The 57,671-nt window shown below is 70.1% G+C and carries 49 protein-coding genes and 1 tRNA gene; 25 read left to right on the top strand and 25 right to left on the bottom strand.

The window, feature by feature from the left end; all coding sequences use genetic code 11:
* Positions 1–61: 61 nt before the first annotated feature.
* Both OIC96_RS24740 and OIC96_RS24735 read right to left on the bottom strand, forming a co-directional pair.
* A complete protein-coding gene (locus OIC96_RS24740) occupies positions 62–637 on the bottom strand; it encodes a hypothetical protein (RefSeq protein ID WP_330305737.1) in 576 nt (191 codons plus the stop codon).
* A gap of 56 nt (positions 638–693) precedes the next feature.
* Positions 694–1,368, bottom strand: a complete 675-nt coding sequence (locus OIC96_RS24735; RefSeq protein WP_330305738.1) for a bifunctional DNA primase/polymerase — start codon at positions 1,366–1,368, stop codon at positions 694–696.
* Between the two features lie 480 nt (positions 1,369–1,848).
* Between OIC96_RS24735 and OIC96_RS24730 the strand changes: the two genes are divergently transcribed.
* The 4 genes from OIC96_RS24730 to OIC96_RS24715 all read left to right on the top strand — a co-directional run bounded on the left by OIC96_RS24730 (position 1,849) and on the right by OIC96_RS24715 (position 7,824).
* Positions 1,849–3,360, top strand: coding sequence for a PP2C family protein-serine/threonine phosphatase (locus OIC96_RS24730; protein WP_330310188.1), 1,512 nt, complete (start codon positions 1,849–1,851; stop codon positions 3,358–3,360).
* A gap of 99 nt (positions 3,361–3,459) precedes the next feature.
* Positions 3,460–4,947, top strand: coding sequence for an aminopeptidase P family protein (locus tag OIC96_RS24725; RefSeq protein ID WP_406501789.1), 1,488 nt, complete (start codon positions 3,460–3,462; stop codon positions 4,945–4,947).
* A gap of 121 nt (positions 4,948–5,068) precedes the next feature.
* Entirely contained in the window at positions 5,069–6,457 is a 1,389-nt protein-coding gene (gene pdxR, locus OIC96_RS24720; RefSeq protein ID WP_330305739.1) for a MocR-like pyridoxine biosynthesis transcription factor PdxR, read from the top strand.
* Between the two features lie 68 nt (positions 6,458–6,525).
* A complete protein-coding gene (locus OIC96_RS24715; RefSeq protein WP_330305740.1) occupies positions 6,526–7,824 on the top strand; it encodes an MFS transporter in 1,299 nt (432 codons plus the stop codon).
* Here the strand turns inward: OIC96_RS24715 and OIC96_RS24710 are convergent.
* The 5 genes from OIC96_RS24710 to OIC96_RS24690 all read right to left on the bottom strand — a co-directional run bounded on the left by OIC96_RS24710 (position 7,799) and on the right by OIC96_RS24690 (position 12,521).
* Positions 7,799–8,638 carry a triphosphoribosyl-dephospho-CoA synthase gene (locus tag OIC96_RS24710; RefSeq protein WP_330305741.1) on the bottom strand — a complete coding sequence of 280 codons (840 nt, stop codon included), beginning with the start codon at positions 8,636–8,638 and terminating at the stop codon, positions 7,799–7,801. The two genes, OIC96_RS24715 and OIC96_RS24710, sit on opposite strands and share 26 nt — an antisense overlap.
* Positions 8,639–8,647: 9 nt before the next feature.
* Positions 8,648–9,586: an intradiol ring-cleavage dioxygenase gene (locus OIC96_RS24705; RefSeq protein WP_330305742.1), complete on the bottom strand. Its 939-nt coding sequence runs from the start codon at positions 9,584–9,586 to the stop codon at positions 8,648–8,650.
* A gap of 96 nt (positions 9,587–9,682) precedes the next feature.
* Complete coding sequence (locus tag OIC96_RS24700; protein ID WP_330305743.1) at positions 9,683–10,291, bottom strand: acyl-CoA-like ligand-binding transcription factor; 609 nt, start codon at positions 10,289–10,291, stop codon at positions 9,683–9,685.
* Between the two features lie 39 nt (positions 10,292–10,330).
* A complete protein-coding gene (locus OIC96_RS24695) occupies positions 10,331–11,833 on the bottom strand; it encodes an MFS transporter (RefSeq protein ID WP_443058552.1) in 1,503 nt (500 codons plus the stop codon).
* Positions 11,834–12,065: 232 nt separating this feature from the next.
* Positions 12,066–12,521, bottom strand: a complete 456-nt coding sequence (locus tag OIC96_RS24690; RefSeq protein ID WP_327430012.1) for an ATP-binding protein — start codon at positions 12,519–12,521, stop codon at positions 12,066–12,068.
* A gap of 234 nt (positions 12,522–12,755) precedes the next feature.
* Between OIC96_RS24690 and OIC96_RS24685 the strand changes: the two genes are divergently transcribed.
* From OIC96_RS24685 to OIC96_RS24645, 9 genes are all read left to right on the top strand, one after another.
* Positions 12,756–13,568, top strand: a complete 813-nt coding sequence (locus OIC96_RS24685) for a hypothetical protein (protein WP_330305745.1) — start codon at positions 12,756–12,758, stop codon at positions 13,566–13,568.
* A gap of 185 nt (positions 13,569–13,753) precedes the next feature.
* The gene (locus OIC96_RS24680) at positions 13,754–14,503 is read left to right on the top strand and encodes a YcnI family copper-binding membrane protein (RefSeq protein WP_330305746.1); all 750 of its coding nucleotides are present in this window, start codon (positions 13,754–13,756) and stop codon (positions 14,501–14,503) included.
* A gap of 106 nt (positions 14,504–14,609) precedes the next feature.
* The gene (locus OIC96_RS24675) at positions 14,610–15,263 is read left to right on the top strand and encodes an SCO family protein (protein WP_330305747.1); all 654 of its coding nucleotides are present in this window, start codon (positions 14,610–14,612) and stop codon (positions 15,261–15,263) included.
* Positions 15,260–15,730 carry a copper chaperone PCu(A)C gene (locus OIC96_RS24670; RefSeq protein WP_330305748.1) on the top strand — a complete coding sequence of 157 codons (471 nt, stop codon included), beginning with the start codon at positions 15,260–15,262 and terminating at the stop codon, positions 15,728–15,730. The genes OIC96_RS24675 and OIC96_RS24670 overlap by 4 nt, the downstream gene beginning before the upstream one ends.
* Positions 15,731–15,743: 13 nt before the next feature.
* Complete coding sequence (locus OIC96_RS24665; protein WP_330305749.1) at positions 15,744–17,732, top strand: copper resistance protein CopC; 1,989 nt, start codon at positions 15,744–15,746, stop codon at positions 17,730–17,732.
* A gap of 8 nt (positions 17,733–17,740) precedes the next feature.
* Positions 17,741–19,132, top strand: coding sequence for an iron uptake transporter deferrochelatase/peroxidase subunit (gene efeB / locus OIC96_RS24660; RefSeq protein ID WP_330305750.1), 1,392 nt, complete (start codon positions 17,741–17,743; stop codon positions 19,130–19,132).
* Positions 19,133–19,276: 144 nt separating this feature from the next.
* Positions 19,277–20,212 (top strand): prephenate dehydratase, encoded by a 936-nt coding sequence (gene pheA / locus OIC96_RS24655; RefSeq protein ID WP_330305751.1) that lies wholly within the window; start codon positions 19,277–19,279, stop codon positions 20,210–20,212.
* A gap of 562 nt (positions 20,213–20,774) precedes the next feature.
* Positions 20,775–22,052, top strand: a complete 1,278-nt coding sequence (gene serS / locus OIC96_RS24650; RefSeq protein WP_330305752.1) for a serine--tRNA ligase — start codon at positions 20,775–20,777, stop codon at positions 22,050–22,052.
* Positions 22,049–22,885, top strand: coding sequence for an HAD family hydrolase (locus OIC96_RS24645; RefSeq protein ID WP_330305753.1), 837 nt, complete (start codon positions 22,049–22,051; stop codon positions 22,883–22,885). Before serS ends, OIC96_RS24645 begins: the two co-directional genes overlap by 4 nt.
* A gap of 49 nt (positions 22,886–22,934) precedes the next feature.
* On the opposite strand, the gene OIC96_RS24640 is transcribed toward OIC96_RS24645, so the two are convergent.
* The 6 genes from OIC96_RS24640 to OIC96_RS24615 all read right to left on the bottom strand — a co-directional run bounded on the left by OIC96_RS24640 (position 22,935) and on the right by OIC96_RS24615 (position 27,192).
* Positions 22,935–23,021 (bottom strand) — tRNA-Ser (locus OIC96_RS24640).
* A gap of 250 nt (positions 23,022–23,271) precedes the next feature.
* Entirely contained in the window at positions 23,272–23,517 is a 246-nt protein-coding gene (locus OIC96_RS24635) for an SGM_3592 family protein (RefSeq protein ID WP_330305754.1), read from the bottom strand.
* 131 nt (positions 23,518–23,648) lie between these two features.
* Positions 23,649–24,368 carry an ABC transporter permease gene (locus OIC96_RS24630; protein WP_330305755.1) on the bottom strand — a complete coding sequence of 240 codons (720 nt, stop codon included), beginning with the start codon at positions 24,366–24,368 and terminating at the stop codon, positions 23,649–23,651.
* A gap of 10 nt (positions 24,369–24,378) precedes the next feature.
* The gene (locus OIC96_RS24625) at positions 24,379–25,290 is read right to left on the bottom strand and encodes an ABC transporter ATP-binding protein (RefSeq protein ID WP_330305756.1); all 912 of its coding nucleotides are present in this window, start codon (positions 25,288–25,290) and stop codon (positions 24,379–24,381) included.
* The gene (locus tag OIC96_RS24620) at positions 25,287–26,204 is read right to left on the bottom strand and encodes an ABC transporter permease subunit (protein WP_330305757.1); all 918 of its coding nucleotides are present in this window, start codon (positions 26,202–26,204) and stop codon (positions 25,287–25,289) included. The genes OIC96_RS24625 and OIC96_RS24620 overlap by 4 nt, the downstream gene beginning before the upstream one ends.
* Positions 26,194–27,192 carry an ABC transporter ATP-binding protein gene (locus tag OIC96_RS24615; protein WP_330310190.1) on the bottom strand — a complete coding sequence of 333 codons (999 nt, stop codon included), beginning with the start codon at positions 27,190–27,192 and terminating at the stop codon, positions 26,194–26,196. Before OIC96_RS24615 ends, OIC96_RS24620 begins: the two co-directional genes overlap by 11 nt.
* A 257-nt stretch (positions 27,193–27,449) precedes the next feature.
* Between OIC96_RS24615 and OIC96_RS24610 the strand changes: the two genes are divergently transcribed.
* The 7 genes from OIC96_RS24610 (at position 27,450) to OIC96_RS24580 (ending at position 34,589) form a co-directional block, all read left to right on the top strand.
* Complete coding sequence (locus OIC96_RS24610; RefSeq protein ID WP_330305758.1) at positions 27,450–28,292, top strand: M24 family metallopeptidase; 843 nt, start codon at positions 27,450–27,452, stop codon at positions 28,290–28,292.
* The gene (locus OIC96_RS24605) at positions 28,289–30,058 is read left to right on the top strand and encodes an SDR family oxidoreductase (RefSeq protein WP_330305759.1); all 1,770 of its coding nucleotides are present in this window, start codon (positions 28,289–28,291) and stop codon (positions 30,056–30,058) included. The genes OIC96_RS24610 and OIC96_RS24605 overlap by 4 nt, the downstream gene beginning before the upstream one ends.
* Positions 30,059–30,072: 14 nt before the next feature.
* The gene (locus OIC96_RS24600) at positions 30,073–30,978 is read left to right on the top strand and encodes a metal-dependent hydrolase (protein ID WP_330310191.1); all 906 of its coding nucleotides are present in this window, start codon (positions 30,073–30,075) and stop codon (positions 30,976–30,978) included.
* A gap of 22 nt (positions 30,979–31,000) precedes the next feature.
* Positions 31,001–31,945, top strand: coding sequence for a MerR family transcriptional regulator (locus OIC96_RS24595; protein ID WP_330305760.1), 945 nt, complete (start codon positions 31,001–31,003; stop codon positions 31,943–31,945).
* Between the two features lie 134 nt (positions 31,946–32,079).
* Complete coding sequence (locus OIC96_RS24590) at positions 32,080–32,628, top strand: RNA 2'-phosphotransferase (protein ID WP_330310192.1); 549 nt, start codon at positions 32,080–32,082, stop codon at positions 32,626–32,628.
* Positions 32,629–32,696: 68 nt separating this feature from the next.
* Positions 32,697–33,599 carry an LLM class flavin-dependent oxidoreductase gene (locus tag OIC96_RS24585; protein WP_330305761.1) on the top strand — a complete coding sequence of 301 codons (903 nt, stop codon included), beginning with the start codon at positions 32,697–32,699 and terminating at the stop codon, positions 33,597–33,599.
* A gap of 99 nt (positions 33,600–33,698) precedes the next feature.
* Complete coding sequence (locus OIC96_RS24580) at positions 33,699–34,589, top strand: Cof-type HAD-IIB family hydrolase (protein WP_330305762.1); 891 nt, start codon at positions 33,699–33,701, stop codon at positions 34,587–34,589.
* Between the two features lie 156 nt (positions 34,590–34,745).
* Here the strand turns inward: OIC96_RS24580 and OIC96_RS24575 are convergent, their stop codons facing one another.
* The 4 genes from OIC96_RS24575 to OIC96_RS24560 all read right to left on the bottom strand — a co-directional run bounded on the left by OIC96_RS24575 (position 34,746) and on the right by OIC96_RS24560 (position 42,844).
* Positions 34,746–36,485: a GAF domain-containing sensor histidine kinase gene (locus tag OIC96_RS24575; RefSeq protein WP_330305763.1), complete on the bottom strand. Its 1,740-nt coding sequence runs from the start codon at positions 36,483–36,485 to the stop codon at positions 34,746–34,748.
* A 193-nt stretch (positions 36,486–36,678) separates the two neighbouring features.
* On the bottom strand, positions 36,679–40,224 hold the full coding sequence (gene cydD, locus OIC96_RS24570; protein WP_330305764.1) for a thiol reductant ABC exporter subunit CydD: 3,546 nt from the start codon (positions 40,222–40,224) through the stop codon (positions 36,679–36,681).
* 83 nt (positions 40,225–40,307) lie between these two features.
* Positions 40,308–41,315 carry a cytochrome d ubiquinol oxidase subunit II gene (gene cydB, locus OIC96_RS24565; protein WP_330305765.1) on the bottom strand — a complete coding sequence of 336 codons (1,008 nt, stop codon included), beginning with the start codon at positions 41,313–41,315 and terminating at the stop codon, positions 40,308–40,310.
* Positions 41,316–41,335: 20 nt separating this feature from the next.
* Positions 41,336–42,844, bottom strand: a complete 1,509-nt coding sequence (locus OIC96_RS24560; RefSeq protein ID WP_330305766.1) for a cytochrome ubiquinol oxidase subunit I — start codon at positions 42,842–42,844, stop codon at positions 41,336–41,338.
* A 249-nt stretch (positions 42,845–43,093) separates the two neighbouring features.
* Between OIC96_RS24560 and OIC96_RS24555 the strand changes: the two genes are divergently transcribed.
* On the top strand, positions 43,094–43,477 hold the full coding sequence (locus OIC96_RS24555) for a cyclophilin-like fold protein (protein WP_330305767.1): 384 nt from the start codon (positions 43,094–43,096) through the stop codon (positions 43,475–43,477).
* 93 nt (positions 43,478–43,570) lie between these two features.
* Here the strand turns inward: OIC96_RS24555 and hisC are convergent, their stop codons facing one another.
* A complete protein-coding gene (gene hisC, locus OIC96_RS24550) occupies positions 43,571–44,650 on the bottom strand; it encodes a histidinol-phosphate transaminase (protein WP_330305768.1) in 1,080 nt (359 codons plus the stop codon).
* A gap of 543 nt (positions 44,651–45,193) precedes the next feature.
* Between hisC and OIC96_RS24545 the strand changes: the two genes are divergently transcribed.
* From OIC96_RS24545 to OIC96_RS24535, 3 genes are all read left to right on the top strand, one after another.
* Entirely contained in the window at positions 45,194–46,306 is a 1,113-nt protein-coding gene (locus tag OIC96_RS24545) for a LacI family DNA-binding transcriptional regulator (RefSeq protein WP_330305769.1), read from the top strand.
* Between the two features lie 202 nt (positions 46,307–46,508).
* Positions 46,509–47,672, top strand: a complete 1,164-nt coding sequence (locus tag OIC96_RS24540) for a metallophosphoesterase (protein ID WP_330305770.1) — start codon at positions 46,509–46,511, stop codon at positions 47,670–47,672.
* A 181-nt stretch (positions 47,673–47,853) separates the two neighbouring features.
* Positions 47,854–48,717 carry a hypothetical protein gene (locus OIC96_RS24535; RefSeq protein ID WP_330305771.1) on the top strand — a complete coding sequence of 288 codons (864 nt, stop codon included), beginning with the start codon at positions 47,854–47,856 and terminating at the stop codon, positions 48,715–48,717.
* A gap of 139 nt (positions 48,718–48,856) precedes the next feature.
* Here OIC96_RS24535 and OIC96_RS24530 read toward each other — a convergent pair whose 3' ends face one another.
* From OIC96_RS24530 to thiC, 3 genes are all read right to left on the bottom strand, one after another.
* Positions 48,857–50,281, bottom strand: coding sequence for a VWA domain-containing protein (locus OIC96_RS24530; protein ID WP_330305772.1), 1,425 nt, complete (start codon positions 50,279–50,281; stop codon positions 48,857–48,859).
* A 107-nt stretch (positions 50,282–50,388) separates the two neighbouring features.
* Positions 50,389–51,492 (bottom strand): hypothetical protein, encoded by a 1,104-nt coding sequence (locus OIC96_RS24525; protein ID WP_330305773.1) that lies wholly within the window; start codon positions 51,490–51,492, stop codon positions 50,389–50,391.
* 144 nt (positions 51,493–51,636) lie between these two features.
* Positions 51,637–53,466: a phosphomethylpyrimidine synthase ThiC gene (thiC, locus tag OIC96_RS24520; RefSeq protein WP_330305774.1), complete on the bottom strand. Its 1,830-nt coding sequence runs from the start codon at positions 53,464–53,466 to the stop codon at positions 51,637–51,639.
* 220 nt (positions 53,467–53,686) lie between these two features.
* On the opposite strand from thiC, the gene OIC96_RS24515 reads away from it, so the two are divergent.
* The gene (locus OIC96_RS24515) at positions 53,687–55,156 is read left to right on the top strand and encodes a YibE/F family protein (protein ID WP_330305775.1); all 1,470 of its coding nucleotides are present in this window, start codon (positions 53,687–53,689) and stop codon (positions 55,154–55,156) included.
* Between the two features lie 63 nt (positions 55,157–55,219).
* On the opposite strand, the gene OIC96_RS24510 is transcribed toward OIC96_RS24515, so the two are convergent.
* The 4 genes from OIC96_RS24510 to OIC96_RS24495 all read right to left on the bottom strand — a co-directional run bounded on the left by OIC96_RS24510 (position 55,220) and on the right by OIC96_RS24495 (position 57,620).
* Positions 55,220–55,657, bottom strand: coding sequence for an SsgA family sporulation/cell division regulator (locus OIC96_RS24510; protein WP_067376783.1), 438 nt, complete (start codon positions 55,655–55,657; stop codon positions 55,220–55,222).
* A 99-nt stretch (positions 55,658–55,756) separates the two neighbouring features.
* Positions 55,757–56,482, bottom strand: coding sequence for an IclR family transcriptional regulator (locus tag OIC96_RS24505; RefSeq protein WP_330305776.1), 726 nt, complete (start codon positions 56,480–56,482; stop codon positions 55,757–55,759).
* A gap of 431 nt (positions 56,483–56,913) precedes the next feature.
* Positions 56,914–57,126 carry a DUF5326 family protein gene (locus tag OIC96_RS24500; protein ID WP_189187169.1) on the bottom strand — a complete coding sequence of 71 codons (213 nt, stop codon included), beginning with the start codon at positions 57,124–57,126 and terminating at the stop codon, positions 56,914–56,916.
* Between the two features lie 176 nt (positions 57,127–57,302).
* A complete protein-coding gene (locus tag OIC96_RS24495; protein ID WP_327430046.1) occupies positions 57,303–57,620 on the bottom strand; it encodes a cupin domain-containing protein in 318 nt (105 codons plus the stop codon).
* Positions 57,621–57,671: the final 51 nt, after the last annotated feature.

Genomic DNA, 57,671 nt, shown 5'->3' with positions numbered 1-57,671 from the left:
CCCCGTCGCCAGCAACCGGGTCTTTCCATGCGCGCCATCCCGTACGACGTCAACAGCCTTGCTACTGGCCCGAGTTGCTCCCCGAGCGCAGCAGCAGCGGCCCACGGGACCCCGCGCCTTTCGCGAACTCCGCGACCGCCGTGTAGGCCCCCGCATCGCCCGTCGTGCGCTCCCTGGGCGTCTCGCACGCCCCCGGATCGTCCTCCGCGCCCACCGCGCAGTTCATCTGCACCGTGCGCCCGCCAGGGCCCATGAGGCTCAGTACGGAGCTCAGCTCATCGCCGGTCGCGTTGCGGTAGTAGGTGCGCGCCCAGGTGTCCTCACCCTGCGTGAGGACACAGGTCTGCGCCTCGACACCGTCGGGCGAGGAGAGTTCTGGTCCGCACCGGGCGGCGGTGGCGAGGCCGAGACCGAGCAGCAGGGGAGAACGTGCGGGGGCGGGAGCCACCGCCCCCTTGCCGTCGTCACGTCGACCGTCGTCATGGCGGTCGTGGTCGTGCCCGGACGCACGCACGACCGCGGGACCGGCGTCGCCCGGATCACCGGAGTCGCCGACAGGTCCCGCGGATGCCACGGCCAGCGGAAGGGCCACCGTGACCGCCACTACGCCCGCGAGTGCGAGCAGGCGAAGGTTCATACCGGGGAAGATAACGAGCGGGGGCGGGCGCGCGGTTCACCGCGCGCCGGGCGCCCCTACAACTCGGGCGCGCTCACACCCGTACGAGTGAGGGCCTCCACCACGGCGTCCACGACGGCCTCGACATCGGGCACCCAGGGGGCGGCCGAGCCGGGCAGCGGGGCACGCTCCCAGCGGATCTGGTCCTGGCCGGTCTCGGAGGGCGGCAGCGCGATGTAGCCACCCTCGCCGTGAAAGCGGAGGGAGCCGGGGACGAAGTCCTTGGCGTAGAGCAGTTCGCCGAGCTGCTCCATGGAGTACGGCGCGACGAGGATCGCCCAGCGCGTGGCCGACGCGACGACCGGGCCGAGGCGCATGCCCTTACGGTCGAGGGCGTCGAGGGCGCGGGCCGCCGCGAGGGCGGGCAGGCTCACCGCGCAGGGAGCCGTGCCTCCGGTGGCCAGCACGATGGGTGCCGACGGCCGGTTGGTCCACCACCAGCGCACCATGCGCTCGTCGGTGGTGGCCGCGAGGAGGCCGGGGTCGAAGGGGTGGGCGCCGGGCACCGTGCACTCCGGGTCGGGGCATCCGCAGCGGGCACGCCCCTGCGGGTCCGCCGCCACACCCGGGAGTACGGGCCACCGCCATTCGGTCGCGAAGGTCAGGGCCGCGCCGAGCACCTCAGGCCTCCCGTTGTTCCGCCTGTTCAGCCTGGACAGGAGCCTGCGTCGCCTTCCGAGGATCTCGCGCATGAGCGCTCGTTCCTTTCCGTTGCACGCCTGGCAACACCGAGGACCACATCACACCATGTGTCGATCACTTCACTGTGCGTACCTGCTGGCGCATCACACCCCTGCTGGAGACAAGGGAAACCCCTCTGGGCCGAGCATTTGGCTGCGTCCGCGTCCATACTGCGTCTGTCTGAAGCATGGGCATGGCGTGGGGTGGCGGCGCCTGGCGTTTTACCGTCCCGCGTATTTCTTGCCGCCTCCGCCACGGGAGGATGGGGCACGGTCGTCGGTGGTTAAGACGCCCGGGTCCACTGCCAGGTTCCGGGAGGATCCCAACCACCCCTGGCCTTCACCGAGTACGTACCCACGACCGCTGTGACGCTCCGTCGAACTAGGCCAGTCGACCGCAATAAGCCGTTACCCGAGTTAGTTTTAAGCCAACTTTGCTTTCCCGCAAGGGTTACCGGGAGTCTCATGGACACCAGGAATCCCCGCAGGACAATGCTGGACATCCCCTCACGAGTGCGTGTACATGTGGAGACACTGCTAGCGGCGCAGGACGACATGGGGGTTTGCGATGCTATTGAGCAATACGCACCGGTCGGAAAGCCGGACGTCATGAACGCCCCTCACCTTCCGAAAGTGGCTGGAATCGATTCAACGGTTCCCTCGCCCGCACACACTGTCGCGCCGACGCCTGCCGCCACGGGTGCCTCTTCGGCCACCTCTCCCACCGGCGCCGGAGCCGTCCTCCAAGATCGTCTGGCGGGCTGGGTCTCCGACCTCACCACACTCCACGAACTCACCGAGCGCCTGGCGCGCACCGCGACACTGAGCGACGCGCTGCAGGAACTGCTGCGCGCCGGAGCCGCTCTCGTGGGCGCCCGGCGCGGCCTCGTCGTCATGGAACCGGGCGACGGACTCGGCCCCGACACCACGATCGGCCTGGGCCTCGCCCGGGCGGATCTCGGCCACATCGAGACCGTGCCGCGCAGCTCCATGTCGTACGGCAGGATCCTGGACGGACTGCCGGGCGGCGAGGGCGAGATCGCACAGCCCGATCTCTTCTCCGAGGACGGGCTCGACCCCCGCCACCGCGAGGTGGCCGCCCGGCTCGGCTACGCCGCGAGCTACGCACTCCCCCTGGCCACCGACGCGGCGGGCCGCCTGGGCGCCGCCGTATGGCTCTACGACGAGCCCGCCGAACCGGTCGAGCGCCAGCGCCATCTCATCGGCCTCTACGCCCGGTACGCGACCGAGCACCTGGCACGGCTGGTGGAACTGGAGCGCACGCGCGCGTGCATGACGACGATCTCCGAGGAGCTGCTTCCCCCGCGGCTTCCCCGGGTCTCCGGCGTCCAGCTCGCCGCCCGGCACCGCACAGGGCCGCGCGGCGGCGGCGACTGGTACGACGCGCTGCCGCTGCCCGATGCCGCGCTCGGCCTCGCGGTCGGCTCGGTCACCGGGTCCGGGCCCAGCGCGGTCGCCGCGATGGGCCGGCTGAGGGCGTCCCTGCGGGCGTACGCCGTCATGGAGGGCGAGGACCCCGTCGCCGTCCTGTCCGACCTCGAACTGCTGCTCAGGCTGACCGAGCCCGCCCGCTCCGCGACCGCCCTCTTCGCGTACTGCGAGCCCGCGCTGCGCAAGCTCACCCTCGCCGGTGCCGGGCACAGCCCGCCCCTGGTGATCGGCGCGCGGCGCACGGAGTTCGTGGAGACCTCGCTGTCGGCGCCGCTCGGGATGCTCGCCTGCTGGGAGGCGCCCAGCGTCGAACTGACCGCCGAGCCCGGCGAAACCGTGCTCCTGTACACCGACGGCCTGCTGCACCGCACCGGCGACCCCATGGACCGCGCCTTCGCCCGGCTGCACGCGGCGGCTGCGAGCGTCCCCAGGGCGGTACGCGACGATCCCGGCGCGATCGCCGATCACGTCCTGCGGAGTGTGCTGCCGGACGGGCTCGACGAGGCCGACAGCGACGAGGACGTCGTCCTCCTGGCGGCACGGTTCGAGTGAGCCCCGCGTAGCCGTACGTAACAGGCCTTCCGGCCCTGGGCCCCCTTCAGTACGACCGTACGATGGAGGAGGTCCAGAGTCGTATCTAGGAGGCAGACCGTGTCGGAGGCGCTCAACCCGGAGACCCCGGAAGCCGTGCTCGACGAAGCCGCTGACGAAGCAGGCGAAGAAGAGCCCATCAAGCAGCGCAAGAACGGCCTGTACCCGGGCGTGTCCGACGAGCTCGCCGAGAACATGAAGTCCGGCTGGGCCGACACGGAGCTGCGCGGCCTTGAGCCGATCGCACAGGCCGAGTACACCGCCGCCCGCCGTGCCGCGCTCTCCGCGCGCTTCCCGGGCGACCGCCTGGTGATCCCCGCGGGCAACCTGAAGACCCGCTCGAACGACACGGAGTACGCCTTCCGCGCCTCCGTCGAGTACGCGTACCTGACCGGCAACCTGACCGAGGACGGCGTCCTCGTGCTGGAGCCCACCAGCGACGGCCACAAGGCGACGATCTACCTGCTGCCGCGCTCCGACCGTGAGAACGGCGAGTTCTGGCTCTCCGGCCAGGGCGAGCTGTGGGCCGGCCGCCGCCACTCCCTCGCCGAGGCCGAGCAGCTGTACGGCATCCCGGCGTCGGACGTGCGGGAACTGGCCGCCGCGCTGAAGGAAGCCACCGGCCCCGTCCGGGTCGTCCGCGGCCACGACGCCGGGATCGAGGCGGCGCTGACCGACAAGGTCACCGGCGAGCGGGACGAGGAGCTGCGGGTCTTCCTGTCCGAGGCGCGCCTGGTCAAGGACGAGTTCGAAGCCGGCGAGCTGCAGAAGGCCGTCGACTCGACGGTGCGCGGCTTCGAGGACGTCGTGAAGGTCCTGGACAAGGCCGAGGCGACCAGCGAGCGCTACATCGAGGGCACCTTCTTCCTGCGCGCGCGGGTCGAGGGCAACGACATCGGCTACGGCTCCATCTGCGCCGCCGGTCCGCACGCCTGCACGCTGCACTGGGTGCGCAACGACGGCCCGGTCCGCTCCGGCGACCTGCTCCTGCTGGACGCGGGCGTCGAGACGCACACGCTCTACACCGCCGACGTCACGCGCACGCTGCCCATCAACGGCACGTACACGGAGATCCAGAAGAAGGTCTACGACGCCGTGTACGAGGCCCAGGAGGCCGGTATCGCGGCCGTGCAGCCGGGCGGCAAGTTCCGTGACTTCCACGACGCCGCGCAGCACGTGCTGGCCGAGAAGGTCGTCGAGTGGGGCCTCGTCGAGGGTCCGGTCGAGCGGGTCCTGGAGCTGGGCCTCCAGCGCCGCTGGACCCTGCACGGCACCGGCCACATGCTCGGCATGGACGTCCACGACTGCGCTGCCGCGCGGACCGAGACGTATGTCGAGGGCACGCTGGAGCCGGGAATGTGCCTGACCGTGGAGCCGGGGCTGTACTTCCAGGCGGACGATCTGACGGTGCCGGAGGAGTACCGGGGCATCGGCGTCCGGATCGAGGACGACATTCTGGTCACGGAGGACGGCAACGTGAACCTCTCCGCTGCGCTGCCTCGGCGGTCGGACGAGGTCGAGGCGTGGATGGCCTCCCTGAAGGGCTGACGTAAGGATGATGGCCGGGTACTTGTAAGTGCCCGGCCATTCGTCTGCGCGTAGTTTGTAGCTGGTCGCGCAGTTCCTCGCGCCCCTAAAGGGGCGCGTTGTACTCACCCGGGGGGATTCGGTGGGCGGCGACTTCTGGTCCGGTGTCGGGGTCGATCTGCATCTGGAGCCGGATGCCGCGGCGGGGCGCAGGGCCGGGCTCGAGCGGGCGCTGCGGGACGCCGTGCGCGACGGGCGGCTCACCCCCGGCACCCGGCTGCCCGCGACACGGCGGCTCGCGGCCGAGGTGGGTGTCTCCCGGGGCACGGCCAAGGCGGCGTACGACCAGCTGGTCGCCGAGGGGTATCTGACGGCGCGGCAGGGGTCGGGCACCGAGGTGGCGGCGCTGCCCATGGACGGCGTGTCCGCGGCTGCCCGGGCTCCACACGCGCGTGCACCCCGTTTCGATCTGCGCCCCGGCAGCCCGGACGTCAGTACGTTCCCGGCGGCGGCCTGGTTGCGCGCCCTGCGGCGCGCGATCGCGACGGCGCCCTCCCTGGCGTACGACTACGGGGACCCGCGCGGGCGCATCGAACTGCGGACGGCGCTCTCGGGCTATCTGGGACGCGCACGGGGTGTCATCGCGCCCCCCGAGCGGATCGTCATCACTTCGGGGTACGTGCAGGGACTCGCGCTCCTCACGCGCGTGCTGGACGGCGGAACGGTCGCCATGGAGGACCCCGGGCTGCCGTTCCACCGGGATGTCGTGCGCAAGGGCGGCGGAACCGTGGTCCCGCTGCCGGTCGACGAACGCGGCGCCCGCGCGGGCGCGTTGGATTCCGCCGGAGCGGACGCGGTCGTCGTCACGCCCGCGCACCAGTACCCCACCGGTGTCACGCTGCACCCCGAGCGGCGCCGGGCACTCACCGACTGGGCACGCGCGCGTGACGGGCTGATCGTCGAGGACGACTACGACGGGGAGTTCCGCTACGACCGGCAGCCCGTCGGCGCCCTCCAGGGAATGGCACCGGGCCACGTCGTGTACCTGGGGACGGCCTCCAAGACACTCGGGCCCGCGCTGCGCCTCGGCTGGATGGTGCTGCCGCCGCACCTGGTCGACGCGGTGGCCGACATCAAGCTGCACAGCGACCACCACACCGAGTCCATCGGCCAGTTGGCGCTCGCCGAGATGATCGGCAGCCACGCGTACGACCGCCACGTGCGCGCGTGCCGGCTGCGGTACCGGCGGCGCAGGGACCAGCTCCTCGACCGGCTGGGCGCACGGTCGAAGGTCCGCGGGATCGCGGCCGGCCTGCACGCCTTGGTGGAGGTGGCCGACGAGGCCGAGGTGCTGGCGCGGGCGGAGGCGGAGGGGCTCGCGGTCGGGCATCTCGGGGCGCACTGGCACGCGCGCGATGAGGGGCGGCCACAGGGGTTGGTCGTGGGCTACGGGACGCCTCGGGAGCGGCTGTATCCCGAGGCGTTGGAGGTGCTCGGGCGGGTGCTCCGGGGAGAGCGCCGCCCGGAGTGAATTGGGCCAACAATTGGCACGCCGATTGGAGCTTCTGAGGGTGCCAATACGCCCGTAGCGTCGAGGACATGACGAACCCGGCAGCACCCTCCAAGCCGAGCAGCAGCCTTGTTCCGCCCGCCGGCCCGCGGCGCGTCCTGGCCCTCGCCCAGCTGGGCAACTCCGTGGGGGACGGCGCCTATTACGTGACCTCGGCGCTCTACTTCACCCATGTCGTGGGGCTCGCCCCCGCGCGCGTGGGGCTCGGGCTGACCGTCGCGTGGGCGGTCGGCTCACTGGTGGGCGTGCCGCTGGGCGGGCTCGCCGACCGGCGCGGGCCGCGCGGCACGGCGGTGCTGCTGGCGCTGGCGACCGCCGCCGCGGTGGCGTCCTTCCTGGTCGTCCGCGGCTTCGTCCCCTTCGTCCTCGCGGCCTGCGCGTACGCGTCCGCGCAGTCGGGGCTCGCGGCGGCCCGGCAGGCGCTGCTCGCGGGGCTGGTGCCGGCCGGGGAGCGGACCGGGCTCCTCGCGCATCTCCAGTCGACGCTCAACGCCGGTCTGGCGGTGGGCGCGGGCCTCGGCGGGCTCGCGCTGCACGCCGGGACGAGGGCCGCATATCTCGGGGTGTTCGCGCTGGACGCGGTGAGCTTCCTGCTGTGCGCGGCGCTGCTGCTGCGGCTGCCGCCGGTGCCACAGGTCGCCGTGCGGCGGGGGCATGGAGTGGCTCGCCGGGATCGCGGGCGGCCCGGCGTGCTGCGTGACCGGCCGTACGTGCTGGTCACGTTCCTCAACACCGTGCTGCTGCTGCGGATGCCGCTGCTCAGTCTCGGCATCCCGCTGTGGATCACCGAGCGTACGGAGGCGCCCGCCTGGCTGGTGTCCGCGCTGTTCGTGCTCAACACGGGCGCGGTGATGGTCTTCCAGGTGCGGATGGCCCGCAAAGTCACGGGGCTCGCGTCGGCCACGCGCGCGATACGCCGCTCCGGGCTCGTCATGCTGGCGTCCTGCGCGGTCTTCGCCCTGTCGTCCGGTGCCTCCCCGTGGGCCGCGGCGGGAATCCTCGTGGCGGGCGCGGTCCTTCAGGTCGTCGCCGAGATGCAGCAGTCCGCGGGTTCCTGGCACCTGGCCTTCGACCTCGCCCCGGCCGACCGCATGGGCGAGTACCAGGGCTTCTTCGGCACCGGCGTCACGGTGGCCCGCACGATGGGCCCCCTGGTCCTGACGGCCCTGCTGGTCGGCTGGGGGACGCCGGGGTGGCTGCTGCTCGGGGCACTGATGGCGGGGGCGTCGTACGGGATGGGTCCGGCGGCGAAATGGGCTGCCACGCGCGGCGCGACAGCCCAGGCTCAAGACGCCGTCCCGGTCACGCGACCCGTGCCGGTGTCCTGACCACCACGGGCAGCGAGTCCACGAACAGCGCCCCCGCGAGGAGCGCTCCGCTGCCACGCGGGCTCCACGCGCGCGCGTGGAGGTCGTCATCGAGGGCGGAGAGCGCCTCGCGGCCCGCCTCCGTGAAGGTGCCGCCCGCTTCCAGCACCCCGCGGGCGCCCGCCTGGACATGGCGGAGGCCGAGGGGGCCCGCGGTGTACAGCAGCTCCGTGTCCTGGAGGGTGGACATGACGGTGAGGAGGGCGTCGAGCCGGGCGTACGGCTCGGGCGCGCCGGCCGTACGGGCGGTGTCGAGCGCGGCCAACGCCCGCCGCACATGCGGAAATCCGGCGCGCGCCTCACCGCGCGCCCCGGCGGCGCCGTACTTCGCCGAGACGGACGACCCGCGGGAGGGCCGCCGCGGCGCCCGCCGGTCCTGGTGCGCCGCGATCCGCTTGGCGGCCGCGGTGACGTCGTTCCCGGTGGCCCGGGGTTCCAGGGCCGCCGCCGCGACCAGGAGCCCGAGGGCCCACAGGGCACCGCGGTGGCCACCGCCCGCCAGTCCCACCGAATGCTCGGTGCACCGGCCGATCGCGCCCAGCTCCGCGCGGAGTTCGGGCGTGGGCAGGCCGGTGCGGCGGGCGGCGGCCGCCATGGCCGCGAGGCCGGGCGCCAGCGCCTTGGCCGACCAGCGCAGGGAACAGTGGTCCTTGCGGGTGGCCCGGGCGTCGAGGTCGCGCGGGTCGGGCAGTCCCGGCTTGGGGGAAAGCTCCAACTGCCATGTCAGCGCGGCCACTGCGGCCTGCGCCAGCGTCTCGTCCTCGCGGCTGCTCATGCGCGTACCTTACGAAGACGCGGAGGCCGACGGGGAGGCGCTGTCACTGGGTGCGTCGCTCGGCGGCGTACCCGTCGGAGCGTCGCTCGGGGGCGTACCACCGCCGCCGCTGCCCGCGCCGGTGCTCTCGGCGTCGGGGTCGATGCCCAGCGTGATGTAGCCCTTGTAGCCCTTGGACGGGTCCTTCTTGTGGACCGGCTCGAGGGTCAGCAGGCCGCTAGAGGCGCCGCCGCCGTCGTACACCATGTCGTTGTCGAGCGTGGTGTAGCTGCCGGAGTGCTGGGAGTAGGGCTCCAGCGCGAAGATCGTCTCGGCGATGTCGTCGTCGAAGAAGAGCTGCCCGGTGTAGTTCACCGTGCCGCCCTCGTACGTGCCGTCCTCCTTCTCGCCGCCGGTGTGCACCTTGACGTGGATGTGGCAGGTGCGGGGCGTGTACCAGCCGGGGACGATCGTCTCGAACTTGACGACCCCGTTGGCGTTGGCGACCTGGTAACCACGCAGGTAGGTCAGGTCGTTGGCGGTGGAGCCGTCCTCGCTCTCGGCGGGCGCGGAGCCGCCGGGGTTGGCGGTGGTGTAGCCGGAGTAGTAGCCCCAGGCGTCGCAGTGCCAGATCTCCACGGCGGCGCCGGCAACCGGGTTGCAGGAGTCGGTGGTGTCCTGAACGGTGATGCGCAGCGTCAGCGGAACGCCGCTCTTGCCCTCGGTGATGTCCTTGCGGACCAGGGCGCCGTCCAGGTAGTACGGCCCCTCGGTGACGCTGGACATCAGCACGCAGGTACCGCTGCTGGAGCTCGCCGAGGCGGTGGCGTCGGCATCGGTGGTGGTCGTCTCGTCGGCGAACGCCGACTGGTATCCGGCGACCGCGAGGCCTCCTGCGGCGACCGTGCCTCCGGTCACCGCGATCGCGCGGCGCCGGGTGATCGACTTGTCTTTGTGGCTTCCCGTCATGCTGGGAAAATTAGGAACGTCAGCCCTCAAACTCATGGGCGAGCCCTGTGATTGACCTGTGGACCTTGAGGAAGCTGAAGTCGCGGCAGGCCGCTGCTAGAACTCCAGTCCGTGCGACAGCAGCGGCAGATGGCGTTCGTACAGCTCGGCCAGGTCCTCCGTGCCGCCGCCCTCGACCCAGTGCCGTACGAGGGTCGTGAAGACGGCGATGATGGCCGCGGCCGCGCACTTCACGTCGAGGTCCGAGGCGTCCCGGCCGGTGCGTTCCGCGATGATCGCGGCGATCTCCTTCTCGCTGCGCTCCTGTTCACCGACCGAGCGGGCCCGGATCGCGGGGTCCGTGAAGGTGATCCGGGTGCGCAGCAGCAGCTCCTCACGGTCCTGGTCCAGCATCTGGCCCAGGGGGCCTTTCAGGGCCTGGAGGATCGCGTCGACGATCGGTTCGTCGGCCGGGCGGGCGCGCAGTGCCTCGGCGAGCGCGGGGTCGTACTCGTCCTGGATGACCACGTCCTCCTTGGTGGGGAAGTACCGGAAGAACGTGCTCGGGGAGATCTCCGCCGCCTCCGCGATCTGGTCGACCGTCGTCGCCTCGTACCCGTGCCCGGCGAACAGCCGGTACGCCTCACGGCGGATCCGGTCGCGGGTCTTCCGCTTCTTGCGCTCCCGCAGACCGAGGGGCGCGGCCGAGGTCTCCTGCGTCGTCATGCGATGGTCTCCCACGTCGTTACGCCATTGATCGCGTCGTCATGCCATCGATTCTGCGTGTTCGGGCACCGACCGGGCCACCTTCCGGCACTTCGTGGACCGGCCCGGCAGCCAGACCGCGGCCAGTACGGCGGCCAGCAGGGAGATGACCCCGCAGGCCGTCAGGACCAGGTTCATGCCGTGGACGAACGCCTCGTGGGCAGAGGTCGCGAGGCCCGTGTCGTGCAGCTGCCGGGCCACCTCGTCCGCGCCGGACACCGAGTCGCGGGCCGCGTCGGCCGCCCGCCCCGGCAGGCCGTCGGTGCCGAGCCGGGCCAGATAGCCGTAGCCGAGGAGACTGCCGAGGCCCGCCACGCCCAGGACGCCGCCGAGCTGCTGGACGGTCTCCAGGAGGCTGGTCCCCTGCCCGGTGCTGCCGTCCGGCAGCGAACCCATCACGAGGCTGGTCGCGGGCACGACGGCGAGCCCGAAGCCGAGGCCGGTGAGGGAGAGCCAGAGCGCGGTGAAGCCGTAGCCGCTGGAGAGGTCCGTGGTCGCGCCGAGGAAGACGCCGCCGGCGAGGACGGCCATGCCGAGCGGGACGACGGTGCGGGCGCCGAGCCGGGGGACGACGGCCTCGCTCGCCGCGGCGGCGGCCATCAGCCCGCCGATCAGGGGCAGTACGCGCAGACCGGTGCCGAAGGAGTCGTTGCCGAGGACGGCCTGGAGGTACTGCGGGACGACGAACAGGATGCCCATCACGGCGAAGTTGACGAAGACCGCGATCAGCGTGCCCCACAGGAAGCGGCGGTCGGCGAACAGTTTCAGGTCGACGAGCGGGTGCGGGTGGCGGCGCTCACGCACCACGAACCCGGTCAGCAGGGCGGCCGCGGCGACGAGGGTGACAAGGACCGTCGGGTCCGTCCAGCCGTCGCGCGGGATCAGGATCGTGCCGTAGACGAGCGCGGTGATGCCGAGGGCACTCAGTACGGCACCGAGGGCGTCGAAGGGCGCGGTGGCCTCGCGCTTCTTGTCGCTCGGCAGCAGCCACAGGCCCGCGGCCAGGGCGAGGACGGTGACGGGCACGTTGAAGAGGAAGACCGAGCCCCACCAGAAGTGGTCGAGCAGCCAGCCGCCGACGAGCGGGCCGACCGGCATGCCGAGAGCGGTGGCGGCCGTCCAGACGGCGATGGCCTTGGGCAGCTCCTCCTTGGCGAAGACGCGCGGCAGGATCGCCATCGACAGCGGCATGATCGTGGCGGCGCCGAGGCCGAGGACGGCCCGGGCCGCGATGACCGTCGCGGGCGACCCGGCGAACGCGCCGCCCAGCGAGGCGAGCCCGAACAGCGCGATCCCGCAAAGCAGCAGCCGCTTGTGGCCGTACCGGTCGCCCAGCAGGCCGACGGGGAGCATCGCCACGGACAGGGCCAGGAGATAGCCGCCGCCGATCCACTGCAACTGGGCGCTGTCGGCGTGCAGATCACCGGCGAGGGTCGGCAGGGCGACGTTGATGATCGTGCCGTCCAGCCCGACGATCAGCACGCTCAGCGTGAGCGCGGCCAGGGCGAGCCAACGGCGGCGGGCTGGGGTGGAAGCGGGTTGGTTTGTCGCAGAGGAGCGATTTGCCGCAGAGGGGTGGTGCGTTGCAGAGGAGTGGTGTGTCGCAGACATGCGGACCTCCAGAAGGGAGCAACCTGATGAGAGGCTACCCCCAAATGAGAGTCTACTGTCAATATGAAGTTGGCTTCCAGATTGGGCGGTGGCGCGGCCAGGTCTCCCGCCGCCGCTCAGAGCGCTACGCGGTCAGCAGAGAAGGGTCCTTCTTCCACTTGAGGATCTTGTCGAAGCTGACCACCGCGCCGCCCCGCCCCGGCTTGTTGCCGATGTGCACGTGATCGGCGAGCTCCTGGATCAGACACAGGCCCCGGCCGTGCTCGGCGTCGGCGCGTGCCGGACGCAGGGGGGTGCGGGCCCGCCCTGCCGGGAAACCGGGGCCGGAGTCGGCGACTTCGATGCGGCACTTCTCGCCGTCCAGGTAGGCGGTCACCCGGTAGGCCTCGGACGAGCCGCCGAGCGCCGCGTCCCCGCCGTGCTCGACGGCGTTCGCACAGGCCTCACTGAGGGCGACGGAGAGGTCGTACGAAACGTCCGGGTCGACGCCCGCGCTCTCCATCGTGCCGAGCAGCAGGCGTCTGGCGAGCGGAACGCTCGCAGCTTCGCGCCGCAAATGGAGTGACCACCAGATGCTCATGCTCCAGCCTCCCGGCCGCGGCTCGACATACCGTTACGTATTGCCGCAAGCACGCGTGCGCAATCGCCCACTTGCCGTGATGCCGCCCATACGGCGGACGCGCGCGCGACAGGGATCGGTGTATGTGCGGTCGACCCGTCCCAGATCGTGATCTTCCGGGCCTTGTCTCACGGAACGTCACCTTGCGGACCTGCCGTGGGGAACGGGTGGGCCCAGTGCGATGATGAGCCCGCCATGACTGCCCCCCACCAGCGTTCGGCGCACTCCGGATTCGACCTCCGGATCCTCAGGGCCGCGGTGTTCGCCGCGGTCTGCGTCGTGCTGGCCGCGGCAGGTCACACGCTCGCCTCGTGCGCCACGGTCCCCTGGTGGACGCTGGGCGCCGGCTTCTTCGCGGTGTTCGCCGTGTCCGCCGCACTGGCGGGGCGTGAGCGTTCGCTGCCGGGCATCGTGGCGGTGCTCACGGTCGGCCAGACCGTGCTGCACACGTTCTTCGGGCTCGGCCAGCACACCGGCGTCACGACGTCGATGGCGGGCATGTCGATGTCCGACGCCTCGCTCGTCGAGCGGGCCGCACGCCTCGTGTGCGGCACGACCGCCGCGGCGATCAGCCCCGCGCAGGCCCAGAAGATCCTCGCCGACGCGCGGATCGACACGGGCATGACGCACTCCATGAACCACTCCGCGGACGCTGTGTCGGCCACCGCGGGCTCCTCGATGTCGGTGCTGCCCTCCCTGCCGATGCTGCTCGCCCACGTCCTCGCGGCCGTCGCCGCCGGATGGGTGCTGCGTCGCGGGGACATGGCGCTGCTGCGTCTCATGCGGCTGTCGGCGCAGGGGGTCACGGAAGGGGCGCTCGTACGGTCGCTGCGCGCCGCGTTCACGCTCGTACGCGCCCTGCGCTCCGGACTTCCTGGGGCGCCCGACGTGGCGCGCACGCCCCGCACCGCGTACCTCACGCCCCCGAAGCCGCGTACGACCGCGCTCCAGCACACCGTCGTCCGGCGCGGACCGCCGTCCTCCACCGCACTCGTCCTCGCCGCCTGACACGACGCGCGCCACTCCATGGCCTCCATGAGGGGACGCCGTCGTGCGGCACACGCGCGTGCCCACCTTTTTCGACGCCCTCCCTTTTCGACGTCCTCCCTGTAGAGGGCACTCAGAGGGCACTCCCGCACGCGCACCCCCTCTCATCGGACTGAATTCGGACTGAAAGTGGAGTGCTCCCTTCCATGAAGGCTTCCCGTATCGCCGCCGCCGGCGCCGTCGCCGCCTCGGCCGTCCTCGCCCTCTCCGCCCCCGCCTTCGCACACGTCAGCGTGCAGCCCGAGGGCACGGCCGCCAAGGGCGACTACGCCACCGTGAACTTCAAGGTGCCGAACGAGCGCGACGACGCCTCGACCACCAAGGTCGAAGTGAACTTCCCGGCCGACCACCCGCTCGCCTCCGTCATGCCGCAGTCGATCGACGGCTGGAGCGTGAAGGTCACCAAGTCCAAGCTGGACAAGCCGCTCACCCTGCACGGCGAGAAGATCGACGAGGCCGTCACCAAGGTCACCTGGACCGCCGACGACAAGGGCATCCAGCCGGGCTTCTTCGAGAAGTTCCCGCTCTCCATCGGCGCGCTCCCCGAGGACACCGACGAGCTCGTCTTCAAGGCCGTCCAGACGTACTCCAACAAGGAGGTCGTGCGCTGGATCGAGCCGCAGAAGGAGGGCGAGGAGGAGCCCGAGAACCCGGCTCCGGTACTCGCGCTCTCCGCCGCGTCCGAGTCGGGCCACCACGGCTCCGCCGCCACCGACGACGCCTCCGACGCCTCCGACGCCTCCGACGCCAAGGACACCGCCCAGGACACCACCGAGGCCGCGTCCTCCGACAGCAGTGACACCACCGCCCGCGTGCTCGGCGTCGTAGGCATCGTCGTCGGCGCGGCGGGCGTCGCCTACGGCGTCCTGGCCGGCCGTCGGCGGACGAACGCCTGAGGTCCACCCCGCATTCGGCGCGCACCGGGAGGCCGTACGACCTGGCTCTTCAGGCCCGTACGACCCCCGGTGCGCACCGGAGCGCTCACATCTGGGACATTTTTCTATGCGCAAGAAGACGTATGCCGCGGCCGCCCTGTTCGCCGCCGCCGCTCTGACCCTCTCCGCCTGCGGCAGCGGCGACGACAGCAACAAGCCGATCGCCGACGTGTCCGTCGAGTCCGGCTCCGGCAAGGCCGCGACGATTCTCGACAAGCCGTTCGAGAAGCCGGACCTCGTGCTCACCGACACGAACGGCAAGAAGTACGACCTGCTCGCGCAGACCAAGGGCCGGCCGACGCTGATCTACTTCGGCTACACCCACTGCCCCGACGTCTGCCCGCTGACGATGAACAACCTCGCCGTCGCCAAGAAGCAGCTGCCCAAGGCCCAGCAGGACAAGCTCCGCGTCGTGTTCGTCACCACCGACCCGGACCGCGACACCCCCGCCGCGCTCGGCAAGTGGCTCAAGGGCATCGACTCCGACTTCGTCGGCCTGACCGGCGACTTCGCCACGATCCAGGCCGGTGCCCGCACGATGGGCATCTCCATCGAACCGACGTCGAAGGACAAGAACGGCAAGCTCGTCTCCGTCCACGGCACCCAGGTCATCGCGTTCTCACCGAAGACCGACGGGGGCTATGTGCTGTACGGCGAGGACGCCACCGTCGACGACTACACCAAGGACCTCCCCAAGATCATCAAGGGGGAGAACCCGTGAGGCCCCTCGCCGGATGCGCGGTGGTCATAGCAGCCGCGGTGACCCTCGCCGGATGCGGCTCGGACGCCTCGGACGACAAAGACTCCGCCCCGGCCACGCCCGAACTCAAGGTCACCGGCGCCTACATGCCCGCCCCCAGCATGGACACCATGGCGGCCGGGTTCTTCACCGTCACCAACTCCGGTGGCGCCGACACCCTCACCTCGGTCACCAGCGACCTCTCGGACGACGTCACGCTGCACTCCACCAAGGGCGGCGCGATGGAGGAGGAGACGTCGTTCAAGGTGCCGTCACAGGGCACCCTGGACTTCGCGAGCGGCGGCAACCACCTCATGTTCGAAAAGCTCACCCACAAGCCGAAGCAGGGCGAGAAGGTGTCCGTGGAACTGCACTTCGCCAAGTCCGGCACAGTGAAGATCTCCATGCCGGTGAAGCCCGCGACGTACACACCCAAGACCGGGCACTGAGGGAGGGACCACCATGACGCCGACCACCGCCTCCCGCTTCCGGAGCCGTCCGAGCCACCCGGGCTTCCGCAGCTTCCGGACGCTCGTGCTGCTGTTCCTCGCCGTCTCCGGCGCGCTCCTGGCGGGCGCGGCACCCGCCTCCGCGCACGCCGCGCTGACCGGCAGCGATCCGACGCAGGGGTCGGTGGTCGACAAGGCGCCCGCCCAGATCTCGCTCACCTTCTCCGAGAAGGTCGCGATGAACGACGGCTCGCTCCGCGTGCTCGACCCCAAGGGCAAACGGGTCGACACCGGCAAGGCGACCAACCCGAGCGGCACCACGTACTCCGTGAAGCTGCACTCGGGGCTGCCCGACGGCACGTTCACCGTCACCTACCAAGTCGTGTCGGCGGACAGCCACCCCGTCTCGGGCGCCTTCACCTTCTCCATCGGCGCGCCCTCGCAGACCTCCGTCGCACTGTCCGACCAAGCATTGGGCGGCGGGGTCGTCGGCGCGCTCTACGGGTTCGCACGCTACGTCTCCTACGCCGGATTCATCCTCCTCGTCGGCGGCGCGGCCTTCGTCCTGGCCTGCTGGCAGCGGGGCGCCGGAGTCCGGCCGGTGCAACGGCTCGTGGTCACCGGATGGCTCGCGCTGACCGGCGCCACACTCGCGCTGCTGCTCCTGCGCGGTTCGTACGTCGGTTCCGGCAAGGTCGGCGACATCTTCGACCTGACACTGCTCGGACAGGTGCTGCAGACCAAGTCGGGCGCGGCACTGGTCTCCCGGCTGCTGCTGCTCGCCGCGGCGGCCCTGTTCATCGCCGTGCTCTTCGGGGCGTATGTGAAACGGGACGAGGACAACGGGCCGCACGAGGACGACGAGTCGGAGGAGGCCGCCGACGCCGCCGCCGACCGGGCCGCCGAGAAGAAGGACCTCACCTTCGGGCTCGCGATCGGCGGTACCGTCGTCGCGGCGGGCCTGGCCGCGACCTGGGCCATGGCCGAGCACGCCTCGACCGGCATCCAGGCGGGCGTCGCGATGCCCGTCGACGTACTGCACCTGCTGGCCGTCGCCGGCTGGCTCGGCGGCCTCGCGACACTGCTGGTCGCCCTGTTCCGGGCACCGGCGCAGGAACAGATCGAGGCGGCGGCCGTACGCCGCTTCTCGCGCGTCGCCTTCGGCGGCGTCCTCACGCTGGTCGCGACGGGGATCTACCAGTCGTGGCGCCAGGTCGGCTCCTGGTCGGCACTCACCGACACGACGTACGGGCAGCTGCTGCTCGTCAAGATCGGCCTGGTGGCGGTCCTCGTGGGCATCGCGTGGATCTCGCGGCGCTGGACCGGGCAACTGTCGGAGGTCGCGGCTCCGGAGGCCGTGGCGGCGGCCGTGGTCGAGCAGCGCCAGAAGACACGGACGACGGTCCCCGCGAACACCCCGAAGACCGAGGACTCCCGGCGCGCCGCCCAACTCGCCCGGCAGCGGGCCGCCATGGCCACCACACGCGACAAGCGCATCCGCGACGCCGACCCGCACCGCTCCGGGCTGCGCCGCTCGGTCCTCGCCGAGGCGGGCGTCGCCATCGTGCTGCTCGCGGTCACGACCGCGCTGACGACCACCGAACCCGGGCGTACGGAGGAGGCGGCCCAGCAGGCCACCGCGTCCTCCTCACAGCGGTCCGGCCCGCTCTCCCTGAAGATCCCGTTCGACACCGGCGGCCAGGACGGCAAGGGCACCGTGGAGGTCACCCTCGACCCGGCCCGCGTCGGCGCCAACGAGATGCACGTCTTCGTGGTGCGGCCGAACGGCAAGGCTTTCGACGTACCCGAGGTGAAGGTCGCCTTCACCCTCGCCGCGAAGGACATCGGCCCGCTGCCCGTGACCCCCGACCGCATCGCCACCGGACACTGGTCGGCGGCCGGGGTGCAGATCCCCATGGCGGGCGACTGGAAGATCGCGGTGACCGTACGGACCTCCGACATCGACCAATCGACCGTGAACAAGAACGCGCAGATCGGCTGAACCTCACCATGGCTGACCACTCCACTCCGGAGACGTCCTCTCAGCGGACCACCTCCCAGGCCTCCTCCAAGGTGACCTCTCCGAGGGAAGCCGATACGGAAAACGCCTCCTCCAAGAAGGCCACGCCGGAAAACGCCTCTCCTAAGGAGACCGTTTCCCAGGAGACCTCTCCTAAGGGGGCCATTTCACGGCGCCGGCTCCTCGGCACCGCGGGTGCCACCGGCCTCGCCCTGGGCGCGGCCGGAGGCGCCGTGGGATACGCGGCGACGCCCTCCGCCGAGAAGACCACCCCGCTGACCACGCTCGGCGCGGACGCGGTGATGTTTCACGGGAAACATCAGCCCGGCATCACCAACGCCCTCCAAGCCCGCGGCCACCTCGTCGCGTTCGACCTGGACGCGGGAGCGGGCCGCAAGGAGGCGGCCGCGCTGCTGCGCCGCTGGTCGGCGACGGCCCAGCGACTGATGGCGGGCGAGGCCGCCGCACACGACGACACGGACATCGCCCGCGACGCCGGCCCCTCGTCCCTCACGGTCACCTTCGGCTTCGGACACAGCTTCTTCGCACGTACGGGCCTGGAGAAGCAGCGCCCCGTCGCCCTGGACCCGCTGCCCGACTTCTCCTCCGACCACCTCGACAAGGCGCGCAGCAACGGCGACCTGTGGGTGCAGATCGGCGCGAACGACGCCCTGGTCGCCTTCCACGCCCTGCGCGCGATCCAGAAGGACGCGGGCGGCGCGGCCCGCGTCCGCTGGCAGATGAACGGCTTCAACCGCTCGCCCGGCGCCACCGAGCAGCCGATGACAGCCCGCAACCTGATGGGCCAGATCGACGGCACCCGCAATCCGAAGCCGTCCGAGTCCACCTTCGACCAGCGCATCTTCGTGCCCACGTCGGGCTCGGCCGACCCGGCCTGGATGGCGAACGGCTCGTACGCCGTCGTACGCCGTATCCGCATGCTCCTCGACGACTGGGAGAAACTCTCGGTCAAGGCCCAGGAGGACGTCATCGGGCGCAAGAAGTCGAACGGAGCCCCGCTGTCCGGCGGCACCGAGACAACCGCGATGAACCTCGACAAGACGGACGCCGACGGCAACCTGGTCGTCCCCATCAACGCGCACGCCCGGATCACCCGGCCCGACCAGAACGGCGGCGCCGCGATGCTGCGCCGTCCGTTCTCCTTCCACGACGGCATCGACACCGACGGCGTGCCCGACGCGGGCCTGCTCTTCGTCTGCTGGCAGGCCGATCCGCTGCGCGGCTTCGTCCCCGTCCAGCGCAAGCTCGACCGCGGCGACGCACTCTCCACATTCATCCGCCACGAGTCGAGCGGACTGTTCGCGGTACCGGGCGGAGCCGCGGAGGGGGAGTACGTGGGGCAGCGGCTGCTGGAGGGCTGAGGAGCACCCCTCGGGGCTGCCCGCTCCCCGTCGGCCGAGGGGCACCTCCGGGGCCGCGGTTACCGGCCGTCCGACGGGCGCCCTGAGGGGCCACGGTGTCCACAGACGCGAGCCGGGTTGGACAAGGCCCATTAGGGTGACGGTATGTCGGCGACGCGCTACACCTATCTCGGCCCCGAGGGAACGTTCACCGAGGCCGCCCTCCGTACGCTTCCGGAAGCCGCGACGCGGGAGCTGGTCCCCATGGTGTCCGTCCCGGCCGCGCTCGACGCGGTGCGCGGCGGCGAGGCCGCGGGCGCGCTCGTCCCGATCGAGAACTCGGTCGAGGGCGGTGTCACCGCCACCCTCGACGAGCTCGCCAAGGGTGACCCGCTGATGATCTACCGCGAGGTCGTGCTGCCGATCGCCTTCGCCCTGCTGGTCAGGCCCGGCACGGCCCTGAAGGACATCAAGACCGTCACCGGCCACCCGGTCGCCCAGCCGCAGGTGCGGAACTGGCTCGGCACACACCTGCCGGACGCGCTGTGGGAGTCGGCGGCGTCGAACGCGGACGGGGCGCGCCTGGTCCAGGAGGGCCGGTACGACGCGGCCTTCGCGGGCGAGTTCGCGGCGGCGACGTACGCGCTGGAACCACTGGTGACCGAGATCCACGACGCGGCGAACGCGGAGACCCGCTTCGTGCTGGTCGGCCGCCCGGCCCGGCCCGCGGCCCCGACCGGCGCCGACAAGACGTCCGTGGTCATCTGGCTCGGCGACGACCACCCGGGCGCGCTGCTCGAACTCCTCCAGGAATTCGCCGTACGCGGCGTCAACCTGATGCGGATCGAATCGCGCCCGACCGGCCAGGGCATCGGCAATTACTGCTTCTCCGTTGACGCCGAAGGTCATATCACCGACCGCCGTGTGGGCGAGGCGCTGATGGGCCTCAAGCGGATCTGCCCCCAGGTGCGCTTCCTCGGGTCCTATCCGCGGGCCGGGGTCGCCCTGGAGGACGTACGGGCGGTGCGGGCCGGGACGTCCGACGGCGCGTTCTCGGCGGCGTCGGACTGGCTGGCGCGCTGCCAGGACGGCCGTTTTTAGCCGGTCGTACCTGCCGACTTTCTTTCTCCACAGAAGTTATCCACAGGTGTGCTTCTCGACCTGGGGACAAGTCGACAACGAAGCGCTACATCGTCGACAAATCGGCCTACAGGCCCCTTCTTCGTCCACAGTCACGCACGTCACCCCTCGTCCACTCTTTTCCCTTGATCAATCCTTTGGAGCGAAGCATTTCCACTCGAACGTGGGTGTAGAGATGGTTTGACTCGGGAATTCTTCGTCCCGCATGCGGCTTTCGGAATGATCACTTCCGTAGTCCACAGATCTTCCGCACAGCCTGTGGATAACTTGATGGGGGCGTGGATCCCTGTGGACAACCCCCTCTCAAGTCCCGCTCCCCGCAAGGGAATCAAGTCAACCGGTAGACTGCCGTCTGCCCCGTTTCAGGGAGTAGCGTCCTTTTTATTGACGCTTCCGAAGCCACTCCTCGGCGCCTCATTGGTGATCAAGAGATTCAGCCCGGCATTTCACCCATAACGTGACAGAAGCCCCGGACCGGAATATCGAGTCGTTGGCCGGAACCGCGCACCGGTAGCCTTGAGGGGTGATTGACCTTCGCCTGCTCCGTGAGGACCCCGACCGTGTTCGCGCCTCCCAGCGCGCCCGTGGAGAGGACGTCGCGCTCGTCGACTCCCTCCTCTCCGCCGACGAGCGGCGCAGGTCGTCCGGCGTCCGCTTCGACGAGCTGCGTTCCGAGCAGAAGGCGCTCGGCAAGCTGATCCCCAAGGCCTCCCCGGACGAGCGCGCCGAGCTGCTGAAGAAGGCCGAGCAGCTCAAGGCCGACGTCAAGGCCGCCGACGCCGAACAGCACGAGGCGGACGAGGAGGCCAAGCGGCTCGTCCTCCAGCTCGGCAACCTCGTGCACCCCGACGTCCCGGTCGGCGGCGAGGAGGACTTCGTCGTCCTGGAGACGCACGGCACCATCCGCGACTTCGCCGCCGAGGGCTTCGAGCCCAAGGACCACCTGGAGCTCGGCGAGGCGCTGGGCGCCATCGACGTCGAGCGGGGCGCCAAGGTGTCCGGCTCGCGCTTCTACTACCTGACGGGTGTCGGCGCGCTGCTGGAGCTCGCCCTCGTCAACGCGGCGATCGCGCAGGCCACCGAGGCCGGCTTCATCCCGATGCTGACCCCGGCGCTGGTCCGCCCGCGCGCCATGGAGGGCACCGGCTTCCTCGGCCAGGCCGCGGAGAACGTGTACCACCTGGAGAAGGACGACTACTACCTGGTCGGCACCTCCGAGGTCCCCCTCGCGGCGTACCACATGGACGAGATCCTCGACGCCGACAAGCTGCCCGTGCGCTACGCCGGTTTCTCGCCGTGCTTCCGCCGCGAGGCCGGCACGTACGGCAAGGACACCCGCGGCATCTTCCGCGTCCACCAGTTCGACAAGGTCGAGATGTTCTCGTACGTCGACCCCGAGGACGCGGAGAACGAGCACAAGCGCCTCCTGGACTGGGAGAAGCAGTGGCTCACCGGCCTGGAGCTGCCCTTCCAGGTGATCGACGTGGCCTCGGGCGACCTCGGCTCGTCGGCGTCCCGCAAGTTCGACTGCGAGGCGTGGATCCCCACCCAGGGCAAGTACCGCGAGCTGACCTCGGCCTCCAACTGCGACAGCTTCCAGGCCCGCCGCCTGTCGGTCCGCATGCGCGACGGCAAGAAGGTCCAGCCGCTCGCCACGCTGAACGGCACGCTGTGCGCAGTACCGCGCACGATCGTCGCGATCCTGGAGAACCACCAGCTGGCCGACGGCTCCGTCCGCGTGCCGGAGGTGCTGCGTCCGTACCTGGGCGGTCGTGAGGTCCTGGAGCCGATCTCCAAGTGACCAACGGCGCCACGGAGTCGGCCGGGTCCACCAGGTCCTTCCCCTACAAGCTCGTCGCGACCGATCTCGACGGGACGCTGCTGCGTTCCGACGAGACGGTCTCGGAACGTACGCGTGAGGCGCTCGCCGCGGTCACCGCCGCGGGCGCCGCGCACATCGTCGTCACCGGGCGCGCGGTGCCCTGGACCCGGCACATCCTCGACGACCTCGGCTACGAGGGTCTCGCGGTGTGCGGCCAAGGCGCGCAGGTGTACGACGCGGGGGAGCACCGGCTGCTCACCGCGGTGACGCTCGACCGGCAGCTGGCCGGTCTGGCGCTCGCCAAGATCGAGGCGGAGGTCGGCCCTCTGCTGCTCGCCGCGAGCCGCGCCGGGCTCGACGGCGAGATCCTGGTCGGCCCCGGCTACCGCATGATGAGCGGTCCGCTCGAGGTCGTACCGATCAAGGACGCGGCGGACCTCTGGTCGGCTCCCCTGAACAAGCTGTACGTCCAGCACCCGACGCTCTCCGCCGACGAGCTCGCCGAGGCGGCCACGCGCGTCGCGGGCGGCCTCGTCGGCGTCATGATGGCGGGCGCGGACATTGTGGAACTCCTCCCCCTGGGCCTCTCCAAGGCGACGGGGTTGTCCATCGCCGCCCGCCGCCTGGGTGTGAAGGCCGCGGACACGATCGCCTTCGGCGACATGCCGAACGACATCCCGATGTTCGGGTGGGCCGCGCGCGGGGTGGCGATGGCCAACGCCCACGACGGCCTCAAGGCGATCGCGGATGAGGTGACGTCCTCGAACGACGAGGACGGGATCGCTGTGGTGCTGGAGCGGTTGCTGGGTTAGGCGTTGCGGCGGCGCCCGTCTGGGGTTCAGCGGGCTGTCGTACGTCTTGAGGAGGATGCGCGGATCGAACGCGCGCGGGGTTTCATCCCCGACCGCGGCTTAGCAAGCCGGTGCCTTACCTCTCGGCCAATCCTCCGGGTGGGCGGCCCGCGCGAGATGCGCGCTCGAAGCGGCCGCCCCGGGCAGCCCCCCGTGCGGAGCGGGTTCGACGGAGGGGTAACTACTCCGGAACCTGCCGCGGGCTGCCCTGTCGGGAGCTCGACGAACTGCTCCTGATGAACATCGTCGCGCTCCTCTCCCAGAACGTGGCGCCGGCTCGATGCGGCGGCGGGGACAGAACTACTGTGCCCGTAAGCCGACTTGGGCGCCACCGAATAAAACCGAGGTCAGCGGCGGCGCCACCTGCGCCGGCGCCCCTTGCTGAAGAACCATCCCGCGGGCGGCTCGTCGGAGCGCCAGGGCTGCGGATCGGGTCCCCCGTCGCGCCAGCGGGCGGCGAGCATACGGGCGCGGGCGGACGGCTCGGCCGTCTCCGCGGAGCGTATGAAGTTCTCGTCCAGGACGAGGTCGTCCCAGGCATCCCCGGACACGTCCCCGGACTCCCGCTGTTCCTCGCCCTTCGGTTCTGCCATCCCCGTTCCTCCTAGCCGTGCATCCCCTTGGCCCAGTGTGCCCAGCCAGAGGTGAAGCCGCTGTCAAGAAAAATGGGGGCTCCACGCGCGCGTGCGTGGCGACAACCGGCACGCGCGCGTGGAGCCCCGGCTCACTCCTCCCCGGCCAGCGTCAGCGATCGCAGCCGCTGCCCCGCGTACCAGGTGGCGAGCACGGTGACCGCGATCAGCAGCACCGTGGCGGTCGGCAGACTCACGTCCGAGGTGACGAGGTCCCCGCCGGTGACCTTGTGGCCGACCGCGAGCGCCCACTGCTGGACGCTGAGCGTGCGCGCGCCGGACACCAGCGACCCGAAGAGGGCTTCCCAGACGAGGGCGTAGACGAGTCCGAAGACCACGGCGTGCCGGGTCACGGTTCCCAGGAGCAGGAACAGGGCGGCGTACGCGATGGAGGCGACCAGTGCGGCCACGGTGTAGGCGACGGCGATCTGCTGGCCGTTGCCGTTCAGGATCATGCCCGCGATGAACGTCGGCAGTGCGGAGAACGCCATGGTGACGGCGATCGCGACGATCAGCTTGGTGAAGATGATCGTCGGCCGCTTCAGGGGCTTGGCCAGCAGATACACCACCGAGCCGTCGTCGATCTCGGGCCCGATCGCGCCCGTACCGGCGATGACGCCGATGATGGGCACCATTGTGGCGAGCGCGAACCCGCCGAGCACGTCCGAGGCGACCTGGTCGTCGGCTCCGGCGAAGCCGCGTACGGCCACGGAGATCACGATGAGCAGGACGGGCAGCGCGCAGAGGATGAGGGCCCGGCGGCGGCCGAGCAGGCCCCGATAGGTGAGCCGGGCGACTGTGGGGTCGTACATCTTCGGCCTCCTACGCCGCGACAAGATACGAGAAGACGGATTCGAGCGACTCGTCGGACGGCGAGACCGTGAGCAGCCGGATGCCGTGCTCGCGCGCGACGCGAGGCAGCAGCGCGGTGAACCGGCCGAAGTCGACCGCCTGGATGCGCAACGCGCCCTCGGCCAGGTCGACTTCGATGCCGGATGTCGACGGGTCGGCGATCAGTGCGGCGGCGAGCGCCCGGTCGTCGCTGGAGCGGACGAGGTAGCGGTGCGGGCGGTCGGTCATCAGGCGGCGGATGCGCCTGAAGTCGCCGCTCGCCGCGTGCCGTCCGGCGACGATCACCTCGATGTGCGCGGCGAGTTGCTCGACCTCTTCGAGGATGTGGGACGAGAACAGCACCGTGCGGCCCTCGTCGCCCATGCGGCGCAGCAGGTCCATGAGCTGCATGCGCTGGCGCGGGTCCATGCCGTTGAAGGGCTCGTCGAGCAGCAGCAGCGACGGGTCGTGGACGAGCGCGGACGCCATCTTCACGCGCTGCCGCATCCCCTTGGAGTACGTGGAGATCTTGCGGTCCTGCGCGTACTCCATCTCGACCGTGGCGAGGGCCCTTTGGGCGGCCTTCGCGCCGAGGCCGTGCAGTTCGGCGTTGGCGACGACGAATTCACGGCCGGTGAGGAAGTCGTACATCGCCTCCCGTTCGGGGACGATGCCGATGTGCCGGTAGATCTGTTCGTTGCGCCAGGTGGGCTGCCCGTCGAGGGTGACGGTGCCCGTGGAGGGGGCGAGGAAGCCGCCCATCATGTTGATGAGGGTGGACTTCCCGGCGCCGTTCGGGCCGAGCAGGCCGGTGACTCCGGGGCTGATCGTCATCGTGATGTCGTTGACCGCCACCACGTTGCCGAACCAGCGCGAGACGTGGTCGATGTTGAGCGTGGTCACAGCCCGGCCTTTCGGTAGCGGCGCATCAGGAGGCCGTAGCAGCCCGCGATGAGACCCAGGACGACGATGAGGTAGACGACGCCCTGCCCGGACGAGGGGCCTTCCCCTCCGGGGAAGGCGGAGGTGGCGCCGAGGAAGGCCGTCTGCACTCCGTCGATGAGCGTGATCGGCGAGAAGAGGCCGAGCCACGGGACGGCTCCGGTGCTGGACTGGTCGAAGGCGATGGCCTGGACGGTGGACACCGCTCCGTAGGAGATGGTCAGGGCGGCGATGACGGCCGCGATGCCGAAGCCGCGGCGCGGGGTGACCGCCGAGATGACCAGGCCGATTCCGGCGAACAGCAGCGAGAGCAGCGTCACGGAGACCAGCCCCTGTCCGAAGCCCTTCGTCTGGTCGGCGAAGTCGAGCTTCGCCAGAAGCGCCCCTACGTAGAGCACGATCAGCGGTGCGGCCGTGAGGATGAACAGCGCCGAGGCCAGGGCCGCGTACTTGGCCCTTACGTAGTCGGCGGTCTCGATGGGGCGCGAGAAGTACAGCGGTACGGTCTTGAAGCGCAGGTCGCGCGAGACGGACTGGGGTCCCTGGGAGGCGACGTACAGGCCGATGACGGCCTGCATGATCACCGCGTAGCGCGTGTAGTCGACGGGCAGGTCCTTCGCCTTCGTGGCGACCGCGACGGCCACCATGATGAGTGCGGGGACGCAGATCACCACGAAGAGCAGCATCGGCAGAACCTTGGACTTGACCGAGCGGCCGAGACCGTAGGCGCCGCGCAGGGACTGCGAGTACAGCGAGCGGCGGGCGTAGGCGCGGCCCAGGCGCGGGCCGTCGTAGTTGCGGTAGCCGATGTTGTGGATACGGGTCTGCTCGCCGGGCTGGGCCGGGGACGCCACCTGGGGCTGCTCAACCGCCATGGCCGACCGCCTCCTTCCGCTGCTCGTCGCCGGTCGTCCGTGCGCCACCGGTCTTCTGTTCGTCGCTGTCCTTGAAGACCTCCGCGATGTGGTGCCTGCGCTGTTCCATGCGGACCAGGCCGAGGCCGAGGTCGGCGACGACGTCGCGGACGAGGTCGTAGGTCTCCTCGCCCTCGGCGGTGAGCAGCAGGATGTGTCCGGCGCCGGGCAGGCCGCTGCCGTCGTGGGTCTCGATGCCGCGCGCGTGGAGCACGTCGCGCACCGTGCCGGTGCCGTCCGGGTGCTCGTCGGTGTCGGTGACCTCGATGGCGAGGGTCGTCGTGGTCTGGGTGAAGTCCGTGGTGGAGCTGGAGCGCAGCAGTTTGCCGCCGTCGACGACGACCACGTGGTCGCAGGTCCGCTCCAGCTCGCCCAGCAGATGCGAGGTGACCAGGACCGAGATGCCGAAGTCGGTGTGGATGCGGCGGATCAGTCCGAGCATCTCGTCGCGGCCGACCGGGTCGAGGCCGTTGGTCGGCTCGTCGAGGAAGACCAGCTGGGGGTCGTGGACGAGGGCCTGCGCGAGCTTCACGCGCTGCTTCATGCCCGTCGAGTAGCCGCCGATGGGGCGGTAGCGCTCCTCGTACAGTCCGACGTGGCGCAGGGTGTCCGCGGTGCGCTCGCGGGCCGCGGCCGGCGGGAGCCCGGACATGCGCGCCATGTGGACGACGAACTCGGTGGCCGAGACGTCGGGCGGCAGGCAGTCGTGCTCGGGCATGTACCCGACCCGCTCGCGGATGGCGCCGCCCTCGGTGGCGACGTCGAGGCCGAGCACGTGTGCGCGGCCCTCGGTGGCGGGGGACAGACCCAGCAGGATCTTGATCAGTGTGGACTTGCCGGCCCCGTTGGCTCCGACGAGTCCGGTCACACCGGGCCCGACGTCCACGGAGAGCCGGTCAAGAGCGGTCACCCTGGGGAACCACTTGCTCAGGCTTTCGGTCGCGATCACAGTCACGTTTCGAAGGTAGTGGCGCACGCCACAGCGGTCGTCAGCCCATGGAGCTGGATCCGCGTCAGACTCCAGTCGTACGGGCCCGTAGGGGTCCCCCTGAGGTCGAACAACCGGCACTGGTTTATCCACATCGCGGCGGTTGTCCACAGGCGTCGCGCAGCTCTATTGACGCAGCCTCTAACAACTGTCACATTCGCCAGTGTCAAGTTACGGGCACGTACCGCGGTCAGCGTGGACATGGGTGGGGCGGTGGCATGACGACGGCAGTGGCAGGCGAACTCTCCGCGGAACTGCGGGGGTTCAGGGAGGTGCAGCGCCTCGCGTACGAGTGCGCGGAAGCGGTCGCGGCGCAGCTCAAGCCGGGTGTGACCGAGCGCGAGGCGGCGCGCATGCAGCGCGACTGGCTGCGCGAGCGCGGGGTGCGGGACTGGTTCCACCTGCCCTTCGCCTGGTTCGGGGACCGTACGGCGTTCGTGAACTTCCGGATCCCGCTGCAGTTCTTCCCCACCAACCGCCGTCTGGAGCCGGGGATGCCGTTCATCCTCGACATGGCCCCGGTCCACAAGGGATACACGGCGGACATCGGCTACTCGGGCTCGCTCGGGCTGAACCCCGTGCAGGACAAGCTGCTCGCCGACCTTGAGGCGCACCGCGAGCTGATCCTGCGCGAGGTGCGCGAGCGGCGCCCGCTGCGCGAGATCTACGAGGACGTGGACCGGCTCATGGTCCGCCAGGGCTATGCGAACCGGCACCGCGCGTATCCCTTCGGCGTGATCGCGCACAAGGTGGACCGGGTGAAGGAACGCCCTTGGTCGCCACGGCTGTTCGGGTTCGGCACCCAGTCCCTGAAGGGGCTCGCGAGCGACGCGGTCCGCGGGCACCGCGACGGCTGGTCGCCGCTGTGGTCGCCGTACAGGTTCTCCGACCATCCGCCCCGGCCGGGGCTGTGGGCGGTCGAACCGCACCTCGGATTCCGGGGCACGGGCGCGAAGTTCGAGGAGATCCTGGTCGTCACCGACTCCAGGGACCCCGAGCAGAGCGCGTTCTGGCTGGACGACGATCTGCCGCACGTGCGGCGCTGGGCGGAGGACAAGTGAGTCTCGAAGGCGCGCGTGAGCGCTGGGTGCGGACGGGCGGAGTCGAGCTGTGCGTCGCCGAGTTGGGCGACGAGACGCAGCCCACGGTGGTGCTCGTGCACGGCTATCCGGACTCCAAGGAGGTGTGGTCCGAGGTCGCGACGCGTCTCGCGGAACGCTTTCATGTGGTGCTCTACGACGTACGGGGACACGGCAGGTCCACGGCGCCGCAGCCGCTGCGCGGCGGGTTCACGCTGGAGAAGCTGACGGACGACTTCCTGGCGGTCGTGGACGCGGTCAGCCCCGACAGACCCGTACATCTGGTGGGGCACGACTGGGGTTCGGTGCAGTCGTGGGAGTTCGTCACGGTCCCGCGCACCGAGGGCCGGATCGCTTCCTTCACGTCGATGTCCGGGCCGTCCCTGGACCACTTCGGGCACTGGATCAAGCAGCGCGTGAAGCGGCCCACCCCGCGCAAGGTAGGCCAACTCCTCGGCCAGGGCGCCAAGTCCTGGTACGTGTACCTGCTGCACACGCCCGTCCTGCCCGAGCTGGCCTGGCGCGGCCCGCTCGGCAAGCAGTGGCCGAAGATCCTCCAGCGGGTCGAGAAGGTCCCCGCCGGCGACTACCCGACCCCGTCGCTGCCCTCGGACGCGGCGCACGGCGCGTGGCTGTACCGCGACAACGTACGGGCCCGGCTGAGCAGGCCACGAACGGACGCCTACGCGCACGCGCCCGTGCAGCTCATCACGCCCCTGGGAGACGCGTTCCTCTCCGAGCGGCTCTACGACGGGCTGGAGACGTGGGCCCCGCGGCTGGTGCGCCGTACGCTCCCGGCCAAGCACTGGGTGCCGCGGACGCGCCCGGACCAGTTGGCGGCCTGGATCACGGAGTTCGTGACGGCGAACGAAGGCAGGGGGACCGGGGTGCCCGCGCACGACACCATGGCCACCGGCAAGTACGCGGACCGGTTCGGCGGGCAGCTCGTGCTGGTCACCGGCGCGGGCAGCGGCATCGGGCGGGCCACCGCCTTCGCGTTCGCCGAGGCCGGCGCGCGCGTGGTGGCCGTCGACCGGAACGCCGAGAGCGCGGCCCGCACGGCGGAGATGTCCCGGCTGATCGGCTCCCCCGAGGCCTGGGCGGAGACGGTCGACGTCTCGGACGAACAGGCCATGGAGAAGCTCGCCGAGAAGGTCGCCACCGAGTACGGCGTGGTGGACGTGCTGGTGAACAACGCCGGGATCGGGCTCTCCGGATCCTTCTTCGACACGACCCCGGAGGACTGGAGGAAGGTCCTCGACGTCAATCTGTGGGGCGTGATCCACGGCTGCCGGCTCTTCGGGAAGCAGATGGCCGAGCGCGGGCAGGGCGGCCACATCGTCAACACCGCGTCAGCGGCGGCGTACCAGCCGTCGAAGGCACTGCCCGCCTACAGCACCTCCAAGGCGGCCGTCCTGATGCTCAGCGAGTGTCTGCGCGCGGAGCTGGCGGGGCAGGGCATCGGCGTCTCGGCGATCTGCCCCGGCTTCGTCAACACGAACATCACCTCGACCGCGCACTTCGCCGGGGTCGACGCGCTGGAGGAGAAGCGGCGCCAGAAGAAGTCGGCGCGGCTGTACGGGCTGCGCAACTACCCGCCGGAGAAGGTGGCCGACGCGATCCTGCGCGCGGTGGTCCGCAATCAGGCGGTCGTCCCGGTCACTCCGGAGGCGCGCGGCGCCCATCTCATGTCCCGCTTCACACCGAGGGCACTGCGCACGATCGCACGGTTGGAGCCACCGCTGTGAGCGAGCTCGCCTCCATGAGCGACGACCACCATGCGATCGCCCCGCGCCGGGTCTCCTTCGACTGGCAGCGGACGCCGCTGCACTGGATACCGGACGAGCCCACCGCCACCCATGTCATCAACGTGCTGCATCTGCTGCTGCCCGCGGGGGAGCGGTGGTTCGTGAAGGTCTTCAAGGAGGGGCTGCCGCTGGTCGACGACCCCGAACTCCTCAAGGACGTCAAGGGATTCATGGGTCAGGAGTCGACGCACAGCGTGCAGCACGCCCACGTCCTCGACCACCTCGCGGCGCAGCGTCTGGACACCGCGGACTTCACCAAGTACGTCGACTTCCTCTTCGAGAGGCTGCTGGGCGAGAAGCCGCCCCTGGGGGCGCCGATACCGGCCGAGGAGTGGCTGCGCTTCCGGCTGTCGGTGATCGCGGCGATCGAGCAGTTCACCGCGGTGCTGGGCGACTGGGTGCTGGCGGCCGAGGGCCTGGACCTCGCCGACGCCGACGAGGTCATGCTCGACCTGCTGCGCTGGCACGGCGCGGAGGAGGTCGAGCACCGCGCGGTCGCCTTCGACATGTACCAGCACTGCGGCGGCGAGGGCCTGCCCCGCTACGCGCGCAGGATCGCGGGCATGGCGGTCACCGCGCCGATGATGCTGTACCTGTGGGCATGGGGTGCCGCCTACCTCATACGCCACGATCCCCAGCTCGCCGGCCGCCTGCGCTACTCGCTCGCCGCCCACAACAGGGCCGTACGCAAGGGTCTGCTGCCCACCTGGAAGGAGCTCGGCACGGCCATACCCCGCTACCTGCGGCGGTCGTACCATCCGTCCCAGGAGGGCTCACTGCGCAGGGCCGTCGAGTATCTGGCGCAGTCACCGGCGGCACGGTCGGCTGCGGGGGCGATCGGACGCGCGGCCATCGCGTAGCGAGGCCGGGAGGGCGGGAAGCGTGAGCGACGAGTCGGCCGGTGTCGCGTACCGGATCGAGGACCTGGCGCACCACAGCGGTGCCACGGTCCGGACGATCCGCGCCTATCAGGACCGCGGGCTGCTCCCCCGCCCCGAGCGGCGCGGCCGCGCCAATGTGTACGCGGACGCGCATCTGGCCCGGCTGCGGCAGATCGCCGGCCTCCTGGACCGCGGCTACACGCTGGCCTCCATCAAGGAGCTCCTGGAGGCCTGGGACACGGGCCGGGGTCTCGGCGGGATCCTCGGTCTGGTCGCGGAGGTCGACGGGCCGTGGACCGACGAGGAGGCCGTACGCATCTCGCGGGCCGAGCTCGACGAGCGGTTCGGCGGCAGCCCGGACGACGCGGCGGTCGCCGACGCCGTCGAACTCGGTGTACTGGAGCCGGTTCCCGGGGACGCGGACTCCTTCCTCGTTCCGAGTCCTCAAGAGCTGGCCGTGGCCGTCGAGTTGTCGGCGGCGGGAGTTCCGCTGTCCGCGATCTCGGTCCATTTGCGGGAGTTGAGGGGGCAGGTCGAGCACATTGCCTCCCGTTTCCTGGAGTTCACGACGGAGCACGTCTTCGCTCGCTATCTGGGGGAGCGTCAGCCGACCGACGCGGACGCGGCCGAGGCGGCCTCGCTCGTTCGACGACTGCGCCCGCTCGCGCAGCAGACGGTGGACGCCGAACTGGCCCGTGCCATGCGGCTGTTCGCCAACCGGCACCTGCGTCAGCACCTCGGTGCGGGGCAACCCCCGGAGCTCAAGGACGAGACGCGTTCTGTGGAGATTCCGGCGGACACAATGCGGGCTGTTGAGGGGCTGGTTGGTGCCGGGCAGGTGGCGGCTTTCGTCGTTGCGGCTGCCGAACGGGAGGTGCAGGCACGGACCTTGGACCACCTTGCCTCAAACTACGGCAAACTGGGCACTGTTGACGAAATGCCCTAAATGGCTGGTGAGTTGTCCACAGATTCGTCAATTCCCCTGTGGATAACAGGACTTGGCTGTGGATCAAACCTCCGAATCAAAATCAAATGCGTGATCCGTCTCTCGCCAGGCACGCTGGAGAGATGAACGAACGGATGGATGAAAGACGCACCGTGAAGGTGTCGAAGTACCTCTCGAAGCATCTGCGGCACCAGCCCGAGCGGATCGGGCTCACGCTCGGCGAGGGCGGCTGGGTGGAGATCGAGACGCTGATGGCCGCGGCGGCCGCGCACGGCTTCCGGATCACGCGCGAGGAACTCGATCACGTGGTGGCCACGAACGACAAGCGGCGCTTCGCGATCGAGGGGACCCGGATCCGCGCCAGCCAGGGCCACTCCGTCGAGGTCGACCTCGGACTGCCCCCGGCGACTCCGCCCGCGTACCTCTACCACGGGACCGTGGCCCGCAACCTGGACGCGATCCGCGCCGAGGGCCTGCGGCCCATGAACCGGCACGACGTGCACCTCTCGCCGGACCGGGAGACCGCCACCCGCGTCGGCGCCCGCCGCGGCCGGCCGGTCGTGCTCTCCGTGGACGCCGCCGCCATGCACCGCGACGGCCATGTCTTCCGGGTCAGCGCGAACGGGGTCTGGCTCACCCAGGCCGTACCGCCGCGGTACCTGCGGTTTCCCTCGGGGCACTGACCAGGCAGGCAGCGGGGGCGATCATGCGGTGGCCGCGACCACTGGGCGGTTCCGCTTACGCTCGATGCATGAGTCTGCGTCTGAGCACTGTGATCCTGCCGTACGTCCGCTGGCACGAGGGCGGGCGTTCCGCCTGGCAGCGTGCGGAGCAGCTCGGCTTCCACACCGCGTTCACGTACGACCATCTGTCGTGGCGGACCTTCCGCGACGGCCCGTGGTTCGGGGCCGTGCCGACGCTGACCGCCGCGGCCGCCGTCACCGACCGGCTCCGCCTCGGCACGCTCGTGACCTCGCCGAACTTCCGGCACCCGGTGACGCTCGCCAAGGACCTGATCTCCCTCGACGACATCTCGAACGGCCGGGTCACCCTGGGCATCGGCGCGGGCGGCACCGGCTTCGACGCCACGGCGCTCGGCCAGGACCCCTGGACCCCGCGCGAGCGCGCCGACCGCTTCGGCGAGTTCGTACCGCTGCTCGACCGGCTCCTGACCGAGGACTCCGTCTCGTACGGCGGTGACCACTACTCGGCGCACGAGGCGCGCAACATCCCGGGCTGCGTCCAGCGCCCCCGGCTGCCCTTCGCGGTGGCCGCCACCGGGCCTCGCGGACTGAAGCTCGCCGCCCGGCACGGGCAGGCGTGGGTGACGACCGGCGACCCGAAGCTGTACGAAACCGGCACCCCCGACCAGTCGGTTCAGGCCATTCGCGGGCAGGTCGACAAGCTGGCCGACGCGTGCGCCGCGATCGGCCGGGACGTCGGCGAGCTCGACAAGATCCTGCTCACCGGCTTCACCCCGGACCGTGGCCGTCCGCTGGAGTCCCTCGACGCGTTCGTCGACTTCGCGGGCAGGCACGCGGAGCTGGGCTTCACCGACATCGTGATCCACTGGCCGATCCCCGACTCGGACTTCGCGGCCGACGTGAAGATCTTCGAGCGGATCGCCATGGAGGCTCTGGCGCAGCTGCCCTGAGACCCCGCCCCGGCCGCCCTTGGCTGGACGGGGCGTAACGGTGCTGGTGAGGACGGTAATCACTCACATGTGCGGTCCGCCGCACGGCCGTGCGCGCATATGCGGGAGAATGGGCGGGTGACCTCAGCGACTCGACGGCCCGAGACCCCGGCCTCCACCGTTCCGCCCCGGCTGATCGCCACGGATCTCGACGGCACCCTGCTGCGCGACGACAAGTCGGTGTCCGAGCGCACGATCGCCGCCCTCGCCGCCGCCGAGCAGGCGGGCATCGAGGTCTTCTTCGTCACCGGCCGCCCGGCTCGCTGGATGGACGTCGTCAGCGACCACGTCCATGGGCACGGCCTGGCGATCTGCGGCAACGGTGCCGCCGTGGTCGACCTGCACGGCGGCCCCGGCGCCCACCGGTTCGTCAAGGTCCGCGAGCTGGCGCGGGAGAACGCGCTCGACGCCGTACGGCTGGTGCGCGAGGCCGCGCCGGGCGCCGTGTTCGCCGTGGAGCAGACGTACGGCTTCTACCAGGAGCCCACGTACCCCAAGCTGCACATGGAGACCCCCGACAGCCTCGCGCCCGCCGAGAAGCTTCTGGCGGCGGACGCCCCCGGTGCCGGCGAACCGGTGCTCAAGATCCTCGCCTTCCATCACGAGCTCGACCCCGACGCCTTCCTCACCGTCGCCCGCCTGGCCATCGGCGACCGGGCCAACGTCACCCGCTCCAGCCCCAGCGCCCTGCTGGAGATCAGCGGCCCCGACGTCTCCAAGGCCAGCACTCTCGCGCTGTGCTGCGCCGAGCGCGGTATCTCCCCCGAGGAAGTCGTCGCCTTCGGTGACATGCCGAATGACGTCGAGATGCTCAGCTGGGCGGGCCAGTCGTACGCCATGGGCAACGCCCATCCCGAGGTGATCGCCGCGGCCTCCGGACGCACGGTCGCCAACAACGAGGACGGCGTGGCGGTCGTCATCGAGCGCATACTCGCGGAACGCCTGCACTGAGCGCCCCGTAGCTTGAGCTCCCCGTAAGTTGAGCGCCCCGCAAGGGGCGCGGGGAACTGCGCGACAAGCCCCCACTCACCCGCAGTCAAACCACAACCCGCGGCTCGAAGCAGACGTCACCTACAAGCCGACCCCCAGCCATAACCGGGCCCCACCTCAAACCGGCCCAACCCGCGGAGCGTACGGCGCTTGCCAGACCACCGTCGTACCGCCCCCTCCCTCCCCGATCCCCGCCCCGTACCAACTGTCCCCGCCCAGCGACTCGGCCCGCCGCTTGAGGTTCCGCAGGCCGCTGCGCCGCCCCCCGTCGGGGATGCCGACCCCGTCGTCGGCGACGCTGAGCCGTACGCCCTGCTGTCCGTCCGGGAGGTGCGCGGTCGCGTCGACGACGACGTCGATGCGGGAGGCCCCGGAGTGCCGGAAGGCATTGGAGAGGGCCTCGCGCAGGGCGGCGATGAGGTTCTTGCCGGTGAGTTCGCCCACCAGTGTGTCGACGGGGCCGATGAAGCGGTGGCCGGGCTTGAAGCCGAGGGGTACGGCGGCCATGTTGATCTCACGCAGCACACGGGTGCGCAGTCCGGACGGTACTTCGGCGGGGCCTTGCTGGAGCGCGAAGATGGCGGTGCGGATCTCCTGGATGGTGACGTCGAGTTCGTCGACCGCCTTGCCGACGCCCTCCTGAACCTCGGGCACGACTGACCGCCGCTGTGCGCTCTCCAGCATCATCCCGGTGGCGAACAGCCGCTGGATCACGAGGTCGTGCAGGTCACGGGCGATCCGGTCGCGGTCCTCGTACACCGCGAGCCGCTCCCGGTCACGCTGGGCCTCGGCCATCATCAGCGCGAGTGCGGCCTGCGAGGCGAACTGCGTGGCGAGGATGCGTTCGGTCTCGGTGAACGGGCGGCCGTCGCGGGTGCGCGGGGTGACGAGGGCCCCCAGCACCCGGCCGTCGCTCTGCAGCGGCAGCATCATCATCGGCCCGTATTCGCGTGCGGGTTCCGGGAGCATGCGCCGGTCGGTGGCCGCGTCGTCGACGAACACGGCCTCCCCGTCGAGGATTTCGGCGACGAATTCGCTCTCCGGCGGGATGACCATGCCGAGCGTCTTCGAGGGGCCTTCCAGGGCGACGGCGACGATCTCCAGGCCGCCCTCCTCTGCGGGCAGCAGCACGAGCCCGGCCGCGGAGCCGGAGAGCCGGCGGGCCTGTTCGGCGACGACCTGGAGGGCGTCCTCGGCGTCGCCGCCCGACAGCAGCGCCGTGGTGACGGCCACCGACCCGTCGATCCAGCGCTCGCGCTGCTGGGCGGCCTCGTACAGACGGGCGTTGCCGATGGCGATACCGGCCTCCGCGGCCAGCACCCGGACCATGTCGAGGTCGTAGTCGTTGAACGGGCCGCCGCCGCGCTTCTCGGCCAGATACAGATTCCCGAAGATCTCCCCCTGTACCCGGATCGGAACCCCGAGGAAGCTCCGCATCGGCGGATGGTGCTCAGGGAACCCGCAGGAGCGCCGATCGTCGGCCAGGTTCGCGCGCCGCACCGGCCCCGGGTCGTGGATGAGCGCCCCGAGCAGCCCCTTGTGCCCGTCGGGCAGCCGTCCGATCCGCTGGGCGGTCTCCTCGTCGACCCCGTAATAGACGAAGTCCGCGAGCCCGTTCCCGTCCTCCGCCACGACCCCGATGGCCGCGTACCGCGCGTCCGCCAGCTGGGCGGCTGTCTCGCAGATCCGGTCCAGCGTGGAGTGGAGCTCAAGGCCCGACCCGACCGAACGCATCGCCTCCAGCAGCTGCGGCACACGCGCGGTCAGCTCGGCCGACAGCCCTTGCAGGCTCCGGGACGCCCGAGCCGCCCTGTCCGGGCCGCCGTCCGGGTCGGGCGAGGCGGGAGCTACTGACATGGCTTGAGCGTAGTTAGTCCTATTTGTAAGGGAAAGTCGGGATGGGGTCGTGCGGGAAGGCCAGGACCGGAGGTGCGGGAGGCCCGCTCCACCGGCTGCCGGCCGGTCCGGGGCGGCCGGACGGCGAACGCCGGAGGCACGGACCGCTCCTGGGCCCTGTCGTCACATTCCCGCCCGCCCCCGACAACGGGACCTAGCTGTATTGCCCCGCGGCCCCGACCAGCAGATCCCCCGCCGCTTCCCGCTCCACCATGTCCCGCAGCGGCCCCTCGCCGGCCGCCAGCTCCGCGTACGGACCCCGCTGGACCACCCGCCCCTCCGCGAGCACGATCACCTCGTCCACCGCGTCGAGTCCGGCCAGCCGGTGCGTGACCAGCAGCGTCGTACGGCCCTCGGTCGCGGCCAGCAGATCCGCGGTGAGCGCGTCGGCCGTCGGCAGGTCGAGGTGTTCCGCGGGCTCGTCGAGGACGAGGACGGGGAAGTCGGCGAGCAGCGCGCGGGCGAGCGCGAGCCGCTGCCGCTGGCCGCCCGACAGCCGTGCGCCGTGCTCACCGATCAGCGTGTCGAGCCCGTCGGGCAGCCCGTCGGCCCAGTCGAGGAGCCGGGCCCGCGCGAGCGCGTCGCGCAGCTCGGCCTCCGTCGCGTCCTTCCGGGCCAGCAGCAGGTTCTCGCGCACGGTGCTGTCGAAGAGGTGCGCGTCCTGGGCACACAGCCCGACCATGCGGCGTACGGCGTCCCCGTCCATGCCGTACGCGTCCACGCCGCCCACCGTGTACGTCCCCGCGTCCGGGTCCAGGAACCGCAGCAGTACCTGCGCGAGCGTGGTCTTCCCCGACCCGGAGGGGCCGACGACGGCGATCCTGCGGCCCTGTTCGAGGGTCAGGTCGAGCCCGGCGAGCGCGTCCCGGTCCTGTCCGGTGTGACGGGCCCGGAGCCCCCGTACACGCAGCGGGAACGGCGACGCGGGCGCCTGCTGCGGACGTTCCGGTTCGCTTACGGGATCGGGCGCGTCCAGCACTTCGTACACGCGCTCCGCACTCTTGTGCACCCGCTGCCGGTACTGGACGGCGAGCGGCAGCCCCAGGACGGCCTCGAAGGCGGCCAGCGGGGTGAGGACGACGACGGCCATCGCCACGCCGCCCAGGCGCCCGGCGGCGACCGCCTGGGCACCCACGAGGGCGGTGGCCGCGACGGTCAGTCCGGACGCGAGTGCCGTGAGCCCGTCGCCGAGCGCGGTCGCGGTGGCGGCCCGGGAGGCGATGCGGGTGAGTACGGTGTCGGCCCGCCGCGCCTCGGCGGTACGGGCGGGCAGCGCGCCCGCGACGGTCAACTCGGCTGTTCCCGTGAGCAGATCGGTCACCCGGGTCGCCAGGACGCCGCGCGCGGGGGCCAGTCGCCGTTCGGCACGGCGCGCCACGGCACCGGTCACGAGCGGGACGCCGATGCCGGCCGCCAGCAGTCCGACGGCGAGGGCGGCACCGGCCTCGGGCAGCAGCCAGGCGGTGAAGCCGACGGAGGCGGCGGACACGACGACCGCGGCTCCGGCGGGCAGCAGCCACCGCAGCCAGTAGTCCTGCATCGCGTCCACGTCGGCGACGAGCCGCGACAGCAGATCTCCGCGCCGGGTCGTCCGCAGCCCGGCGGGCGCGAGGCGTTCGAGGCGCCGGTACACGGCGACCCGGGTGTCGGCCAGCATCTTCAGCACCGCGTCGTGCGACACGAGCCGCTCCGTGTACCGGAACACGGCCCGCCCGATCCCGAACGCCCGCGTGGCCGTCACGGCCACCATCAGATACAGCACCGGCGGCTGCTGGGACGCCCGCGAGATGAGCCACCCGGAGGTGGCCATCAGACCGACGGCACTCCCGAGCGCGAGACTTCCGAGGAGCAGAGCGAGCGTGAGCGGCCCGCGCCGGGGAGCGGCCATGGCCCGGACGCGAGCGAGCACGCCCCCACGCGCCCGAGGTGCCGCATGGGGCTCTTCGCCGTCCGCTGCGGGCACGTTTTCCGGCTCGACCGGTCGCAGCGACTGCGCACGGCCGGCGTCCGCGGAGCCGGGCACCTCGGCGGTCACGACGGGCTCCGCCAAACCAGGCACGTCGGCAGACGCCTGTGGCTCCAGCCGCACCACCCGGTCCGCCACCCCCAGCAACGCCGGCCGGTGCACGACCAGCAGCACCGTCCGCCCCACAGCGAGCCGCCGCACCGCGTCCACGACCTCCGCCTCGGTCGCCCCGTCCAGCGAGGCGGTCGGCTCGTCGAGGAGCAGCACGGGCCGGTCCGCGAGGAACGCCCGGGCCAGGGCGAGGCGTTGGCGCTGGCCGGCCGACAGCCCGGCTCCGTCCTCGCCGAGGACCGTGTCGACCCCGTCGGGCAGCGCGTCGACGAAACCGGCCGCACCCGCGTCGGCGAGCGCCCGGCGCAGCGCCGCGTCGTCGGCGTCGGGCCGTGCCAGCCGTACGTTCTCGGCGATGGACCCGGCGTACAGATGGGGCCGCTGCGGCACCCAGGCGATCCGCGAGCGCCACTCCACCCGGTCGGCCTCGCCAAGATCGACTCCCCCGACCCGCACCCGGCCCTCGGTGGGCGCCACAAACCCCAACAGGACGTTCAGCAGTGTCGACTTGCCCACGCCGCTCGGCCCGACAAGGGCGACCGTCTCACCGGGGTCGACCGTGAACGAGAGGTCCGAGACCGCGTCCCCGGAACGGCCCGGGTACCGCACGGTGACGCCCTCGAAGCCGATCTCCCCCGCCGGCGCGCGCAGCGAGCCGGACGCCGGAACCGGTGTCTCCAGCACCGAGAAGATCTCCTCGGCCGCCGCCAGCCCTTCGGCCGCGGCGTGGTACTGCGCCCCCACCTGCCGCAGCGGCAGATACGCCTCGGGCGCGAGGACGAGGATGACGAGCCCTACGTACAGGTCCATCTCGCCGTGCACGAGCCGCATCCCGATGGTCACCGCGACCAGCGCGACCGAGATCGTGGCGAGCAGCTCCAGCGCGAAGGACGACAGGAAGGCGATCCGCAGCGTCCGCATGGTCGCCTGCCGGTACTCGCCGGTGATCTTCCGGATCGACTCGGCCTGTGCCTTGGCCCGGCCGAACACCTTGAGCGTGGGCAGCCCCGCGACGACGTCCAGGAAGTGCCCCGAAAGGCGTGACAGCAGCCGCCACTGACGGTCCATCTGGGTCCGCGTGGCCCAGCCGATCAGAACCATGAAGAGCGGGATCAGCGGCAGCGTGCCGACGATGATCGCCGCCGACACCCAGTCCTCGGTGACGATCCGGGCGAGCACGGCCATCGGAACCACCACCGCGAGCCCCAACTGCGGCAGATAGCGTGAGAAGTAGTCGTCGAGCGCGTCAACTCCCCGCGTAGCGAGCGCGACCAGTGATCCCGTCCGCTGCCCGCTCAGCCACCCGGGGCCGAGGAGCGCGGCCCGCTCCAGCAGCCGCCCCCGCAACTCCGACTTGACCGCCGCGCTCGCCCGGTGTGCGGCGAGCTCGGTGAGCCAGGAGACGACCGCCCGCCCGATCGCGACCAGCGCCAACAGCATTAGCGGTGTGCGGAGTTCACCGGCCGAGAGTCCGTGCTGGAAGGCGCCGACCACTACCTCGGCAATGAGCATCGCCTGGGCAATGACCAGCACCGCCCCGGCGATGCCCAGCCCAACGACCGCCGCGAGAAAGAGGCGAGTGGCGCTGGCGTACCGCAGCAGACGCGGATCGATCGGTTTCACGTGAAACACACCCTTGACTCATCGGGCATGTTTCACGTGAAACGGTCGTTTCACGTGAAACATGCCCGTCGATTCAGCAGACCTCAGTGAGCAACATCGGCCGCGATGTGCTGCGTACCGATCCGCTTGCGGAACACCCAGTACGTCCACGACTGGTAGAGCAGGACGATCGGCGTGGCGATGCCCGCGCACCAGGTCATGATCTTCAGGGTGTACGGGCTCGACGACGCGTTGGTGACCGTCAGGCTCCAGTCCTCATTGAGCGAGGACGGCATGACGTTCGGGAAGAGCGTCAGGAAGAGCATCGCGACGGCTGCCACGATGGTGAGCCCCGACAGCATGAACGCCCAGCCCTCACGACCGCCGTTGACCGCCACAAGGGCGGCGACGAGCGCGGCCACGGCCACGACCAGGGCGACCAACGACGCACCGTCGCCGTTCTCGACCTGGGTCCAGAGCAGGAAGATCAGCGCCACCACGGCTGTCGCCAGCCCGAGTTGCAGCGCCAGCTTCCGCGCCCGCTCCCGAATGTCCCCGACGGTCTTGAGCCCGACGAACACCGTCCCGTGGAAGGTGAACAGCGTCAGCGTGACCAGGCCGCCGAGGAGCGCGTACGGGTTGAGCAGGTCCCAGAAGGTGCCCACGTACTCGAAGTTCTGGTCGATCTTCACTCCGCGCACGATGTTGCCGAAGGCCACGCCCCACAGGAACGCCGGGATCAGCGAGGTCCAGAAGATCGCGGTCTCCCAGTTGCGCTGCCAGTTCTCCTCGGGCCGCTTTGCCCGGTACTCGAAGGCGACACCGCGCACGATCAGAGAGACCAGGATGATCAGCAGCGGCAGATAGAAGCCGGAGAAGAGCGTGGCGTACCACTCGGGGAAGGCGGCGAAGGTCGCACCGCCCGCCGTGAGCAGCCACACCTCGTTCCCGTCCCAGACGGGACCGATCGTGTTGATCAGCACCCGCTTCTCGGCGCGGTCACGGGCCAGCAGCTTGGTGAGGATGCCGACTCCGAAGTCGAAGCCCTCCAGGAAGAAGTAGCCGATCCAGAGGACCGCGATGAGTACGAACCAGACGTCGTGAAGTTCCATGACTTGTGCGCTCCCTGGGCCTAGTAGGAGAAGGCCATCGGCTTGTCGGCGTCACGGGAGTCGCCGCCGATCCTGGTGGGCGGGTTGAGGTCGGCGTCGGTGAGCTCGGGCGGTCCGGCCTTGACGTACTTCACGAGCAGCTTGACCTCGACGACGGCGAGGATCGCGTAGAGCGCCGTGAAGACGATCATCGAGGTGAGCACCTCGCCCTGGGAGACACCGGGGGAGACCGCTTGCCGGGTCTGCAGCACGCCGTAGACGACCCACGGCTGACGGCCCATCTCGGTGAAGATCCAGCCCCAGGAGTTGGCGATCAGCGGGAAGCCCAGGGTCAGGATCGCGATGCGCCAGTACCACTTGGTGAGCGTCGGGCCGAGGGCCTTGTTCTTGAAGAGGACGAGATGCGGCACCTCGTCGTCGCCGACCCTCAGGTGCTGCGGCAGCATGAACTTCTTGCGGGTCAGCCAGAGTCCGACCAGGCCGATCGCGAAGGACGCCATGCCGAAGCCGATCATCCAGCGGAACGCCCAGAAGGCGACAGGGATGTTGGGCCGGTAGTCGCCGGGACCGTACTTCGCCTGCTCGGCCTTGTTGGTGTCGTTGATGCCGGGGACGTACGAGCTGAAGTCGTCGTCGGCGAGGAACGACAGTATCCCTGGGACGGACAGCTCGACGGTGTTGTGCCCCTTGCTGACGTCCCCGTACGCGAAGATCGAGAACGGCGCGGAGTCCTGACCGTCCCACAGTGCCTCGGCGGCGGCCATCTTCATCGGCTGCTGCTTGAACATGACCTTGCCGAGGGTGTCACCGCTGATCGCGGTGAGCAGTCCGGCGATGGCGACGGTGACCAGGCCGAGGCGCAGCGAGGTCTTCATCACAGAGACGTGCTTCTTGCGGAGCAGGTGGAAGGCGGCGATGCCGACGATGAAGGCTCCGCCGGTCAGGAAGGACGCCGAGATCGTGTGGAAGAACTGGGCGAGCGCGGTGTTCTGGGTCAGCACATGCCAGAAGTCGGTGAGTTCGGCACGCCCCTTCGCCTTGTTGATCTTGTAGCCGACGGGGTGCTGCATCCAGGAGTTGGCCGCGAGGATGAAGTACGCCGACAGGATCGTGCCGATCGAGACCATCCAGATGCAGGCGAGGTGGATCTTCTTGGGCAGCTTGTCCCAGCCGAAGATCCACAGCCCGATGAAGGTGGACTCGAAGAAGAAGGCGATCAGGGCCTCGAAGGCGAGCGGGGCACCGAAGATGTCACCGACGAAGCGCGAGTAGTCGGACCAGTTCATGCCGAACTGGAACTCCTGCACGATGCCGGTGACGACACCCATCGCGATGTTGATCAGGAAGAGCTTGCCCCAGAACTTCGTGGCCCTGAGGTACTTCTGGTTCTCCGTGCGCACCCACGCCGTCTGCAGGCCGGCGGTGAGCGCGGCGAGCGAGATCGTCAGGGGGACGAAGAGGAAGTGGTAGACGGTGGTGATACCGAACTGCCATCGCGCCAGAGTCTCCGGCGCCAAAGCCAATTCCACGTCGTCAGTCTCCTTACGTCGCCGTGGTACAGCGGCAGTTTGCCCCCTTTGTCACATGCATCATGGGAGCAACCGGGACACGCTTGTGAACGCGTTCACATTCACAAGCAATTATGACGCATGGCCGTTCGACGCGTGAGGGGCGGGGGGTCCTTAAAGCGGCCCGTTGGGCCCCGGCAGGGATGGACCGGTGGACCCATGGCGCGCGAGGGGTTCCCAAGTCCTTCAACATATTGTTGAATCCGCCTCATGCAGATACGGATCTCCTGGCCCGCGGGGCACCTCACCGCGACCCTCGACGACACCCCGACCACCCGGGCCCTCGCCCAGGCGCTGCCGCTCGCCTCCACCGCCCACACCTGGGGCGAGGAGGTCTACTTCGACACCGGCGTCTCCGCCGCCCTGGAGGTCGGCGCCCAACAGGTCGTCGAGCCCGGCACGGTGGCCTTCTGGACCGACGGCGACGCCCTCGCCCTCCCCTACGGGCCCACACCGATCTCGCGAGGCGACGAGTGCCGCCTCGCGAGCCCGTGCAACGTCCTCGGCCGCCTCGACGGCGACCCCCGCACCCTCACGACCGTGCGCGACGGCGACCCCGTACGCGTAGAACTCGTAGACCGTGTAGAGCCCTAGGGGCCCCAGCGGAACTTCGACACCCCCCGAAACGTAGGACGGGGTGGGGGACCAGCGCCCCCTAGGGCCACAACTCCCCACACCCCTAGGTGATCAGAGCTCCTTGCGGAACCCCTCCGTCGCCTTCAGGAAGATGTCGTTCGCCTCGTTCTCGCCGATCGTCACCCGGACTCCCTCGCCGGCGAAGGGCCGTACGACGACCCCGGCCTGCTCGCAGTGGGCGGCGAAGTCGAGGGTGCGCTCCCCCAGTCGCAGCCACACGAAGTTGGCCTGCGTCTCGGGCACCGTCCAGCCCTGACCGCGCAGCGCTTCGAGCACGCGCTGGCGCTCGCACACCAGCGAGCCGACCCTGCCGATCAGTTCGTCCTCGGCGCGCAGGCTCGCCACGGCGGCGTCCTGGGCCAGCTGGCTCACGCCGAAGGGCACCGCCGTCTTGCGCAGCGCCGCGGCGACCGGCTCATGGGCGATCGCGAAGCCGACCCGGAGACCGGCGAGTCCGTACGCCTTGGAGAACGTGCGCAGTACACAGACGTTGGGCCGGTCACGGTAGATCGCGACGCCGTCCGGCACCTCGACATCACGGATGAACTCGCGGTACGCCTCGTCCAGAACGACCAGCACATCACTGGGCACCCGGTCGAGGAACCGCTCCAGCTCGGCCCGGCGCACCACCGTGCCGGTCGGGTTGTTGGGGTTGCAGACGAAGATCAGCCGGGTCCGGTCGGTGATCGCGTCCGCCATCGCGTCCAGGTCGTGCACCTCACCCGGAGTCAGCGGCACCCTCACCGAGGTCGCCCCGCTGATCTGCGTGATGATCGGGTAGGCCTCGAAGGACCGCCAGGCGTAGATGACCTCGTCACCGGGGCCGCTCGTGGCCTGCAGCAGCTGCTGCGCCACCCCGACCGAGCCGGTGCCGGTCGCCAGGTGCGAGACAGGGACGCCGAAACGGTCCGACAACTCGTTCATCAGCCCGGTGCACGCCATGTCCGGGTAGCGGTTGAAGGACCCCGTCGCGGCGGTGACGCTCTCGATCACGCCGGGCAGCGGCGGATACGGGTTCTCGTTGGAGGACAACTTGTACGCCACCGGACCGCCCGCCGCGGCGGGCTTGCCGGGCTTGTAGGTGGGGATACCCTCCAGCTCGGCACGCAGCTTGGGGCTCGTCTCGCTCACCGCAGTCCTCCTCGTGACGACCAGCGGCTCATGACCACCACCGGCTACCAATGCTTCTCACCTTATGAGGATTCGGCGCCGCTGCGAATGGCTGCGGACAACCGAACGGCCACCGGCCGACGGCCGGGCGCGGCTCGGTGATCATCCTCGTGACTGCCCGACGGTGATCCTCGTACGTTCCGGTGATCATCCTCGTGACTACCCGACGGTGATCCTCGTACGTTCCGGTGATGATCCTCGTACGGCTCGACGGTCATCCTTGTACGAAGGCGTACGAAATGGGGGGCGCGCCGCCCGGAGGCGCACGCGCCGGTGGCTCACGCCGTGGCGCGCATCCCTCGTGAAGGTGAGTTGAGACCTCTTCGAAACATGGCCCACTTGGCAGGCTCATGCGTGCCGACAAGTCACGTACTGCCATTGTATCGTTCAACTGCCTTTGTTTCTAAGGGAGTTGACCCACTTCGACCATGCAGAAACGTGCCTGTCAACGAGTGCATATGCGTCCGCACTACCCCACCGCATGAGCCCTACTATCGGCTCGCCATGACAGCAGCAGGGAAGCACCAGGTGAGCCGGGCGGAGACCTCCCGCCGAGGCGGTCGACCGGGCCGGGCGGGTATCAGAGACGTGGCTGCGGCCGCAGGGGTCTCCATCACGACTGTGTCCGATGCCCTCAACGGCAAGGGCCGGCTCCCGGACGCCACCCGACGCCACGTCCGCGAGGTCGCCGACCGGCTGGGCTATCGCCCGTCGGCCGCGGCCCGAACCCTCCGTACCGGCAAGTCGGGCCTCATCGGCCTGACCGTGACGACGTACGGGGATGAACCTTTCACCTTCACGGAGTTCGCGTACTTCGCGGAGATGGCCAGAGCCGCCACCTCGGCCGCGCTCGCCCGGGGCTACGCCCTGGTCATCCTCCCCGCGACCTCGCGCCACGACGTGTGGTCGAACGTCGCCCTGGACGGAACCGTGGTCATCGACCCGTCCGACCAGGACCCGGTGGTCAGCGAGTTGGTCCGGCAGGGCTTACCGGTCGTCTCCGACGGCCGCCCGGCGGGCTCGCTCCCGGTCACCGCCTGGGTGGACAACGACCACGAGGCCGCGGTCCTGGGCATCCTCGACCATCTGGCCGACGCCGGCGCCCGCCGGATCGGCCTCCTCACCGGCACCACCACGGACACGTACACCCATCTCTCCACCACCGCGTATCTGCGCTGGTGTGAGCGCGTGGGCCAGGATCCGGTGTACGAGGCCTACCCGGCGCACGATCCGTGCGCTGGGGCCGTCGCCGCCGACCGACTCCTCGCCCGGCCCGACCGCCCCGACGCCGTCTACGGTCTCTTCGACCCGAACGGCACCGACCTGCTGGCCGCGGCCCGGCGCTACGGTCTGCGCGTACCGGACGACCTGCTGCTGGTCTGCTGCAGCGAGTCGACCGTCTACGCCAACACCGAGCCGCCCATCACAACGCTCTCCCTCAAACCGCGCCGGATCGGCACGGCCGTGGTCCAGCTCCTCATCGACGCCATCGAAGGGGTCGAATCGGACCAACCGGTCGAGCAGGTGATACCGACGGAGCTGATCGTGCGGACGTCCTCCGAGCGTCGTCCGCCCCGTACGACGGTCAGTGCGCCCCGATCACCCGAGAAGGGTTGACGCCCGACGCCGAAAGGGCGGGGAAAGCCCCGCCCAATTCGGGCGAAAACCGCGGTGAACTGGGCTCCTCCTCCGATTCACCACCCCTGGGTCATCACATGGCGCGATCCGCATTCCTATGATGGGCGGACGACACCGCGGGCCGCTGCGACCAGGCAGTCCGATCCGGTGCAGATGCGGCGCGATGGTGGTGGAGGGGTCGATGACTCAGGGGGCCGGTCAGGGACCCGAGGTGGTGCGGACGGCGACGTTGCGCGACTTCCGGGTGCCCGCGTACGTCCACGAGACCGGTCCGTACGTCCCCGAGACCGGTCCGTACGCGCAGAGCACGCCTCCCGGCGAGGGCGCCAGACCCGCCGAGGAGTCCGCCGAGTACGCGGCCGCGGCTCACTCGTCCGCGGATTACCCGCCTGCCGAGTACCCGTCCGCGGAGTACTCGGCGGAGTACACGCCCACTCGGCGCGATCTGCCCGTCATCAACCGGGGTGACACGCTTCAGGTCGCCGTTGACCCCGACGCCGTGGCCGCCCCGGCGCCCGGCGACGGGCCGGGTCCGCTGTACGTCGTCGGCGATGTGCACGGCTATCTCGACCAGCTGGTCGCCGCGCTCCAGGAGCAGGGACTCATCGACGCCGCGGGCAACTGGTCCGCCGGGACCGCGCGCCTGTGGTTCCTCGGCGACTTCACCGACCGCGGCCCGGACGGCATCGGCGTGATCGACCTCGTGATGCGGCTGTCCGCCGAGGCGGCCGCGGCCGGCGGCTACTGCAAGGCCCTCATGGGCAACCACGAGCTGCTGCTGCTCGGTGCCAAGCGGTTCGGCGACACCCCCGTCAACTCCGGCGCGGGCACCGCCACCTTCCAGGCCGCCTGGCTGCTCAACGGCGGCCAGAAGACCGACATGGACCGTCTCCAGGACCACCACTTGCAGTGGATGGCCCGCCTCGACGCCATGGAGCAGGTCGACGGACACCTCCTGGTGCACTCCGACACCACCGCCTATCTCGACTACGGCGACTCCATCGAAGCGGTCAACGACACCGTCCGCGAAACCCTCACCCGCAACGACGCGGACGAGTGCTGGGACCTCTTCCGCAAGTTCACCAAGCGCTTCGCGTTCCGGGACGACGGGGGCGCCGAGGCCGTTCGGGAACTGCTCGGCGCGTACGGCGGCACCCGCATCGTCCATGGTCACAGCCCTATTCCGTACCTCCTGGGCGAGGTCGGCTCGGAGGAGGGCGAGGACGGCGCGGGCCCGGTGGTCGAGGGACCGCATCTTTACGCCGACGGGCTGGCCATCGCGATGGACGGCGGAGTGACCATGGCCGGAAAGCTGCTGGTCCGGCAACTTCCCCTGGATAGCTGAGCGTTCCTCGGGCAGGCGTCCCCCACGGAGGACTGCGCTGGCCAGGGGGCAATTTCTGGAAACCCCCTGTCACGGCGTGCCGTCACCGCTCTACCATCAGCTTATCCGTAGCAGGCTCCCCTCCGTTTCTGCCCGACGGCTCGTCAGCGTGCGAGCCACCAGCCCTACGGAGCATCGGGGGATGCACATGAACAGCGTTCCGCAGCACCTGCTGAGCGAGGACCGCCAAGAGTACGAGCGGATCCTCGATGAGGCGCTGCGCTCCGCACCACACCGCCCGGAACTCGCCGCTGTCGGCCAGCGGCTCAACCCCGAACAGCTGCGCACCATGGCGCTCAACGCCACCGCTCTCATCACGGCGGCCGCGGCGACCGAATACCAGCACTACGTCAAGATCCGCGAGGAACTGCGCCAGCCGGCGCCGTCCGCCCCGGTCATGAACGAGGAAGCCGGCTCAGCGGAGCCGGGCGCGACCGCGATGGGGCTCGCCGCCACCGTGGGGGAAGTGTCCGAGACCGCCGGAGCCGGTGCCATCGCCGTCGTCGCGGTGCTCGCCCCGGTCCTCGCCGGGACGGCCGCGGCGATCTTCCTGCTCGTGGGGTACCTGCTGAATATGCTCGACCCCGAACAGACGTTCGCCAAGACCCTCCTGACCACCGGGTGGGTCTTCGGCGCGGTCACGGCGGCCGCGATTCTGGTCGCCGCGGTCGGACTGCTGCTGACCGCACTGCGCAACAGCTCGTCCTCACTCCAGGCCGGAGCGCGCGGCGAGCTGAGCGAACAGGTGGCCCGGGCCAGGGAAGCCTGGCGCGATGCCCTGCTGGAGCGCGGCATCCTGCCGTTCCTCCGGGAGGCCCTCGCCGACCCGGGCTCCGCGGCGCTGGGCCGTCCGGCACCGGCTCCCAGCCGCATCCCGCATCTCGGCTACGACCGGCCGGGGTTCAGCAGCCCCGACGGCGGCCCCGCGGCCGGCCCGCGCCCGAGCTTCACCAGCCCTGACTTCACGAGCCCGGACTTCGGAGGGCCGGAGCACCAGCCGGAGTGACACCCGGGCGCCCGGGCCGACCGGGCGGCTCATGTCCGGGCTACGGCCGGGTGTGGGGAGGAAACCGGGGCCCGCGCTGATGGGGCGCGGGCCCGAACCGGTGGGCCATGTCCGCCGTGCGCCGTCCGGCAGGGCGCCGTCAGATGATGCCCAGCTGCCGGGCCGCGGTCATCCAGGCCGGGAACTCGGACAGCAGCCGGTCGTACAGCTCCGGATCCGGTACGTCGCTGATGTCGTCGACGGCGAAGAACCCCACGTTGTCGACGCGTCGGCCCGGCAGCGTGTCGAACCGTTCCAGCACGCCGTAGTTGGACCGTCCCAGGCCCACGAACTGCCAGAAGACCGGCTCCTCGACCGCTTCCAGCAGCTCCTTCTCGATCTCCTTGTTGCGGTAGACGCCGCCGTCGGAGAAGAACAGCACCAGCGTGGGATCGGTGGCCGGGTGCTCGCGCACATACGTCCGGACCTCGGCGATCACCTTCTGCTCCTCGTTCTGGATCCCGACCGTGCGCATGTCCACCTGCCCCGGCCGCAGGCCCTTCCGCGGCTTCTTGCTCCGTCGGAACAGGCTCAGCTCACCGACCCGGACATGGAGCTCCAGCCACTCGGGCAGTTCTCCCAGACCGAGATCCGGCAGCCGCGCCGGATGGGACGCGAACGTCCACGCCTGCATCACCCCGTCGTCGTCCAGCTGCGCGGCCACCGCCGCCATCCGCTCCACCACGTCGGCCACGACGCCCTTCGAGTACAGGAAGGACATCGACCCGGAGGCGTCCAGGACCAGGACGACGCGGGCCGTCACCCCCGCCGCACCGTGCTTCTCCAGGCTGACCGCGACCTGCTCCTTGCGCAGCGAGAGCCGCTTGCGCATGTCCACGGGCAACTGCTCCTCGCCCTTGACGAGGCGAGGGGCGGGGGTGGGGGGTACGGCTGGAACCGCCGGGGCGGGCTGCGCCACAGGCGGAACGGCAGCCGGGGCAGGCGCCCCGACCCCTGCGGTGCTGGGCTCCGGGCCCCCGGCCGCGCCGGCCTCCTCGTCCACGCTGATCCCGAAGTCGGTGGCCAGCCCCGCGAGTCCGGACGCATAGCCCTGTCCGACCGCACGGAACTTCCACTGGCCGCCCCGCAGATACAGCTCACCCCCGATGAACGCCGTCTCCGTCGTGGCCTCCATCTCGAAGCGCGCGACCTCCTGCCGCGTCCCGGCATCGAGCAGCGTGAGCGTCAGTCCGGTCAGCTCACCGAACGTGCCACCGTCGGCCGAGGCGCACAGCACGACCCGCTCGATGCCCGGCTCCAGGGCGCGCAGGTCCACCTCGACCGTGTCCGTCGTGCCGGCGGCGTCCCGCTGCTTCCCGAGATGGCGTACGGCGCCGGAGGCATGACGCGGCTGGTTGTAGAAGACGAAGTCACCGTCACCCCGCACCCGTCCGTCCGCGCCGAGCAGCAGCGCCGAGGCATCCGCATCCGGCGCACCGGCCCCTCCTCTCCAGCCGAGCACGGCCTGCACGGCCCCGGCGACGACGGGAAGGTTGGCGCCCTTGCTCATGGCTGTCGATGTCATGCGCCCAGTCTGCCGAGAGAACCCAGCACCGGGGCCGTTCGATACACACCCACACGCATCGAACGCCTCCGAACCCCACGCACCCCACCCACTGCGTCTACATGCCTCTACATACGACGAACAATCTGCGCCGCCGCTCTTTCGACCGGCGTGCGGCTGAAGGCGTGCACCAATGCGAGGTGGAAGAGCGCCGGCGCGAGGGGGGCCCACCGGTGAATGCGGTCGGCACGCAGCATGTACTTGACCACTGGCGCGGGGCGGAAGGGCACATAGTCGATGGTCTGATGCTCCCAGCGATCCGCGACCCCTCTGCTCATACGCGTTTGCAGACCTTCGCGAGTCAGGTCCTTCAGCCTGGCGTAGAAGTGGGCGCTCCAGTGGCGCTTGTCGATGTCCAGTACAAAGGCGAGCAGCTCCAGTGAGTACTCGTGAGGTTCGATGGACAATTCCTCCCGCATGCCACGCCGGGCGACCGCGTACAGGTCGGGAGCGCTCCTGCCGGAGGAGTCGATGTGCCGGGACATGCCCTCGTTGACGGAGGAGTTCCAGACACCCGGCGCCATACGGACCCGGTCACTGCGTCGGCTGACGACCAGCATGTCGTCGGCTGTCACCACGGCAATGTTCACAGCGAAGCTGCACTGCAGAAACCCGGGCGCCAGCAGCGGATTGTCCGGGTCGAGATAGCGGGAACGCGGGCTTGTTCCGTCGGCCAGCCGGCGGTCGAGCTGCTGAGCCGCCAGAAAGGTGTAGTAGTCCGTCGGGCGCAGCCGCAGGTGGACTTCGGGCTGCTCGTCGAGAGCGGTGCGGGAGACGTCGAACGATTCGACCGCGTATCGAGGACCGTTCCACAACGGTGTCCGGCCCTCTGCCCGCAGACCCTCGCTCTCCGCCTCGACCTCGGCCCGCCAGCCGACCATGTCCGAAGGCAACTCGATCTCCTCGTCGAGCACCTGGATGTAGACGGCTTCGGCGGGTATGGACGACTCGCCGTCGCCTTCCACGATCAGGGCGGAGGTCTGAAGAGGACCCAGTGAGAAGGTTCTCCACGCGGGGCTGGACTCCTCCCGCTGCCTCAGGCTGCGCACCGCTCTCGTGGAGCGAGTGCGCAGCCTGTACCAGCCGTCCTGCAGCGGCTGTTGGAACAGCACCGCGAACAGCATCCCCAGCACAGCCCCGACGACTCCATTGGCCACATCGATCCCGCCCATGTCAGGCAGCGTAGGGATGTTGATCACGCCATGCGCGATCTTGTCTCTTCCGTTACGACGTGGCCGCGGAACGTCCCACAGCCCAGGCAGGACCCGGTCGTTGTCACCGGGGCCCGGGCGAAGGAGTCAGCACCTGTGTCCGGCTCAGTCGGCCATGGGCAGGTAGACCCGATTGCCCGCGGCCGCGAACTCCTTGGACTTCTGCGCCATGCCCTCTTCGATCTCCACCTGCGAACCGCCGTGTTCCCGCCGGATGTCCTGCGAGATCTTCATCGAGCAGAACTTCGGCCCGCACATGGAGCAGAAGTGAGCCGTCTTGGCGGGCTCGGCCGGCAGTGTCTCGTCGTGGAACTCCCGTGCCGTGTCCGGGTCGAGGGCCAGGTTGAACTGGTCCTCCCACCGGAACTCGAAGCGGGCGTCGGACAGCGCGTCGTCCCATTCCTGCGCACCGGGGTGCCCCTTGGCGAGGTCGGCTGCGTGGGCGGCGATCTTGTAGGTGATGACGCCGGTCTTGACGTCGTCACGGTTGGGCAGGCCCAAGTGCTCCTTGGGCGTGACATAGCAGAGCATGGCCGTGCCCCACCAGGCGATCATCGCGGCACCGATGCCGGAGGTGATGTGGTCGTACGCCGGCGCGACGTCCGTCGTCAGCGGGCCGAGCGTATAGAACGGAGCTTCATCACAGATCTCCTGCTGAAGGTCGATGTTCTCCTTGATCTTGTGCATCGGGACATGTCCCGGGCCCTCGATCATGGTCTGTACGTTGAAACGCTTGGCGATCGTGTTGAGTTCCCCGAGCGTCCTCAACTCCGCGAACTGCGCTGCGTCGTTGGCGTCCGCGATCGACCCGGGCCGCAGCCCGTCGCCGAGCGAGTACGTGACGTCGTACGCCGCGAGGATCTCGCAGAGCTCCTCGAAATTCTCGTACAGGAACGACTCCTTGTGGTGCGCCAGGCACCAGGCCGCCATGATCGAGCCGCCGCGCGAAACGATGCCGGTCTTGCGGTTCGCGGTGAGCGGCACATACGGCAGGCGTACCCCCGCGTGGACCGTCATGTAGTCCACACCCTGCTCGGCCTGCTCGATGACCGTGTCCTTGTAGATCTCCCAGGTCAGCTCCTCGGCGCGGCCGTCCACCTTCTCCAACGCCTGGTAGAGCGGCACGGTGCCGATGGGGACGGGGGAGTTGCGCAGCACCCACTCGCGGGTGGTGTGGATGTTGCGGCCGGTGGACAGGTCCATGACCGTGTCGGCGCCCCAGCGGGTCGCCCAGGTCATCTTCTCGACCTCCTCCTCGATGGAGGACGTGACGGCCGAGTTGCCGATGTTGGCGTTGACCTTCACCAGGAACCGCTTGCCGATGATCATCGGCTCGATCTCCGGGTGGTTCACGTTCGCAGGCAGCACCGCGCGGCCGGCGGCGATCTCCTCGCGCACGACCTCGGGGTCGACGTTCTCGCGGACCGCCACGAACTCCATCTCGGGCGTGATCTCGCCGCGCCGGGCGTACGCGAGCTGCGTGACCGCCTCTCCGGCGCGGCCCCTGCGCGGCTGACGCGGCCGCCCCGGGAAGACCGCGTCGAGGTTGCGCAGGCCCCCGCGCGGTGAGGTGTGCTTGATCCCGTCGTCCTCGGGACGGACCGGGCGGCCCGCGTACTCCTCGGTGTCACCGCGGGCGATGATCCAGTTCTCGCGCAGCGGCGCCAGACCCCTGCGTACATCGGTGTCGATGGTCGGATCGGTGTACGGGCCGGAGGTGTCGTACAGCGTGACGGACTGCCCGTTGGTGAGGTGCACCTGGCGGACCGGCACCCGTAGATCGGGGCGTGAACCCCCGACGTACCCCTTGTGCCAGCCGATGGACTTCCCGGCCTCGCCGTTCTCGGTCGGGGCGGACACCCCACCGTTCTCGGCCGGAGCAAGCGCCCCGTCCGTCTGGCTGGAGGCAGGCGTGCGTACGTCCTTGTTGGTCATGAGACCTACTCCCTACGCCGGCATTACCCGGTAACAGGTTCGGCGGTCGACGCAGCGGCTTCCGTCCGCCGATGTTTCATGTGAAACATCGCTGAGACGAAGGTCAGCGCCCTCTCAGCCCGGTGCTCCGAGCTCCCGCGTGTGCAAAGGTGCCTCCACGCTAGCGTCATATCTGGCGCGGTGAACAGAGGGCCCCCGCCGTTCTTGCGATGATCGGTCGGTGACCACGACACAGCAGTCCCCGTTCCCACCGTCCGAGCCGCCGCGCGGACCCGGTTCCGGTGACGGCCGCGGGCATGCTCCGGCCGGTGGCGGCCATGGCCCCGGACCCGGCGACGGTCACGGACCAGGCAACGGGCACGGCCACGGTCCCGGCGGCGGGCACGGCCACTCGCACAGTCACAGCCATGGCCCCGCCACCCCTGTGTCCAAGCATCTGCGCAAGGTCATCGCCGCGGTGCTGATCCCCTTTGCGGCGGCGGTCGTCGTGGGTCTTGTGGTGTTGTGGCCCGGCGGCGCTCCCTCTCACGAGCGCACCGGCGTCGGCTTCGACCGGCAGACCCAGCAGGCGACGGTCACCAAGGTCGTCAAGGTGGACTGCAAGTCCGTGAACGCCTCGGGGGAGACCGCGACGGGCGACACCTCTACCGCCGAGGGCTCCTCCGCGCAGCAGCAGGCGACGGGCGACTGCAAGAAGGCGACGATCCGGGTCGACACCGGCAAGGACAAGGGCCGTACGTTCACCGAGATCGTCCAGCCCGACCAGTCGCGGCAGTTGCACGAGGGCGAGAAGGTCGTGGTCGCGTACGAGCCCTCCGCGCCCAAGGATCTCCAGTACTCGGTCACCGATGTGAACCGGAAGCTCCCCATGGCCCTGCTCGCCGGGATCTTCGCACTGGTTGTCGTCGTGGTGGGCCGGATGCGCGGCATCATGGCGCTGGTCGCGCTGGCCGTCAGCTTCCTGATCCTGACGTTCTTCATCCTGCCCGCGATCCTGCAGGGCTCGAATCCGCTGATCGTGGCGGTCGTCGGAGCCAGCGCCATCATGCTGATCGCGCTCTACATGTGCCACGGCCTCTCCGCCCGTACATCGGTGGCGGTGATCGGCACGCTGCTCTCGCTGCTGCTGATCGGTGTGCTCGGCTCCGAATTCATCGGCTGGGCGGCACTGACCGGCAACACCGACGACAACACCGGCCTGATCCACGGCCTGTACCCGTCCATCGACATGAGCGGTCTGCTGCTCGCGGGCGTCATCATCGGTTCGCTCGGTGTGCTCGACGATGTGACGGTGACGCAGACGTCCGCGGTCTGGGAGCTGCACGAGGCGAACCCCACGATGGGCTGGCGCGGCCTGTACCGCGCGGGCATCCGTATCGGCCGCGACCACATCGCGTCGGTCGTCAACACCCTCGTCCTGGCGTACGCGGGCGCCGCGCTGCCGCTGCTGCTGCTCTTCTCGATCGCCCAGAGCAGCGTGGGCACGGTCGCCAACAGCGAACTGGTCGCCGAGGAAATCGTGCGCACCCTGGTCGGCTCGATCGGTCTGGTCGCCTCGGTGCCGGTAACCACCGTGCTGGCCGCCCTGGTGGTCTCCGCGGACCGCCCGGAGACCGCGGCCGGCCCTGTGGAGCCCTCCGGGTCCAGGACGCCGGCACGCGGCGGGAAGGGCCGCCGCCGCAAGCGCTGAAGTCTCCTGATGCCGGTGTGACTTGAGAGGAAGCGTTACTCCACTTGGGTGTGCGACGGTTCCTCAGCCCGCGCTCTGCTCCTCCGCCAGGATGCGGTCCAGCGCCTCGTCGAGGTGCGCGTCGAAGTCGGCGAGGGAACGCTCCTGCCCCAGCGGCACCAGCTTGTCCGTACGGTCCAGGAACGCCACGAGTGGCGCCGCCCCTGACCGGAACAGCGCGTGGTCGCCGCCCACCTGAAGCCGGATCAGCACCTCGCCGAACGCCTCCGGGTCGGCGGGCGCGATGTGCACATCGCCGTCACCGCACGGCCGGCCCACGCCGTCGATCAGCAACTCCCGCCCGAACGCCCAGGTCACCGGCGCGTCGCCGGGCAAATGGAAGGTCAGCCGCACGGCGTACGGATCACAGGTCTCGTATCGCAGCTCCACCGGAATGCGGAAGGACAGCTCCTCCGACACGAGGAAGCTCATCATGACCTCTGCCTGTACCGACTCGCGCATCGCCTACCCCGTCGTTTGCCGTCGACTGGCCAGGAATCGTCCCCCTGACACTGCAGGAATCTTGCTTAACGTGCACACCAGATCACAAGGAGTGAGTTTTCAGATACTGATAGAGATGGCGAGTGTCCCTAGCAGCCTGCCGATTTCGCTCTGCAATTGCCGTGCGGCGGGCAGCAGACGCTCGGCCTGGTGAGACGGCAGGGAAATGGCCATGGTCCCGGCAGCGGAGCCTGCCGTGATGGGGATCGCGGCGCAGACCGTGCCCAGCGCGTACTCCTGGCGCTCGATGACGGGCTCCATCCGGCCCGTCCGCTCCAGGCGCCGCAGCAGACTGTCGTTGTCACGCACCGTGTACGGAGTGATCGACTGCACGGGGTAGCGGTCGAGGTGATCTCGGCGGGCCTTCTCGTCCAGCTGGGACAGCAGGCACTGGCCGATCGCGTGCGCGTGCCCGGTCTCCCGGAAGTCGGCCCACTCCTCCACCGCGGGATTTCCCGGGGTGTCGGCGACGCACATGACCTCGATCTCCCCGTCGCGGTAGATCGCGTAGTAGACGGGTACGCCGATCGAATCGCGCCAATGCGCGAGCGCGTCGCTCACCGTGCTGCGACGTTTCTGCTGCGCTCCGCTGCTGCTCAGCCGCTCGGCGGCTTCGCCGAGAAAGAACAGCCCCTTGTCGCGGCGCAGATAGCCCTCGTGGACCAGGGTGCGCAGCAGGTGGTACGCCGTCGGCAGAGCGAGCCCGGCCTCCCGGGCGAGCTGCTTGGCAGGCGCGCCCTGCTCGCGCGAAGCGACGGCCTCCAGAAGGCGCATCGCCCGCTGCACGGAGCCGATCAGGGTCGTGGGGTGCGGCTCCAGGGGCGCGGCCTCCGCCGGAGGGGTGCGCAGAGTGGGTGTCTCCCCTGGGGTGCTGCGCGGAGCGCGTGGCTCCCCTGGCGTGGTGCGTGGTTGGGCGGGCGGGACACATGACCCCGCCGGCACACCCGATCGCTGGACGGGTGGAGTCAGTGAATCTGCGGGTGCGGTGTCAACCGTGGCCAAGGGGCACTCCCGAAGCGCGAGGGGGACCGCCCGTGCGGGGGCACACGGGAGGGGGCTGTGCGCTGCCCGCGGGGGATCGACCCCGCGTCGAATTCCGGACTGTAACCGCCCGCCACCGCTGGCAGACGGCCTCGCCGGAAAACTTCCCTCGGCCGAGGGAACCTCGGGTTCCCTTTACCGGCCTGCCCGTTACCGATCGCTCACCCTCTCGCGCCTCACCAGTCGCTGCGCGATGACGAACTCGACATGAACTTCCGCACGATGTAGATCAGTCCGCCGACCAGCGCGACGAAGACCAGTGCCTTGAAGAGCAGGCTGATGACCACACTGAGCACGCTGACTATCACCGTGCCGAAGACAACCAGGGCGATGACCGGCACCGCGACCCACTTCACCCACCACGGCATACCGTTGAAGATCTCTCGCATCGCCCTCGTCCTTACCTCTCCGCCCGGTGCCCCAAGTCCAGGGGCTTGATTCCGGGTTCTCTGATGTCGTGCATTGATGTCCTGCACTCGATGCTAGAGCCGAGAGGGGGCCGAGCGGGGGTCTCGCACCCCTTGTCCTCCCCTGACCGTTCCCCTAGGGAACCCTGAGGCGGAGGTCAGCTCTCCGGCGGAGAGAACACCACCAGAACCCTCAGGTCCTCCGTGATGTGATGGAACTTGTGGGCGACCCCCGCGGGCACGTAGACGACGCTGCCGCGCGCCACCTGGGTGGTCTCCAGGCCGACCGTGATCGAGGCCCGCCCGCTCACCACGAAGTACACCTCGTCCTGCTGGTGCGGCTTCTGCGAGTCGAGTTCGCCCGCGTCGAGCGCGTAAAGGCCGACCGACATGTTCCGCTCGCGCAGAAACTGCAGGTAGGCACCGTCGTTGGCGGCGCGCTCCGCCTCCAGTTCGTCCAGCCGGAATGCCTTCATCGCCCTCGTCCGCTCTCGTGCGCCACAAGCCCTGTCCACAGCCATGGTCGC

The organism is Streptomyces sp. NBC_00775, assembly GCF_036347135.1.
Taxonomy (GTDB): Bacteria; Actinomycetota; Actinomycetes; order Streptomycetales; family Streptomycetaceae; genus Streptomyces; species Streptomyces lutosisoli.
Note: the sequence above shows the minus strand (reverse complement) of the source record. Positions and strands in the feature narration are given on the sequence as shown.

Excerpts from the sequence above, each read along its gene's own strand:
- OIC96_RS24690 (WP_327430012.1), bottom strand. The coding sequence starts at position 12,521 with ATGAGCATCTGGTGGTCACTCCATTTGCGGCGCGAAGCTGCGAGCGTT.
- OIC96_RS24705 (WP_330305742.1), bottom strand. The coding sequence starts at position 9,586 with ATGACGGGAAGCCACAAAGACAAGTCGATCACCCGGCGCCGCGCGATC.
- OIC96_RS24555 (WP_330305767.1), top strand. The coding sequence starts at position 43,094 with ATGCAGATACGGATCTCCTGGCCCGCGGGGCACCTCACCGCGACCCTC.
- OIC96_RS24710 (WP_330305741.1), bottom strand. The coding sequence starts at position 8,638 with ATGAGCAGCCGCGAGGACGAGACGCTGGCGCAGGCCGCAGTGGCCGCG.
- OIC96_RS24530 (WP_330305772.1), bottom strand. The coding sequence starts at position 50,281 with ATGACATCGACAGCCATGAGCAAGGGCGCCAACCTTCCCGTCGTCGCC.
- OIC96_RS24665 (WP_330305749.1), top strand. The coding sequence starts at position 15,744 with ATGACGCCGACCACCGCCTCCCGCTTCCGGAGCCGTCCGAGCCACCCG.
- OIC96_RS24680 (WP_330305746.1), top strand. The coding sequence starts at position 13,754 with ATGAAGGCTTCCCGTATCGCCGCCGCCGGCGCCGTCGCCGCCTCGGCC.
- OIC96_RS24735 (WP_330305738.1), bottom strand. The coding sequence starts at position 1,368 with ATGCGCGAGATCCTCGGAAGGCGACGCAGGCTCCTGTCCAGGCTGAAC.
- OIC96_RS24635 (WP_330305754.1), bottom strand. The coding sequence starts at position 23,517 with ATGGCAGAACCGAAGGGCGAGGAACAGCGGGAGTCCGGGGACGTGTCC.
- cydB (WP_330305765.1), bottom strand. The coding sequence starts at position 41,315 with ATGGAACTTCACGACGTCTGGTTCGTACTCATCGCGGTCCTCTGGATC.
- thiC (WP_330305774.1), bottom strand. The coding sequence starts at position 53,466 with ATGACCAACAAGGACGTACGCACGCCTGCCTCCAGCCAGACGGACGGG.
- OIC96_RS24675 (WP_330305747.1), top strand. The coding sequence starts at position 14,610 with ATGCGCAAGAAGACGTATGCCGCGGCCGCCCTGTTCGCCGCCGCCGCT.
- OIC96_RS24575 (WP_330305763.1), bottom strand. The coding sequence starts at position 36,485 with ATGTCAGTAGCTCCCGCCTCGCCCGACCCGGACGGCGGCCCGGACAGG.
- OIC96_RS24540 (WP_330305770.1), top strand. The coding sequence starts at position 46,509 with ATGACTCAGGGGGCCGGTCAGGGACCCGAGGTGGTGCGGACGGCGACG.
- OIC96_RS24685 (WP_330305745.1), top strand. The coding sequence starts at position 12,756 with ATGACTGCCCCCCACCAGCGTTCGGCGCACTCCGGATTCGACCTCCGG.
- OIC96_RS24545 (WP_330305769.1), top strand. The coding sequence starts at position 45,194 with ATGACAGCAGCAGGGAAGCACCAGGTGAGCCGGGCGGAGACCTCCCGC.
- OIC96_RS24525 (WP_330305773.1), bottom strand. The coding sequence starts at position 51,492 with ATGGGCGGGATCGATGTGGCCAATGGAGTCGTCGGGGCTGTGCTGGGG.
- OIC96_RS24740 (WP_330305737.1), bottom strand. The coding sequence starts at position 637 with ATGAACCTTCGCCTGCTCGCACTCGCGGGCGTAGTGGCGGTCACGGTG.
- OIC96_RS24580 (WP_330305762.1), top strand. The coding sequence starts at position 33,699 with ATGCGGGAGAATGGGCGGGTGACCTCAGCGACTCGACGGCCCGAGACC.
- OIC96_RS24610 (WP_330305758.1), top strand. The coding sequence starts at position 27,450 with ATGACGACGGCAGTGGCAGGCGAACTCTCCGCGGAACTGCGGGGGTTC.
- pheA (WP_330305751.1), top strand. The coding sequence starts at position 19,277 with ATGTCGGCGACGCGCTACACCTATCTCGGCCCCGAGGGAACGTTCACC.
- efeB (WP_330305750.1), top strand. The coding sequence starts at position 17,741 with ATGGCTGACCACTCCACTCCGGAGACGTCCTCTCAGCGGACCACCTCC.
- OIC96_RS24620 (WP_330305757.1), bottom strand. The coding sequence starts at position 26,204 with ATGGCGGTTGAGCAGCCCCAGGTGGCGTCCCCGGCCCAGCCCGGCGAG.
- OIC96_RS24535 (WP_330305771.1), top strand. The coding sequence starts at position 47,854 with ATGCACATGAACAGCGTTCCGCAGCACCTGCTGAGCGAGGACCGCCAA.
- OIC96_RS24700 (WP_330305743.1), bottom strand. The coding sequence starts at position 10,291 with ATGACGACGCAGGAGACCTCGGCCGCGCCCCTCGGTCTGCGGGAGCGC.
- OIC96_RS24630 (WP_330305755.1), bottom strand. The coding sequence starts at position 24,368 with ATGTACGACCCCACAGTCGCCCGGCTCACCTATCGGGGCCTGCTCGGC.
- OIC96_RS24510 (WP_067376783.1), bottom strand. The coding sequence starts at position 55,657 with ATGCGCGAGTCGGTACAGGCAGAGGTCATGATGAGCTTCCTCGTGTCG.
- OIC96_RS24495 (WP_327430046.1), bottom strand. The coding sequence starts at position 57,620 with ATGAAGGCATTCCGGCTGGACGAACTGGAGGCGGAGCGCGCCGCCAAC.
- OIC96_RS24590 (WP_330310192.1), top strand. The coding sequence starts at position 32,080 with ATGGATGAAAGACGCACCGTGAAGGTGTCGAAGTACCTCTCGAAGCAT.
- OIC96_RS24730 (WP_330310188.1), top strand. The coding sequence starts at position 1,849 with ATGCTGGACATCCCCTCACGAGTGCGTGTACATGTGGAGACACTGCTA.
- OIC96_RS24585 (WP_330305761.1), top strand. The coding sequence starts at position 32,697 with ATGAGTCTGCGTCTGAGCACTGTGATCCTGCCGTACGTCCGCTGGCAC.
- OIC96_RS24715 (WP_330305740.1), top strand. The coding sequence starts at position 6,526 with ATGACGAACCCGGCAGCACCCTCCAAGCCGAGCAGCAGCCTTGTTCCG.
- OIC96_RS24500 (WP_189187169.1), bottom strand. The coding sequence starts at position 57,126 with ATGCGAGAGATCTTCAACGGTATGCCGTGGTGGGTGAAGTGGGTCGCG.
- OIC96_RS24600 (WP_330310191.1), top strand. The coding sequence starts at position 30,073 with ATGAGCGACGACCACCATGCGATCGCCCCGCGCCGGGTCTCCTTCGAC.